This is a genomic window from Nonomuraea sp. NPDC003560, from assembly GCF_042878785.1.
In the GTDB taxonomy this organism is placed as follows: Bacteria; Actinomycetota; Actinomycetes; order Streptosporangiales; family Streptosporangiaceae; genus Nonomuraea.
On record NZ_JBIAOF010000023.1, the window covers coordinates 1 to 55,184 of the forward strand.

Annotated in this window: 60 protein-coding genes and 3 pseudogenes (1 of these 63 running past the window's edge); 32 read left to right on the plus strand and 31 right to left on the minus strand. The window is 68.9% G+C overall.

The features are described from left to right. Positions 1-77: 77 nt before the first annotated feature. Positions 78-689, minus strand: coding sequence for a hypothetical protein (locus ACFYUV_RS49745; RefSeq protein WP_387682877.1), 612 nt, complete (start codon positions 687-689; stop codon positions 78-80). Between the two features lie 339 nt (positions 690-1,028). Here ACFYUV_RS49745 and ACFYUV_RS49750 point away from each other — a divergent pair, with 339 nt between their 5' ends. The 10 genes from ACFYUV_RS49750 to ACFYUV_RS49795 all read left to right on the plus strand — a co-directional run bounded on the left by ACFYUV_RS49750 (position 1,029) and on the right by ACFYUV_RS49795 (position 9,663). Then, positions 1,029-1,289, plus strand: a complete 261-nt coding sequence (locus ACFYUV_RS49750; RefSeq protein WP_387682879.1) for a hypothetical protein — start codon at positions 1,029-1,031, stop codon at positions 1,287-1,289. A gap of 61 nt (positions 1,290-1,350) precedes the next feature. Next, positions 1,351-1,737: an STAS domain-containing protein gene (locus ACFYUV_RS49755; protein ID WP_387682881.1), complete on the plus strand. Its 387-nt coding sequence runs from the start codon at positions 1,351-1,353 to the stop codon at positions 1,735-1,737. Between the two features lie 296 nt (positions 1,738-2,033). After that, positions 2,034-2,630 (plus strand): ECF RNA polymerase sigma factor SigK, encoded by a 597-nt coding sequence (sigK, locus tag ACFYUV_RS49760; RefSeq protein WP_387682883.1) that lies wholly within the window; start codon positions 2,034-2,036, stop codon positions 2,628-2,630. Next, positions 2,627-3,403, plus strand: coding sequence for an anti-sigma factor domain-containing protein (locus ACFYUV_RS49765; protein WP_387682885.1), 777 nt, complete (start codon positions 2,627-2,629; stop codon positions 3,401-3,403). The genes sigK and ACFYUV_RS49765 overlap by 4 nt, the downstream gene beginning before the upstream one ends. Before the next feature lie 99 nt (positions 3,404-3,502). Then, complete coding sequence (locus ACFYUV_RS49770) at positions 3,503-5,119, plus strand: molybdopterin-dependent oxidoreductase (RefSeq protein ID WP_387682887.1); 1,617 nt, start codon at positions 3,503-3,505, stop codon at positions 5,117-5,119. Between the two features lie 40 nt (positions 5,120-5,159). Further along, positions 5,160-5,792 (plus strand): fasciclin domain-containing protein, encoded by a 633-nt coding sequence (locus ACFYUV_RS49775; protein ID WP_387682889.1) that lies wholly within the window; start codon positions 5,160-5,162, stop codon positions 5,790-5,792. Between the two features lie 152 nt (positions 5,793-5,944). Beyond that, positions 5,945-6,595 (plus strand): fasciclin domain-containing protein, encoded by a 651-nt coding sequence (locus ACFYUV_RS49780; protein WP_387682891.1) that lies wholly within the window; start codon positions 5,945-5,947, stop codon positions 6,593-6,595. A gap of 287 nt (positions 6,596-6,882) precedes the next feature. Then, complete coding sequence (locus ACFYUV_RS49785) at positions 6,883-8,163, plus strand: recombinase family protein (RefSeq protein ID WP_387682893.1); 1,281 nt, start codon at positions 6,883-6,885, stop codon at positions 8,161-8,163. Between the two features lie 294 nt (positions 8,164-8,457). Further along, positions 8,458-9,072 carry a hypothetical protein gene (locus ACFYUV_RS49790; protein ID WP_387682895.1) on the plus strand — a complete coding sequence of 205 codons (615 nt, stop codon included), beginning with the start codon at positions 8,458-8,460 and terminating at the stop codon, positions 9,070-9,072. Between the two features lie 345 nt (positions 9,073-9,417). Further along, a complete protein-coding gene (locus ACFYUV_RS49795) occupies positions 9,418-9,663 on the plus strand; it encodes a hypothetical protein (RefSeq protein WP_387682897.1) in 246 nt (81 codons plus the stop codon). Positions 9,664-9,988: 325 nt separating this feature from the next. Here ACFYUV_RS49795 and ACFYUV_RS49800 read toward each other — a convergent pair whose 3' ends face one another. Then, positions 9,989-10,738, minus strand: coding sequence for a DUF4118 domain-containing protein (locus tag ACFYUV_RS49800; RefSeq protein WP_387682899.1), 750 nt, complete (start codon positions 10,736-10,738; stop codon positions 9,989-9,991). 682 nt (positions 10,739-11,420) lie between these two features. Here ACFYUV_RS49800 and ACFYUV_RS49805 point away from each other — a divergent pair. From ACFYUV_RS49805 to ACFYUV_RS49825, 5 genes are all read left to right on the plus strand, one after another. Then, positions 11,421-12,041: an RNA polymerase sigma factor gene (locus ACFYUV_RS49805; protein ID WP_387682901.1), complete on the plus strand. Its 621-nt coding sequence runs from the start codon at positions 11,421-11,423 to the stop codon at positions 12,039-12,041. Then, a complete protein-coding gene (locus tag ACFYUV_RS49810) occupies positions 12,038-13,156 on the plus strand; it encodes a CU044_5270 family protein (RefSeq protein ID WP_387682903.1) in 1,119 nt (372 codons plus the stop codon). The genes ACFYUV_RS49805 and ACFYUV_RS49810 overlap by 4 nt, the downstream gene beginning before the upstream one ends. Positions 13,157-13,453: 297 nt before the next feature. Next, a complete protein-coding gene (locus ACFYUV_RS49815) occupies positions 13,454-14,170 on the plus strand; it encodes a hypothetical protein (protein WP_387682905.1) in 717 nt (238 codons plus the stop codon). 213 nt (positions 14,171-14,383) lie between these two features. After that, entirely contained in the window at positions 14,384-14,599 is a 216-nt protein-coding gene (locus tag ACFYUV_RS49820; RefSeq protein ID WP_387682906.1) for a hypothetical protein, read from the plus strand. Positions 14,600-14,703: 104 nt separating this feature from the next. Then, positions 14,704-15,018 carry a recombinase family protein gene (locus ACFYUV_RS49825; RefSeq protein WP_387682999.1) on the plus strand — a complete coding sequence of 105 codons (315 nt, stop codon included), beginning with the start codon at positions 14,704-14,706 and terminating at the stop codon, positions 15,016-15,018. A gap of 572 nt (positions 15,019-15,590) precedes the next feature. On the opposite strand, the gene ACFYUV_RS49830 is transcribed toward ACFYUV_RS49825, so the two are convergent. Then, positions 15,591-16,022 carry a MarR family transcriptional regulator gene (locus tag ACFYUV_RS49830; RefSeq protein ID WP_352366606.1) on the minus strand — a complete coding sequence of 144 codons (432 nt, stop codon included), beginning with the start codon at positions 16,020-16,022 and terminating at the stop codon, positions 15,591-15,593. A 91-nt stretch (positions 16,023-16,113) separates the two neighbouring features. On the opposite strand from ACFYUV_RS49830, the gene ACFYUV_RS49835 reads away from it, so the two are divergent. Further along, positions 16,114-16,539 (plus strand): heme-binding protein, encoded by a 426-nt coding sequence (locus tag ACFYUV_RS49835; RefSeq protein ID WP_357710972.1) that lies wholly within the window; start codon positions 16,114-16,116, stop codon positions 16,537-16,539. A gap of 32 nt (positions 16,540-16,571) precedes the next feature. Here the strand turns inward: ACFYUV_RS49835 and ACFYUV_RS49840 are convergent, their stop codons facing one another. Both ACFYUV_RS49840 and ACFYUV_RS49845 read right to left on the minus strand, forming a co-directional pair. Next, entirely contained in the window at positions 16,572-16,697 is a 126-nt protein-coding gene (locus ACFYUV_RS49840) for a hypothetical protein (protein WP_357710975.1), read from the minus strand. A 147-nt stretch (positions 16,698-16,844) separates the two neighbouring features. Next, a pseudogene (locus tag ACFYUV_RS49845) lies at positions 16,845-16,994 on the minus strand (ATP-binding protein); the annotation flags it as partial. A 277-nt stretch (positions 16,995-17,271) separates the two neighbouring features. Here ACFYUV_RS49845 and ACFYUV_RS49850 point away from each other — a divergent pair. Genes ACFYUV_RS49850 through ACFYUV_RS49860 form a run of 3 tightly spaced genes read left to right on the plus strand, consistent with a single transcriptional unit; the run spans position 17,272 to position 20,154 of the window. After that, complete coding sequence (locus ACFYUV_RS49850) at positions 17,272-18,204, plus strand: tyrosine-type recombinase/integrase (RefSeq protein WP_387682907.1); 933 nt, start codon at positions 17,272-17,274, stop codon at positions 18,202-18,204. Then, the gene (locus tag ACFYUV_RS49855; RefSeq protein ID WP_387682908.1) at positions 18,201-18,512 is read left to right on the plus strand and encodes a helix-turn-helix domain-containing protein; all 312 of its coding nucleotides are present in this window, start codon (positions 18,201-18,203) and stop codon (positions 18,510-18,512) included. Before ACFYUV_RS49850 ends, ACFYUV_RS49855 begins: the two co-directional genes overlap by 4 nt. Before the next feature lie 43 nt (positions 18,513-18,555). Continuing rightward, positions 18,556-20,154 (plus strand): tyrosine-type recombinase/integrase, encoded by a 1,599-nt coding sequence (locus ACFYUV_RS49860; RefSeq protein WP_387682910.1) that lies wholly within the window; start codon positions 18,556-18,558, stop codon positions 20,152-20,154. Between the two features lie 12 nt (positions 20,155-20,166). Here ACFYUV_RS49860 and ACFYUV_RS49865 read toward each other — a convergent pair whose 3' ends face one another. The 6 genes and pseudogenes from ACFYUV_RS49865 to ACFYUV_RS49890 form a co-directional block, all read right to left on the minus strand. After that, positions 20,167-20,757, minus strand: a complete 591-nt coding sequence (locus ACFYUV_RS49865) for a hypothetical protein (protein ID WP_387682912.1) — start codon at positions 20,755-20,757, stop codon at positions 20,167-20,169. Positions 20,758-20,828: 71 nt separating this feature from the next. Further along, positions 20,829-21,512, minus strand: a complete 684-nt coding sequence (gene istB, locus ACFYUV_RS49870) for an IS21-like element helper ATPase IstB (RefSeq protein WP_387682914.1) — start codon at positions 21,510-21,512, stop codon at positions 20,829-20,831. Further along, a pseudogene (istA, locus tag ACFYUV_RS49875) lies at positions 21,509-23,156 on the minus strand (IS21 family transposase). The gene istB and the pseudogene istA overlap by 4 nt, the downstream one beginning before the upstream one ends. Positions 23,157-24,154: 998 nt before the next feature. Next, positions 24,155-24,553 (minus strand): hypothetical protein, encoded by a 399-nt coding sequence (locus tag ACFYUV_RS49880; protein WP_387682916.1) that lies wholly within the window; start codon positions 24,551-24,553, stop codon positions 24,155-24,157. A gap of 160 nt (positions 24,554-24,713) precedes the next feature. After that, positions 24,714-24,938, minus strand: coding sequence for a hypothetical protein (locus tag ACFYUV_RS49885; RefSeq protein WP_387682918.1), 225 nt, complete (start codon positions 24,936-24,938; stop codon positions 24,714-24,716). Between the two features lie 648 nt (positions 24,939-25,586). Beyond that, a complete protein-coding gene (locus ACFYUV_RS49890) occupies positions 25,587-26,867 on the minus strand; it encodes a LuxR C-terminal-related transcriptional regulator (RefSeq protein ID WP_387682920.1) in 1,281 nt (426 codons plus the stop codon). 143 nt (positions 26,868-27,010) lie between these two features. Here ACFYUV_RS49890 and ACFYUV_RS49895 point away from each other — a divergent pair. After that, a pseudogene (locus ACFYUV_RS49895) lies at positions 27,011-27,190 on the plus strand (NADP-dependent oxidoreductase); the annotation flags it as partial. A gap of 146 nt (positions 27,191-27,336) precedes the next feature. After that, the gene (locus tag ACFYUV_RS49900) at positions 27,337-27,801 is read left to right on the plus strand and encodes a luciferase family protein (RefSeq protein WP_387682922.1); all 465 of its coding nucleotides are present in this window, start codon (positions 27,337-27,339) and stop codon (positions 27,799-27,801) included. 112 nt (positions 27,802-27,913) lie between these two features. On the opposite strand, the gene ACFYUV_RS49905 is transcribed toward ACFYUV_RS49900, so the two are convergent. Beyond that, a complete protein-coding gene (locus ACFYUV_RS49905; protein WP_387682923.1) occupies positions 27,914-28,105 on the minus strand; it encodes a hypothetical protein in 192 nt (63 codons plus the stop codon). After that, entirely contained in the window at positions 28,102-28,470 is a 369-nt protein-coding gene (locus ACFYUV_RS49910) for a dienelactone hydrolase family protein (protein WP_387683001.1), read from the minus strand. The genes ACFYUV_RS49905 and ACFYUV_RS49910 overlap by 4 nt, the downstream gene beginning before the upstream one ends. Before the next feature lie 288 nt (positions 28,471-28,758). On the opposite strand from ACFYUV_RS49910, the gene ACFYUV_RS49915 reads away from it, so the two are divergent. Then, positions 28,759-29,001 carry a hypothetical protein gene (locus ACFYUV_RS49915; RefSeq protein WP_387682925.1) on the plus strand — a complete coding sequence of 81 codons (243 nt, stop codon included), beginning with the start codon at positions 28,759-28,761 and terminating at the stop codon, positions 28,999-29,001. A gap of 133 nt (positions 29,002-29,134) precedes the next feature. Next, positions 29,135-29,275 (plus strand): hypothetical protein, encoded by a 141-nt coding sequence (locus ACFYUV_RS49920; RefSeq protein ID WP_387682927.1) that lies wholly within the window; start codon positions 29,135-29,137, stop codon positions 29,273-29,275. 81 nt (positions 29,276-29,356) lie between these two features. Here ACFYUV_RS49920 and ACFYUV_RS49925 read toward each other — a convergent pair whose 3' ends face one another. Then, positions 29,357-30,373 carry a hypothetical protein gene (locus ACFYUV_RS49925; RefSeq protein WP_387682929.1) on the minus strand — a complete coding sequence of 339 codons (1,017 nt, stop codon included), beginning with the start codon at positions 30,371-30,373 and terminating at the stop codon, positions 29,357-29,359. Between the two features lie 69 nt (positions 30,374-30,442). Beyond that, positions 30,443-32,947, minus strand: coding sequence for a LamG domain-containing protein (locus tag ACFYUV_RS49930; protein WP_387682930.1), 2,505 nt, complete (start codon positions 32,945-32,947; stop codon positions 30,443-30,445). A gap of 418 nt (positions 32,948-33,365) precedes the next feature. Here ACFYUV_RS49930 and ACFYUV_RS49935 point away from each other — a divergent pair, with 418 nt between their 5' ends. Beyond that, positions 33,366-34,439 carry a glycosyl hydrolase family 18 protein gene (locus ACFYUV_RS49935; protein WP_387682932.1) on the plus strand — a complete coding sequence of 358 codons (1,074 nt, stop codon included), beginning with the start codon at positions 33,366-33,368 and terminating at the stop codon, positions 34,437-34,439. Between the two features lie 136 nt (positions 34,440-34,575). Further along, complete coding sequence (locus ACFYUV_RS49940) at positions 34,576-35,010, plus strand: hypothetical protein (protein WP_387682934.1); 435 nt, start codon at positions 34,576-34,578, stop codon at positions 35,008-35,010. Positions 35,011-35,266: 256 nt separating this feature from the next. Here ACFYUV_RS49940 and ACFYUV_RS49945 read toward each other — a convergent pair whose 3' ends face one another. Further along, on the minus strand, positions 35,267-35,677 hold the full coding sequence (locus ACFYUV_RS49945; protein WP_387682935.1) for a tyrosine-type recombinase/integrase: 411 nt from the start codon (positions 35,675-35,677) through the stop codon (positions 35,267-35,269). A 379-nt stretch (positions 35,678-36,056) separates the two neighbouring features. On the opposite strand from ACFYUV_RS49945, the gene ACFYUV_RS49950 reads away from it, so the two are divergent. From ACFYUV_RS49950 to ACFYUV_RS49970, 5 genes are all read left to right on the plus strand, one after another. Next, positions 36,057-36,869 (plus strand): PDZ domain-containing protein, encoded by an 813-nt coding sequence (locus tag ACFYUV_RS49950; RefSeq protein WP_387682937.1) that lies wholly within the window; start codon positions 36,057-36,059, stop codon positions 36,867-36,869. Between the two features lie 673 nt (positions 36,870-37,542). Continuing rightward, positions 37,543-37,677, plus strand: coding sequence for a lasso RiPP family leader peptide-containing protein (locus ACFYUV_RS49955; RefSeq protein WP_387682939.1), 135 nt, complete (start codon positions 37,543-37,545; stop codon positions 37,675-37,677). A gap of 21 nt (positions 37,678-37,698) precedes the next feature. Then, positions 37,699-39,570 carry an asparagine synthase-related protein gene (locus ACFYUV_RS49960; RefSeq protein ID WP_387682941.1) on the plus strand — a complete coding sequence of 624 codons (1,872 nt, stop codon included), beginning with the start codon at positions 37,699-37,701 and terminating at the stop codon, positions 39,568-39,570. Continuing rightward, a complete protein-coding gene (locus ACFYUV_RS49965) occupies positions 39,567-39,830 on the plus strand; it encodes a lasso peptide biosynthesis PqqD family chaperone (RefSeq protein ID WP_387682943.1) in 264 nt (87 codons plus the stop codon). The genes ACFYUV_RS49960 and ACFYUV_RS49965 overlap by 4 nt, the downstream gene beginning before the upstream one ends. Continuing rightward, positions 39,827-40,255, plus strand: coding sequence for a lasso peptide biosynthesis B2 protein (locus ACFYUV_RS49970; protein ID WP_387682944.1), 429 nt, complete (start codon positions 39,827-39,829; stop codon positions 40,253-40,255). The genes ACFYUV_RS49965 and ACFYUV_RS49970 overlap by 4 nt, the downstream gene beginning before the upstream one ends. 464 nt (positions 40,256-40,719) lie before the next feature. Here ACFYUV_RS49970 and ACFYUV_RS49975 read toward each other — a convergent pair whose 3' ends face one another. The 11 genes from ACFYUV_RS49975 to ACFYUV_RS50025 all read right to left on the minus strand — a co-directional run bounded on the left by ACFYUV_RS49975 (position 40,720) and on the right by ACFYUV_RS50025 (position 49,494). Then, the gene (locus ACFYUV_RS49975; protein WP_387682946.1) at positions 40,720-41,097 is read right to left on the minus strand and encodes a hypothetical protein; all 378 of its coding nucleotides are present in this window, start codon (positions 41,095-41,097) and stop codon (positions 40,720-40,722) included. A gap of 799 nt (positions 41,098-41,896) precedes the next feature. Beyond that, the gene (locus ACFYUV_RS49980; protein WP_387682948.1) at positions 41,897-42,103 is read right to left on the minus strand and encodes a hypothetical protein; all 207 of its coding nucleotides are present in this window, start codon (positions 42,101-42,103) and stop codon (positions 41,897-41,899) included. A gap of 358 nt (positions 42,104-42,461) precedes the next feature. Next, on the minus strand, positions 42,462-43,325 hold the full coding sequence (locus ACFYUV_RS49985; RefSeq protein ID WP_387682950.1) for a lipase family alpha/beta hydrolase: 864 nt from the start codon (positions 43,323-43,325) through the stop codon (positions 42,462-42,464). A gap of 194 nt (positions 43,326-43,519) precedes the next feature. Beyond that, complete coding sequence (locus tag ACFYUV_RS49990) at positions 43,520-44,083, minus strand: RICIN domain-containing protein (protein ID WP_387682952.1); 564 nt, start codon at positions 44,081-44,083, stop codon at positions 43,520-43,522. A 425-nt stretch (positions 44,084-44,508) separates the two neighbouring features. Then, on the minus strand, positions 44,509-44,922 hold the full coding sequence (locus ACFYUV_RS49995; protein WP_387682954.1) for a lasso peptide biosynthesis B2 protein: 414 nt from the start codon (positions 44,920-44,922) through the stop codon (positions 44,509-44,511). Next, a complete protein-coding gene (locus ACFYUV_RS50000; RefSeq protein WP_387682956.1) occupies positions 44,919-45,215 on the minus strand; it encodes a lasso peptide biosynthesis PqqD family chaperone in 297 nt (98 codons plus the stop codon). The genes ACFYUV_RS49995 and ACFYUV_RS50000 overlap by 4 nt, the downstream gene beginning before the upstream one ends. Further along, positions 45,190-47,091, minus strand: a complete 1,902-nt coding sequence (locus ACFYUV_RS50005; RefSeq protein WP_387682958.1) for an asparagine synthase-related protein — start codon at positions 47,089-47,091, stop codon at positions 45,190-45,192. The genes ACFYUV_RS50000 and ACFYUV_RS50005 overlap by 26 nt, the downstream gene beginning before the upstream one ends. Positions 47,092-47,108: 17 nt before the next feature. Beyond that, entirely contained in the window at positions 47,109-47,270 is a 162-nt protein-coding gene (locus ACFYUV_RS50010) for a lasso RiPP family leader peptide-containing protein (RefSeq protein WP_387682960.1), read from the minus strand. 138 nt (positions 47,271-47,408) lie between these two features. Then, positions 47,409-48,122 (minus strand): PDZ domain-containing protein, encoded by a 714-nt coding sequence (locus tag ACFYUV_RS50015; RefSeq protein WP_387682962.1) that lies wholly within the window; start codon positions 48,120-48,122, stop codon positions 47,409-47,411. A 112-nt stretch (positions 48,123-48,234) separates the two neighbouring features. Further along, complete coding sequence (locus ACFYUV_RS50020) at positions 48,235-48,732, minus strand: HNH endonuclease family protein (protein ID WP_387682964.1); 498 nt, start codon at positions 48,730-48,732, stop codon at positions 48,235-48,237. A gap of 438 nt (positions 48,733-49,170) precedes the next feature. Next, complete coding sequence (locus tag ACFYUV_RS50025; protein WP_387682966.1) at positions 49,171-49,494, minus strand: hypothetical protein; 324 nt, start codon at positions 49,492-49,494, stop codon at positions 49,171-49,173. A 226-nt stretch (positions 49,495-49,720) separates the two neighbouring features. Between ACFYUV_RS50025 and ACFYUV_RS50030 the strand changes: the two genes are divergently transcribed. Both ACFYUV_RS50030 and ACFYUV_RS50035 read left to right on the plus strand, forming a co-directional pair. After that, positions 49,721-50,092, plus strand: coding sequence for a hypothetical protein (locus tag ACFYUV_RS50030; protein ID WP_387682968.1), 372 nt, complete (start codon positions 49,721-49,723; stop codon positions 50,090-50,092). A gap of 182 nt (positions 50,093-50,274) precedes the next feature. Further along, positions 50,275-50,979, plus strand: a complete 705-nt coding sequence (locus ACFYUV_RS50035; RefSeq protein ID WP_387682970.1) for an ISL3 family transposase — start codon at positions 50,275-50,277, stop codon at positions 50,977-50,979. 40 nt (positions 50,980-51,019) lie between these two features. Here ACFYUV_RS50035 and ACFYUV_RS50040 read toward each other — a convergent pair whose 3' ends face one another. From ACFYUV_RS50040 to ACFYUV_RS50055, 4 genes are all read right to left on the minus strand, one after another. Continuing rightward, positions 51,020-51,301 (minus strand): transposase family protein, encoded by a 282-nt coding sequence (locus ACFYUV_RS50040; RefSeq protein WP_387682972.1) that lies wholly within the window; start codon positions 51,299-51,301, stop codon positions 51,020-51,022. A 271-nt stretch (positions 51,302-51,572) separates the two neighbouring features. Further along, complete coding sequence (locus ACFYUV_RS50045; protein ID WP_387682974.1) at positions 51,573-51,968, minus strand: peptidase inhibitor family I36 protein; 396 nt, start codon at positions 51,966-51,968, stop codon at positions 51,573-51,575. A gap of 35 nt (positions 51,969-52,003) precedes the next feature. After that, complete coding sequence (locus ACFYUV_RS50050; RefSeq protein ID WP_387682976.1) at positions 52,004-52,852, minus strand: hypothetical protein; 849 nt, start codon at positions 52,850-52,852, stop codon at positions 52,004-52,006. A 1,377-nt stretch (positions 52,853-54,229) separates the two neighbouring features. Beyond that, positions 54,230-55,184, minus strand: partial view of a helix-turn-helix domain-containing protein gene (locus tag ACFYUV_RS50055; RefSeq protein WP_387682978.1) — the 3' portion only. The gene runs 17 nt beyond the window's last position; only the last 955 of its 972 coding nucleotides appear in the window; its start codon lies beyond the right edge, outside the window; the stop codon is at positions 54,230-54,232.

Below are 55,184 nucleotides of genomic sequence, written 5' to 3' on the forward strand. Positions count from 1 at the left end.
GCGCTACGACAAGCGCGCCTACGTCTTCCTCGGCACCGTCACCCTGGCCGCCCTGGTCATCTGGCTCCGGACCTGATCTAAGAAACAGCTCCTAGGGCGGCTTCGTGTCCGGCATCGGCGGCACGGCGGAGCCAGTCCATGCCGTCGTGTCCCCAGCCGCGCAGCAGGGTGAACAGGCCCAGGTGAAAACACGCCTCAGCGTCGCCGTCCAGGGCCGTGCGGGCCAGGCGGGCGGCGATGCGGCCGTGGACGTCGCGGTAGCACTGGATCACCTCTTCGGGGGTCAGATGATCGGCCGACAACATCGTGGCAGGGCCGGCCGTGGCAGGAAGGACAGCTGATCGGCCCGGTGAGGCGCTCGCCGGCTGGTCGTCGCGTCGGGCGTGGAGCAAGCGGGTTCTCCAGGTCTCCAGGTCCATCGGGCCGAGATCCAGGTTTCCTTCCTGGGCCGCCTGGTGGCAGGCCGAGACGTAGGAGGCCACCCAGATCCACGCGGGCAGGCGACGCCGTTTGCCGCTGAGGATCTCCTGGGTGGTGCTGGCGGCCAGTTCGCGGCCTTTGCTGCCGTTGGGCAGCGGGTTGCGAGACAGCATGCGCAGGTGGGCCAGGGCCGGGCTGCCGGCCTGTTCCCGCAGCTCATTGAGCTGGTTGATGAAAGCGCGGTGGGCAGCGCTTTGCTCGTAGGTCATCGTTCGTGGTCGATTCGTGATCACCGGATGGGGGGTTAGTCATGCCGTGAGGGAGGGGGATCAACGAATCGTGACGGCAGTCATGTTGCCACCGATACGGGGCAAGCCGCGCGCCGATCACACATTCGACTTTGTTCGGTACGGCTTGCCTTCTTGCAGGCCAGCCCACACGGCGTGTCCCGGTAGACCTCGACGAACCCCGAAGGAGTCCGAACGAGGTCGAACGCCTGGAGCCTTGGACGGGGGCGGGGTTCAGGTCGCCACCATGTCGAGCGGACCGCACCGACATCGTTCGACACCGTTTGAGCCGCTGGTGACGGCACGTCAAGGCCGTGCATCGTGAGCGTCGCACGCCGGGCCTGCGTGCCCGACGACCTCCCCCTTCACAACGTCGTGAGGAACGCCATGAACAACAACCGGGGACTGTGGGTGGCAGTGATCGTCACCGCTGGTCTCTTCGTCGCCTTCGCCGGCGGCGGTCTCGCCTGGCTGGGCGGCACCCCGGCGCCGTTGGCCGTGCTGGCCGGAGCGGCGGGGTTCGCCGGCTTCGTCGGCCTTGCCTTGGCCGTCATGACGTTCCTGGCGCGCGCGCGGGATTGATCCCATGGCCGCCCCCACTCGCTCCCGTCCTGGAAGATTCGCTCGCTGCCCGGGAGCCGCAATGAGCTCGCCGATGACCCCGCCTACGTTCGCCTGCCAGCAGCTGCCCGGCGTCACCGTGATCTCGGTGGCCGGAGACCTGGAGGCCGTCAACGCTGACCGGCTGGACGCCTATATCGTCCGCGCGCGCTGTCAGCCGGGCGACCATGTGGTGCTCGATCTGAGCGAGGTGCCGTTCATGGCGCAGTCCGGCCTGCGCGTGCTGCTCAACGTCCGGGCCTTGACTCGACGGCACGGCGGCGACCTTCACCTGGCAGCTCTGCAGGAATCACCCGACCGCTTGCTGGACACCGCCGGCGCCAGGCCTGTGCTAACCGTGCATCGCAGTGTGGAACAGGCCATCCTGGCGGCCCTGAACGCCGCTAATCCGCGTGACGAACGGCTGTGACCATATGCAGGTATGGGGCTCCACCCGGGCGCCGCGGTCGCCGGCCTCCGCCGCCGGTCAGTCGAAGAGCTGGACGACGGTGGCCTTCTTGCCCTGGTCGTAGCTGTCGATGATCAGGTACCAGTAGTCGTCGTAGGGAACCCACAGCGTGAGAGGGCTGTAGTCGGCCTGCCGTCAACGACGCTGTCACCAAGGACACGCGATGTCGTGCAAGAGGTGGGTGACCCATCCGGTGCCGGGACGGCTCCGAAGCCTGGGTGGCTGGTGCTGTGCCGGTCGAGGCTGGAAGGGGCTGTATGGGAGCGCGTGACCGGTCGCCGGTAAGCGAGGACCGTCCAGGCGGTGGTCCGCCGGGTCTGGAGGAGTTGCTGCGGGCGGTCGGCAAGGGTGATCGCGAGGCGTTCGAGCGGTTGTATGAGGTGCTGGCGCCGCGGGTGTACGGGCTGGTGCTGCGGGTGCTGCGAGATCGCGCGCACAGTGAGGAGGTGGCCCAAGAAGTGCTGGTGGAGGTGTGGCGCAGCGCTGCCCGCTACGAGCCGGACAGGGGGTCGGTGATGGCGTGGGTTCTGACCATCGCCCACCGGCGGGCGATCGACCGGGTGCGTTCGGCGCAGGCGGGCACCGACCGGGAGGAGCGGGCCGCGCGGCTGGAGCCGCACCGCTGTTTCGATGCGGTGGCGGAGCTGGTGGTGGGGCGGTTGGAGGGCGAGCGGTTGCGCCGCTGCCTGGGCAATCTCACCGAGCTGCAGCGCGAGTCGGTCATCTTCGCCTACTACGGCGGCTACTCCTACCGGGAGGTCGCCGAGCTGGTCAAGGCGCCGCTGGGGACGGTCAAGACACGGATGCGCGATGGGCTGATTCGGCTGCGCGACTGCCTGGGAGTGGAGCGATGAAGGCGGCAGAGGGCGGGTTCGACCCGCACACCCTGGCGGGCGCCTATGCGCTGGACGCCATCGACGACGAGGGCGAGCGGCACCGTTTCGAGCGGCATCTGGCCGCGTGTGCCGGGTGTGCGCAGGAGATCACCGGGTTCACCGAGACGGCCGCTCGCCTCGGCGTGGCGGTGGCGGCCGAGCCGCCTTCCGGCCTGCGGGCGCGGGTGCTGGCCGAGATCGAGCAGGTGCGTCAGCTGCCGCCGGCGCTGGCGCCTGCGGCGCCTTCCCGGCGGGTGTGGAGGGTCGCCTGGCGGCCGTGGCTGGCGGCAGTGAGTGTGGCTGCGGCCTTGGCCGTAGTGGCCGGGCTCGGCGTAAGCACGGTGCAGGCCCGTCAGGAGCTGGAGCAGGCGCGGCGGGCCGAGCAGCGGATCGCCGCGGTGCTGAGCGCGGCTGACGCCCGCACGATCACCGCTCCAGCAGCACACGCTGCGGGGGCGGGACGGGACGGCCGGGGCACGGTGGTGCTGTCACGCTCGCAGGGCGCGCTGGTGTTCTGGGCGGCCGGGCTGAGTGAGCCGCCCGCGGGCCGCGTCTACCAGCTGTGGCAGCTCGCGCCGGGACGGATCACCTCGGCCGGGCTGCTGGCCTCCACCGGCTCCGGCGGAACGGTGCCGGTCCTCGCCGCCATCAGCGCCGGTGCGGGCCAGGTGGGGGTAACAGTGGAGCCGGCCGGCGGGTCACGGCAGCCGACCAGCACGCCGTTGCTGCTGGTGGACATGCCCGCCGCCTGACCTTCCCACCCGGCACCCGCCACCGGGGAAACCGGCACCCATCCGTTTGGGCAGTGGCTCCGAAGCCCTGCTGTGACTGTTGAGAAACAAGCCGACGACGTGGCGGCTTCCATACCGACCTCGCCACCAGCCGCCGTGTCGGCGGGCCGGACGCCGGGGGCCGGCGTGTCGGGGGTCTTCGGTGTGCTGGCCGCGGCGCTGGCGCTGGGGGTGGCGGAGCTGACCGCCGCGCTGGTCGGCCGGCCCCAGGCCGGTCCGCTGCTCGCGGTGGGGTCGGCGGTCATCGATGCGAGCCCGGCGTGGCTGAAGGACTTCGCCATCCGCACCTTCGGCACCGCCGACAAGCCGGTCCTGCTCCTGACGCTGGCAGCCGTGATCGCGGCCGCGTCGGCGGCCGTCGGAACGGCCGCGCCCCGGCGACCGCGCCTGGCCATCGCGGCCCTGGCAGGACTCGCGGCGATCGCCGGGGCCGCGGCGCTGTCCCGGCCGGGGGCAGGACTGATCGACGCGCTGCCCGCTGCGGTGGGGGCGGCGGGCAGCAGCTTCGCCCTGCTCTACACCCGCCGCCGACCTCGCCCCGCGCGTGAGAGCCGCATCACGCTCGGCGACGTGGTGTGCTACGTCCATCCCCTCCAGCTGCCGGTGCCAGCAGCCGATCGGCGGGCCCTGCTCACTCGCGGCGCCCTCGTGCTCGGGGCGGCCGTCCTGACCGGAGGCGCCGGTCGGGTGATCACCTCGGCCCGGCAGGCGTCCGCCGACGGCCGCGCTCTGGTGCTGCCCCCTCCCGCCGCCCCGGCCCGGCCGCTCCCACCGAGCGTGGGATTGAGAGTGCCGGGGCTGGGTCCGTTCACCACCCCCAACGACGCCTTCTACCGGGTCGACACCGCGCTGATCGTGCCGCGCCTGCCGCACCAGGAATGGACGCTGCGCATCCACGGCCTGGTCGACCGCCCGGTCGAACTGTCCTTCGCCCAGGTGCTGGCCCGCCCGCTGACCGAGCGCGACATCACCCTGACCTGCGTGTCCAACGAGGTCGGCGGCCCGTACGCCGGAAACGCCCGCTGGCTCGGCGTCGACCTGGCCACACTGCTGCGCGAGGCCGGCATCCAGCCAGGGGCCGACCAGATCCTTTCCCGCTCCGCAGACGGCTGGACCGCCTCCACCGCCCTGGAATCGGTGCTGGACGGCCGCGACGCGCTACTGGCCATCGCGATGAACGGCAGCCCGCTGCCACCCGCCCACGGATTCCCGGCCCGGATGATCGTCCCCGGCCTGTACGGCTACGTCTCGGCCACCAAATGGGTCACCGACCTCAAGCTCACCCGCTTCGCCGACGAACGCGCGTACTGGACCCGGCGCGGCTGGGCCGAACGCGCGCCGATCAAGACCGCCTCCCGCATCGAGGTGCCCAAGCCCTTCGCAGAGATACCCGCCGGCCCGGTCACCGTCGCCGGCACCGCCTGGGCCCAGCACCGCGGCGTCGCCGCCGTCGAGGTCCGCGGCGACGACGCCCCCTGGCGCCCGGCCGACCTGGCCGCCTCCGCCGGGCCCGACACCTGGCGGCAATGGCACACGACCTGGCAGGCCACCCCCGGACAGCACCGCCTGCAGGTCCGCGCCACCGACGCGGGCGGCCACACCCAGCCCGCCGAACGCATGCCGCCCATCCCGGACGGCGCCACCGGCTGGCACACGGTCCTGGTGACCGTCACCTGAACTCCCCTCAACACATCCATTCACCAAACACAGGAGCATCATGAACATTCGTCATGCCGCCGGACTGCCGATCCTGGCCATGGCCGGCGCGATGGCCGTCTCACTGACCGGTACCGGCTCAGCCGCGCTGGCCTCCACCCGGCACACCGACACCGCTGCCAGCAGCGTGACATCCGCCGCCGCGCAGCCGATGACCGCCCGGCGCCCCTTCGGGCCCGCCTGCTCGGCCGTGCCCCGCACCGGCAAGGGCAGCTTCACCGGCATGGCCGCCGACCCCGTCGCCACCGCCGCCTCCCACAACCCCGCCCTGTCCACCCTCGTCGCTGCAGTGAAGAAGGCCGACCTCGTCGACACCCTCAACGGAGCCGACGGCATCACCGTCTTCGCCCCCACCAACCAGGCGTTCGCCAAAATCCCCAAGCAGACCCTGGCCAAGGTCCTGGCCGACAAGAAGATGCTGACATCCATCCTCACCTACCACGTCGTCGCCGGCCGCAAGACCCCGGCCGACCTGCGGCGCGGCCGCTTCACCACCCTGCAGGGCAGCACGGTCGCCACCCGCGGCTCCGGGACCACCTACGCGGTCAACAACGCCCGAGTCGTCTGCGGCGACGTGGCCACCCGCAACGCCACCGTCTACATCATCGACACCGTCCTCATGCCCACCAGGTAGCCGTGCACCGGGCCCGCCGCACCGGCGGGCCCGATCACGACGACGATCCTGAGGCCTGGCCGCGCCCGCACAAAGCATGATCACGGCCCTCTGCCAGCCCCCACCTCCTCTTCTCTCACCGTCACCGCCTCACCTCGGTAAGGAACACGCACATGATCACGAACAAGCGTCTGACCGCCGCTGCGCCCCTGCTGGCCTTGGCCGTGTCCCTGACCGCCTGCGGCGACACCAGCGCCGGCACCGGCGCGGCCCCCGCCGCCAGCAGCGCCGCCCCGGCACCAGCCAGCAGTGCCCCGATGGCCACCGACTCGACCACCGGGCCCGCCGCCGATGCGCCGTTCGGCACGGCCTGCTCCGCAGTTCCCGCCTCCGGCGAGGGCAGCTTCACCGGCATGGCCGACGACCCGGTCGCCACCGCCGCCTCCAACAACCCGGTCCTGTCCACCCTGGTCACCGCGGTGCAGAAGGCCGGCCTGGCCGACACCCTCAACTCAGCCGACGGCATCACCGTCTTCGCCCCGACCAACGACGCCTTCGCCAAGATCGACAAAAAGACGCTGGACAAGGTGCTGGCCGACAAGAAGACCCTGACCGACATCCTCACCTACCACGTCGTCCCCGGCCGCAAGACCCCCGCCGACCTGCAAAGCGGCTCCTTCACCACCCTGCAGGGCGGCAAGGTCACCACAACGGGATCCGGCGAGGACTACAAGATCGGCGACGCCGACGTGGTATGCGGCAACGTACGCACCCGCAACGCCACCATCTACATCATCGGCACCGTCCTCATGCCCAAGAAATAGGAAGTCCTCGGAGTGCTGGCCATCGAGATCGAACTCCTCCAGCCCCGCCACCACCTGAAACACCATCGACCTGCTACCACGACGTAGGGCCCGGTGCATCGCGTCGGGCCCTACATCGTGCGTTCATCTAACGACCGTTTGATGAACGTGCGCAGGATGTCCGGCCAAACGGGGATCGTCGGGCGTCGTGTCCGGTTCGGGCGTTCATTTTGCCGTTCATTTTTATCCGAAACCTGTTACTGTTCAGATTCTTCGTATATGACGTTTGATGAACGGGAGGCGGCCCCGTGGCGCTCATCGGCCTGGTTCGGGTCAGCACCGACAAGCAGAAGACCCAACGCCAGCACGACGCCCTCGACCCGATCTGCCTGAAAGTGTTCGAGGAGACGATCAGCGGCAAGCTCGCCACCGACGACCGGCCCGCACTGCTGGACGCGCTGTCCTACCTGCGCGACGGGGACATGCTGACCGTCCAGGAGGTCGACCGGCTCGGCCGCAACCTCCTGGAAGGGCTCATCGTCCTGAACGACCTGTTCCAGCGGGGCATCGCGGTCAAGGTGCTGGAGGGCATCGCGGCCGGCGAGCACACCGAGCGCTCCCTGATCCTCGACCTGGCCCTGGCCCTGTCGGAGGACCGGCGCCGCGACATCGTCCGCAAGACCAGGAACGGCCTGGAGGCGGCCCGCCTCCGCGGCCGGGTCGGCGGCCGCCCCCCGGTGGTCGACGACGACAAACGCGCCGCGATCCTCGACCGCCGCCGGCGCGGGGAATCCATCCGCACCATCGCCGCCGGGGTGAAGGTCTCGGTCGGCGTCGTCCACAAAACCCTCGCAGCCGCTGAGGCGCCACCTTCACCTCTCATCGGCAGCACCGCGACGGTTCCGGTGACCGCATCGGTCGACCAGGCTCATGAGGGCGATCATGACGACGATGAGGGGCACGCCCTCCTCCCGCCCGTTCCTGTCCAAGAGCGGGCGCTTGAAGAACCGGCTGCCGGCAACGAGAGCCAGGCCGCACGTGCCCTGCGCACCGTTGCCCGGCTGGGCCCGGACTGGGCCACCGACGACAACGATGTCCTGTGGTGGCGGCGCGAGATGCGGGCCGGCAGCGTGAGCCCCGCCTGGCCCGGCACCGGCTGGACCGCCCGCACCGCCCAGCACATCCCGATCACCACCGGCGCCGGCAAGCGCGGCGCCTACCCCTCACGGATCAAGGCGCTGACCGCCGTGGCCGCCGACTTCGAGGCCCGCCGCCGCGCCCGGACCGAGCACGCTGACGTGGCGCTGGACGGCGCGCCCGGCTGGCGGCTGAGGCAGACCCAGGCCGACCACGACCGCCACCGCTGGAACGTCGTTGCCCCCACCGGCGAGATCGCCGGGACGGTGACCCGGGCCGGTTGGCACGACCAGGCGTGGGAGGCGACCGCCGGCGACCCGGCCACGCGGCATTACTACCCGGTCCCGGTCCAGCCGATCGGGGACGAGCCGGGCCGCAGCAGCGCCGAGGGATGCTGGCGGACCCGGAACGCGGCAGCGCTGGCGGTCGCACGTTGGCACGACCCGGCCTGACCAGGCGGGCCACTACATGGCGTACTCCTCCCGAGCGTGGCCCCAACCGCCAGGTAGTCCCAACCGCCGCGCGGGCCGCCGACACGGCCATGTTGTGCCCCCACGGGCAGCCGGGCAGCAGAATGGTTCGGGTTGTCGTCCTCCAGCCCCTGGTACAGCGTCGAGCCGGCCTGGCGCCGAGCTCGCGGGCGATCTGGGTGACCGACTGGCCGCGCCCGCACCGGGGGCGGTTGGCCTGGCCTGCTGCGATGGTCAGGGCTAGGCAGCTCCGGCGCGTAAACGTATCGTCATCTTATGACTACAGAAAGTAGCGACGTCGTGCGGGAAGGTCACCAGCCAGCCCTGCCCGCCAACCGCAGACGCCGAGAGATCCGGCGGCGAGCAATCGCCGCCGGCCTGACCGCGCTGGCGCTTCTCGCCACCACGGCCGCCCCCGCCACGGCGGCCACCCACCTGGCGGCGCGGCAGAGCATGCGGGTCAACACCTGCGACCGGGGCACCTTCTACTCCTTCGATCAGTGGTCCAAGGGCAACGCGCAGCTGTGTGTGAACACCTGGCAGCGCGGCGACGGCAGTTATGCGGTCGAGGCATCCTTCTACGGCGACTTCTACTACTACTGGGGCGGCGCGTGGTACTCCGACGGAGACTGCGTCTTCGGCTGCTCCCTGAGCGGGAACTTCACCCTCGAAAAGAGCGACGGTTCGCGCACGTATGGCTGGTTCAGTAACAGCCTGAACGGTAACTCTGGCTGGGCCGGCCACACCTTCGACGTGGGCGGCGGCCGCTACCAGCTCACCGCCGCCGTACGAAAGGAAGGCGGCTACTGGCGCAACCAGGGAAGTGGCCAGTACTCCGCCAGTTCCATCGTCCCGATGCACGGCCTGAAGATCACAGTCGACCTCCCCTGAACGACCGCCGCCCCCGCCCGCGAGCCGGGAGAGCCCGCATAGTCGTGCGACCACGGCCACGAGGACCGGCGGGAGGGGGCGGGTCCAACGGCTTCTTCAAGGGCCGTTCGTATGGCCCGGAGTCATGGCCCGCTGGGTGGCCCCCGGCTTCTAAGGTCGTTCCCGCCAGAGCCTCCCTCGCCCGGTCCCCGGACGAGGGAGGCTCAAGGCTTGTGATGTGACGCGCCATCGGGGGCTGAAGCCCCCTCATCGATTCGATTACTCTACGTTGACTTACGATTACGCAGCGCAGATAACTTGAGGTAGAGCCTCACGCGAGGGCGCCCCCATCAAAAGGAGCACGCCATGAAAACCGTCACGCGAGCACTCAAGGCCGGCCTCTGCGCCCTGGCCGCCGGAGGAGCTCTCCTGGCCTCAACGCCCGCCGCGTCGGCGGAGTCCTGGCACTGGCACTCGCGCCACGAGACCTGGCTGGGCTGCCAGACCTACGCCACCATCACGTTCCCGAGCTGGCAGGCGGACCGCCTGAAGTGCGAGATCGAAGGCACCTGGAGCCCGTGGCAGACCTACGCCCTCTACATCTACTACTGACCCTGCCCGCGGCCACGGGCCCGGCCCGTGGCCGGGCAGTGCCTGATGCGGCACTAGGACGGCGCGGGCGCCATCAGCAGCGGGTCAGCATGTCGGACAGTGCCCGGCTTGGACGCCGCCCGCGCCGCCGGCCGTCCGGCCAAGGTGGCCAACGACGTGCTCGCCGTGGCGCGAGCCCGGCGCTGGCGCGGCCAGTCAGTCACCCAGATCGGCCTGCGAGCTCGGCGTCGGCCGCTCGGATGCTGTAGCGGGCGCTGGAGAATGACGACCCGCAGGCAGCGCAGGGTTGAGAATCGGCGGGGCATCCGATGCGGTCGATCCCGGGTCAATCGCCCAGGGTGCCGCCGGAGGCGTCCAGCGCTGAACCGGCTTGATCGGCCAAGGTGACCGCGACCAGGCGAGCCTGTAGCGGCGGGACGTTCCCCGGCGTGGGGCTGAGCATGTACCGCCCGTAGTAGCGGCCGTTGCCGATGACGCGCAGTTCGACCTCCGGGGTGGGCAGTCCGAGCCGCTCGACGTCCCAGCGTCTGCGGCCGGACATCACCGTGCCGTCCTGGCGGAGTTGTGGTGGGTGTCCGATCAGGCTGCCGTACTCGAAGCGGCAGCTCTTCAGGCTGAGGATCTCGACGAGCTGGTCGCGGACGTGCTCGACCACCGCGTGGGCTCCGGCGGAGGTCTGGGCGAGTTCGGCGGTCTGGTAGATGTGCTTGAGGTAGTCGGCGCTGGTGATGGTGACCACCCGCATGCGGCGGGCGTAGGCGGCCAGCTGTGACACCGCCACGCCCACGACGAGCAGCAGAACCGCGGTCTGCACGTCCGCCGCCTTGGCGATGGCGAACTCCTGGTAGGGCCGGGTGAAGAAGAAGTCGAACCACACCGCCGCCGACAACGCCGCCACCGCCCCCGCCACGCGATTACCCAATGCCGCCACGCCAACGACGACCACGACCAGGACGAGGGCCACACTCGTGTTCGGCAGGCTGTCGCGCCATGGCAGCAGCACCGCCGCGACGAACGGCGGCACCAGCAGCGCGGCCACCGACGCGATGAGATCCCTGCTCGGATAGCGACGCACTCCCCCACCCCCCGGAGGATATTTCCCCAGGTCAGCGTCCTACCCTGGGCTGATCCGAAGGAATCGGGGCAGCCTGACCGCCCGCGGGAGAACACGACCGGGGCGGTCCCGCAGGCTTGCTGGGAAAGCGCTGACGCCCTGTCGGTGCCCCGCATCGCGGGGATACTGGAGGCATGAACCCCACCAGCACGCTCACCGACACGCTGGCGGCCGAAGTCCAGGCCCTGCTGCGCGCTGGGCTCCCGATCCGGACCGAGCAGTGCGGTCCTCGAACTGCTCGGTCTTCGTAGATCACTCCGAGGGCGTCGTGGATTCGGATGGCCGGGCTTGCGCCCCGGAACGCCCCTCGCGCTACCCGAACGGTTTCCTCGGCAGGCACCTCACGGTAGGAGCGGGGCCGCAGAGACATGGTAGGACTCCGATCTCGCGGCCCAGGTACCCCTAGCGTGCTACGGAGTCGGTTGATCAACAACCGGAATGCCTCAACGCGAAACACGGCCCGGAGATGGACCCGGCCAGATGGCCGGAAAGCTTCCAACGGTGCACCCACGCGCTGCGGGCCTATGGGACGGGGCCACGCTGAGACTGCTCCCCAGCCAGCGCGCCGAAATTCCGGGGAAGGCGAAAGCGGCCTGCGGACAACAACAGGCGACCGATGTCCCGCCGACCTCAAGGCCTGTGAATGAATGAGCCCTATTTGGCCGATCCCCCGGGCGACGCCCCACCGTCGCGGGACGACGCCGTGATGATCGAGCGGTCCTGGGACGAACCCGAGCATTTCGGCGCCGTCTTCGACGCGCACTACGCGGAGATTCACCGGTACGTATCCCGCCGGCTCGGTCCGCACGCCGCCGACGATGTCTCCGCTGAGACGTTCGCCCTCGCCTTCCGTCAGCGTCGCCGGTACGACACGAGCCGCCGCAGCGCCCGCCCCTGGCTCTACGGCATCGCGACCAACCTCATCAGCCGGCACCGCCGCAACGAGGTGCGCCTCCTTCGTGCCGTGGACCGGCTGCATCCGGAGGCGAACTCGGCCCGAGGTCACGAGGACGAGGTGACAGCGAAGGTGAGCGCGCAAGCCGTCAAAGGCACGCTGGCCAGGGCTATCGCCGCCCTGTCCACGGACCAGCGTGACGTGCTGCTGCTGGTGGCGCTTTCGGGGCTGAGCTACGACGAGGTGGCGCAGGCTCTGGACGTGCCCTTCGGCACGGTGTCCTCGCGGCTCAACCGGGCTCGCAAGAAGCTGCGCAAGGCGCTGGGCGGAACGAATCCGCTGTTTGACGAGGAGGAGACACATCGATGAACGAGCTGCATCTCGTACGTGAGGTGTACGACGACCCGGCCCCGCCTTCCGCAGAGGCCGCGGCGGCCGCCCGTACCCGGATGTTGAGCCAGGACGACACCGCACGGCCGCGCTCTCGCCGTACGTGGCGCATGCCGCTCGGCTTGGTAGCCGCTGCCGCGGCCGCGGCCGTGGCAGCGGCTATGACGCTCGCCCACGACGATCCCACACGACCACCGACAGGCGTGCAGGTCATTCCTCATACTCTGTCGCCTCGCGACATGATGCTGGCCGCCGCCTCTCAGGCGGAGCTGCAGCAGCAGGGCCGCTACTGGTACACCCACCAGCGCTCCGCCTTCGCGACGCTCGCGCTCGGCAAGACCGGTGGCTACGTTGTGGAGGAGCGCCGCGAGATCCTCCGATGGACGGGGCGCGCCCGCGGCGACGGCGAGTCCTTCTACGGCCGCTTCTTCGCGGGTAAGCCCCAGACCAGCGCCGACGCCGATGCCTGGCGCGCGGCGGGTTCCCCTTCGAGCTGGACGGTGGGCTCGTCGGGCGTGAGCAGGAGCGTCAGGACGAAGTCGGGTGCCTGGCAGGAGGAACATCCGAACGACCAGGGCGGCACATTCCTCATCGGCGGCGTCGGCCAGTTCACCTATCAGGAGCTCCAAGAGCTGCCTACCGACCCCGGAGAGCTGCGCAAGCTGCTGTGCCAAGGCTCGGTCAAGTTCATAGCGGGTGGGTCTGGAGCGCCGAGGCGCTGCAACGGCCCTACAGGGGTGCTCGGCCGGGTCTACTTCGCCCTAGCAGATACGCCCGTGCCGCCCAAGGTGCGAGCCGGTCTCATGCGCCTGATCACCGATTATCCGGGCGTGCGGCAGCTAGGCGCCGCCACGGATCCGCTTGGCCGGTCGGCAGTCGGCCTTGCGGTCCCGTTCGACAGCGCCGATGGCCGTGGGAAGATCCAGAGGGAGGTGCTCTTCGACCAGAAGACCGGCAAGGTCCTGGGCAGCCGTGACATCCAGCTTGAACCAGGCCCCAAAAGCCAGAATTGGCAGATTCCCGGCAGGACGCTGAGCTACCGGGCGGTCGTGGACACGGGCTGGAGCAACGCCAAGCCCACCCCTCCCGACTAGAGCAGCGGCCGGACAAAACCGGAACGAACGTAGCGGCAGTGATCATCAACCCGCCGCAGAAGGTCAACTCCCCCGTTACCGCAGGTCAGACGCTACTTCGTTGAAAATTTCGTCATTGCTACCGGGCCCCCCTCAGCGGCCGACGCGCTGGCCCGCTTCCGAGCCGTCCGCCCCCACGCGGCGGACGGCGACGAGGACAAGGTCCCCCGGATCGCGCTGACGAGAACTCCGCTCCGCTGCTGGTCGTGACGACTCCTGGCGGGGTGGCGTGGGCACCCTCGCCGAGAGGAACAGGCCATGACCAGAGACAGCGCCCGCAAGAAGGCCGTCAGAGCCCGCCAGGCCGCCACCGGTGAGGCGTACAACGCGGCCGCCCGCGCCGTCGACCGCGAGCGCCAGGCCGACGTCGAGCCCACCGTCTCCATCGCGGGCCCAGCCCGGGACGGGCGTCCCTGGGTCTCCTCCTGGGACGGCGATCCCCACCACGACGTCAACCCCGCGTGCGGCCACGACCTGCGCGCGCTGTGCGGCGGGTGCGGGGTCTGCACCACCTGCGACGGCTGCTACTGCACCGAGCTGGCGTACGAGGCCGCCACCGACGCCGCGGCCGAACGGGAGACGCGCGAGCACCTGGAGCACGACGAGCACCGGCCGGACTGCTGGCGCTGCGAGCGCGAGAGCCAGGAGTCCGCCGGCTACACCCGCTGCCCGAAGTGCGGCCTGACCTACCCGGACGGCATCGGCGACCACCACCGGCACAACCCGCCCTACTGTATGCGCCTCCCGACCTACCGGGTGGGCATCGACTGGGGATACCTGCGCGGCCAGCACGTGACCCTGGTCGGCACGCGCTACACCATCACCGGGTACGTGCTGCCCGACCAGGATGCACCGGACCCGACGGCCTACTACCCGTACATGCAGTTGCGCCGGACCGACCCGGGCTACGAGAACGAGGTGGGCCCGTTCAACCCGCGCGACTGGCTGGAAGTCCACCCTGCCCCCGCGCAGTGAGCTTCTTGGCCCGCCGGTAAGAATCGCGCCATACGGCCCAAACGAGCGGCATCGTCGCAGGTCACAGTGTGCGACTGAGCCACTCACCGAGGACCGGTTTCGGGCCGGACGTTCGGGGATGAGTCAGGGGCCCGGACGCGGCCGGATGAGGGGACACCGGACGGCCGTCTGGTGCGTAGCATGGTGCTCCCCCTGGTGGCTGGAGGTCCTGCCATGGACTGGGAGTTCTTTCGGCTCTATGCATTGGTCGCGGCCGGACTGGTCGTCGGGATCTTCATCCTGTTTGCGGTCATGGAGGCGACCGGGCCAGGGGTCTTCCTCCTGCTTCTGGTCGCCTTGGGGATCGCCGCGGCCAGCGAATCACGAGGGAAGAGGAAAGGGGGGCCCGGCGACGAGGACGGATCCAGCGACGTGGGTGGCGGCGAATAGCCGTCCGGCGGCCAACGGGCGAGCTGAGCTGAAACCAGGTAGCTGATTTCCCAGTTCAGGACGTATATGGCGGCTGGTGCCACGTTGGTTCACGGCACCCCTACCTGCGGGACGGGGACACGCTGACCGTCCAGGAGGTCGACCGGCTCGGCCGCAACCTCCTGGAAGGGCTCATCGTCCTGAACGACCTGTTCCAGCGGGGCATCGCGGTCAAGGTGCTGGAGGGCATCGCGGCCGGCGAGCACACCGAGCGCTCCCTGATCCTCGACCTGGCCCTGGCCCTGTCAGAGGACCGGCGCCGCGACATCGTCCGCAAGACCAAGAACGGCCTGGAGGCGGCCCGCCGCCGCGGCCGGGTCGGCGGCCGCCGCCCGGTAGTCGGCCCGGCGCTCGGGTCGGTGTCACCAGACGCAAAGTAGAGCGTCCGCGCTGGTCAGATGGCCCGGACGGCGGGTGGCCGCCGGAGCGGTGGTTGCGTCGGTCAGAAGTAGAAACGCTTGTTCACGGGTTCGAGCAACGCCAGCGGCTCAACGGGTTCGGAAATGTCGATGAGATTCAGCAACAGTGCAGCAACCCCGATGGTTATCTTGGGTTCTCGGTCTCTTCTCGCAGGTCAGGGCTAGATGATCTCTTCTGTCACGTGTGGCACGTTGGCTGATCTTCACACCATGTTAGGCAAGGAGGTTCGGACTGAGTGCAGGGTGTGGCTGCGGTAGGAACCGACCGACCGGTGATCTCACCGGCAAGGAGGGCGGCGGGCCCCATTCGTCGCGATGATGGCTCGACACTTCCGCACTCAGTCTGGAGGAGACGGCCAGACGGCTACTCTGGGAGGCGACTCACCTCCCGCCGCTGAGATGGCCGTGGCGTGCTGTCGTCCCAACCTGAATTGGACTGTTCGCGGGGCTTGCTTGGGCGGGGTTGGGAGTCTCGGCCAGGTCGGGTTGGGTGGGCGTTGCTGGCGGGTGAGGACGAGCAGGATGATGGTGCTCTATTCGAGGACACGGGTGAGCAACAGCGTGAGATGGTCGCGCTCGGCGGCGGATAGGGCGTTCAACAGGTCGTCTTGAACCCTGGAGAGTTCCGTGTCGAGTTCTTCCAGTCGTCGCCGTCCTGCAGGGGTCACGGTGATCAGGTTGCGGCGTCGGTCGTTGGGGTCTGAGGCCCGCGCGACGTGACCTTGCTCAGTCAGCTCCTTGAGCATGTTGTGCATGTCGCTCTGGTCGATTCCGCATCGTTGACCGATCCGTACTTGACTGTCAGGGCCGAACTCCTCCAGTGCGGCGAGGATCGCGAAGTGGTAGGCGCGCCCCTCCACACCGGCCATCGCCTCTCCGATGAGCCGATGCGCCCGAGCCGAAGCCTTGCTGATCAGCCAGCTCGGCTTGCCTCGCAGACGGGTTGGCGACTCTTCCATCTCCATGTGCGAAGTCTAGCCAATTCCTTGGTTGAACCCATGAATTTACGATACGTTGGTCGTACCAAGGTTGGTTCGTCCAAGGAATTTGGAAGGCATGACGATGTCACTCACGTTGAGCGAAGCTCAGGCCATCAGTGTCCGCGTGCGCGAACACGCCGCCGAACTCGGTGCGCGGGTCACGGTCGCGATCGTCGATGGCGGCGGGCACCTCCAGGTTCTCGATCGCATGGACGGCGCGCCTCCGCTGTCGGCTCGGATTGCTCCGGCGAAAGCCTCCAGCGTTGCGCTGTTTCATCGTGACGGCGGCGAGTTGATACGTATGCAGCAGGCGTGGCCTTCGCTGTTCGCGCAGCTGGATGAAGTGGCAGGAACGCCCATCGTCGCGGGCGCGGGTTCGCGACTGATCCGGCGCGGCGATGCCGTTGTCGGGGCGATCGCGGTCAGCGGAGGCATGCCGGAGCAGGACGACGAGTGCGCCGATGCCGGGATCGCACTGGTCGGGGCGGTTGGGGTTAGCTGATGGGCCTTTAGCGTGACGGGCGGCAGGGGCGGTTAGTTTGTCGCCGGGTCGACCAGCCGTGCCTCCAGGTCGGCGATCATCTGGGTGAGCAGGCTGGTGTTCTCGCGCCGGACCGCCTGCTCGCCGACCGTGTCGAGGCCGGCGACTTGGTGATGCACTCGTCGGCAGCCTGGGCCATCGTCTCGAACTCCTTGCCGCCGATCGAGTGCGGGTTGGCGGACCCGAAGGTGGTGGCGCGGTGCATGCCCTTGACCGACGTCATCGCCGCTCGCGCGGTCGACATCGCGTCGCGGGCGCGGTCTCCGTTACCCCACGCTGGCCTGCTCGGCCTTCGCACGGGTTCGCGCCAGCCGGTAGGAATCGGTTCCGGTTTCGATGATTGCTCCGCCGAAGGTGAGCCGGTCGACGATGGCCGCGCAGAGCCGAGGGTCAGTGAAGGTCTTGGTCCAACCATCTGGGGGTGGCACATGTTCCTGTCGGAGGATCCCGACTGCTCGCTGGGGTTCCTGGGTTCTTTCTGGTTCTCCTGATTCGTGAGGTGTAAGAGGCGTATGTTAGGCGCTGCCTTCATTCTTCCGGTGTGAGGAAGGTGTGCTGGTGGCGCGGTCTCGACTACGGGTGCTGGAGGGCGGGGCGCTCCCGCCCGAGCCTTTGGGCAGCGATCCGATGGAGTATCAGGCGCGATGCGTCGAGGCGTTCGTGGCGTCGTGGGCCGCTCGTGGGTTCAGCCCGGTGACCATCGAGAACGACACCGGGCTGCTGGAGCGGACCCTGACCGCACTGGGTCGTCCGGCCTGGGAGGTCACCCCCGAGGACATCGACCGAGTGGTCGGCGACCTGGCGGTGGCCGGTCGCGCCGCCTCGACGCGGCGCGAGTATGTGCAGATCTTCAAGGGCTTTCACCGGTTTCTGCAGGCGCGCAAGGCCGCTGAGATCGAGGCCACGTTCGGGGTGCGGCTGGTCTGCCCGGTGGATGAGTTCAACGCCTCCCGGCATGTCGGCGACGACTCACCGGCCGAGCTGCCGCCGCCGACACCGGAGCGGGTGACCGGCTTCTTCGACTTCCTCAAGGACCGAATCGCCACTGCCCGTAAGTACGGCCCGGCGGCGCGGGATTACGCGCTGTTTCGCACCCTGTATCACGCGGGGCTGCGGTCGGAGGAAGCCGCGCTGCTGGACCGGCCGGACGTGCACTTCACCCGGGGCCCGTTCGGCAAGCTGCATGTCCGCTTCGGCAAGGGCGCCCGCACCTCCGGGCCGCGGCCGCGGTGGGTGCCCATGCTGGATGGGCTGGATCTGGTGCTGCGCTGGTTTCTCAATGACGTGCGCGGCCGCTTCCCCGACTCGCCGGTGTTGTTCGCCGATGAGTCCGGCGGGGCGCTGCATCGCGGCACCATCCGTAACCGGCTGCGCTATCTCATGCAGTTGGAGGGACGGCCGAAGGAAGAGTGGTTCAGCCCGCATGCGTTGCGCCGGGCGTGTGCCACCCACAACTACGAGCGCGGCGTGGACCTGGTGGCCATCCAGCAGCTGCTCGGACACTGGACGGTGACCTCGACGATGCGCTATGTCCGGCCGTCGGCCACCTTCATCGAAGACGCCTATCGCCGGGCGGTGACCAGCGCCCTGGGCGAGCTGACCGGACAGGGAGACCCGACCGCATGAAGATCCGGTGGAAACTGCGGATGGCCGCCGCGCAGCGCGAGGTGTGGACCGGCGCCCAGCTGCGGCGGCTGCTGGCCGACAAAGCCGGGCTGGAACTGTCGGCCGCGTCGGTGTCGGCGCTGCTGACCAAGGAGCCCACCCAGGTGAAGCTGTCCACCCTGGCCGCGTTGTGCACCGCGCTGGAGTGCAGCCCCAACGACCTATTCGAGGTGGACACCACCCCCGTCGAACGGCCCGCCCGCCCGCCGCAGCCGGCGACCGAGCCCAAGGCCGCCACCAGCGGCGGCCGGTCTATGCCGCCACTGTGACCTGAGCAGGAGGACGGCGATGGGTCAACGGCAACGTGACTGTGTGGACTGCGGCGGCCCGGTCGGCATCATTGGCCGCCTGCACTGCTGCCGCTGCCTCAGACGGCTCAACGAAGCGGCCGCCAAGGCGTCCTGCCCGGACTGCGGCAAACAACGAGTACTGCAGGCCGACACCGGCCGGTGCATCACGTGCTCACGCGTCTGCACCGAGTGCGGGCATCCTGTCCGCTCGCCGGAGGCGACGCTGTGCCGGGACTGCAGCCGCAAGGCTCGGCAGCGAGCGGCGCAACAACCGTGCCCGCGCTGCGGCCGCCCGGGCTATCTGCGCCCATCCACCGGCTGGTGCGGGACCTGTTCACGTCGCCAGACCAAGGACCCACCGCGCGTCTGCGACGACTGCGGTCAGCTGCGCCCGCATGCCGGCCACGGCCTGTGCTCCGCCTGCTGGCAGCGCCGCCCCGAACGGCCCTTCGTCGCCGGCGAGAACCTCATCGCCCGGCTGACCGACCCTCCACCCTGGCTGGGCGAACTCATCGGCCACCTGGCCGCCGGCCACTCTCCGGCCCGAGCCTGCATCCTGATTGGCCAACTGGGACGGCTGCTGGACGACGAACACCCCAACCACCCCCAAGCCCTGCTGGAGCGGGCCCGGCTGCCCGGCCGCTCAATGGGGCCCTTGGCCCAAGGGTTGGAGATCTTCTTCGTCGAACGCGGTCTGGCACTGGCCACCGATCACGCCGAACGGCTGGCCGCCGGACGCCGTCGCCGACGGATCGACGCCGTCCCTGAACACTTGCGGCCCGCGGCGGAGGCATTCAACACCTTCCTGCTGCGCTCCCGCGAGCGCGCCCGACGGGCCGGGACACTGCCCCGTGCAGACATCACCCTCGACATCAAACTGTCCACCCTGCGCGATCTGGCCCAGCACGTCAGCGCCCGTGGAAAGCAGGACTGGGCCCTGGTCGACGTGCACGACATCGAGGCGTTCCTAGCCGCTCAGCCCAAGAACCGGCCCCGGCGGCTGCAGATCGCCCGGCAGTTCTTCCGCTTCGCCAAAAACCACAAGATGATCCTGATCGACCCCACCAGCGGACTGTCGGCGAAGGCGGCCAAGGGCTTCATCGGCAAGACCCTCACCCTCGACCAACAGCGACGCCTCTTCCAGAGATGGACCACCGACCCAGCCGTCCACCCACACGAGGCACTACTGGGCATCCTCGCCCTGCTGCACGGCGCCTCCAGCAGCGAGGTCCGTCACCTGCGCCTGGACGACATCGATCCCGCCAACCGCGCCATCCGTCTCGGACAACGCCCCCACCTCGTGCCCCTGGATCCGGCCAGCTGGAGAACCGTGCAGCGGTGCGTGGCTCACCGCGAGACTCAGCGCACCGGCAACCCGCATCTGATGGTCACCAAGGGCACCAAAGCTGGCCGGAACCCGGCCTCCGTCGCCTATGTCAGCCACGTCCTGGACCCGGCGGGCGTCTCACCGCGGATGCTCCGCTCCACCCGCCTGATCGACCTGGTCAACATCATGGACGCCAAGCTCGTCGCCGCAGCCTTCGGGATGCACCCCGAAGGCGTCATGATCTATCTCGCCGATCATGTCGACTCGAACCGCGTGCCCGATACGATGGCATGAGACCTTCACTGCTCAGTGGCAGCGCATGTCGAACCCGGCTTCGTGAAATCCGTCGAAGAACTCCACGATGACGCCCTTGAACCCGTCCCGCCAGGAGCCGCTCGGGTTGACATAGACGGTGCCGGAAAGCGCGCGGCCTTCGACACCCTCGATCTTGGCGGACTCGTAGTAGCGCGCGATCTCGGCGTCCGGAAGCTTGGTGAGCAGGGACATGCGGACCTGATAGTCGCAATGATTGCTGTTGCCCGACTGAAGACCCACCGTGCCCTGAACACCGAGATCACCTGGCTCCGTGTCGGGCGGGAGCGGGAGCATACTCGCCCGCTCCTCCAGCCGGGCCAGATTCTCGTCGTTCCTCCACTCGGCAACCTTGAACACCAGGACGTAGGCGGCGACAGGGACGAGAAGCGCCAGGCACACGTAGAACGGCCACCTCCTCCGCTGCTTCGGTAACGCCTCCGGGGCCACCTCGGTCAGCACCATGCCATCCTCCAGCACGCTCGTCGGGCGATCACCATTCAACAACACGGACCGGTACTTGTGCCGATGCTGCGAGGGCGCGGACGGCGCACGGTCGAACCCGCCAAGAGAGATCGCGCCCATGCTCTCAGATCGGCACGGATCCATCACCGCTCATGACGCCTTAGGAGCCCCGAACCTGTGCAGTTTCAGCGTCACCTGACACAAGTTCGCGCGAACATGTGCGCTTTGCCGAAGGACTCGTTTGAGGCGATGGCCAGGCTGTTCTTCTCCTCGCGCTCGGTCAGCACCTGGAACAGCAGCTCAGCGCCTCGGCGGTCCAGCTCCATGTAGCCTAGTTCGTCAATGCAGAGCAGGTCGACGCGACCGTAGCGGGCGATTGTCTTGGATAGCTGCTTGTCGTCGGAAGCCTCGACCAGCTCGTTGACGAGCTTGGTCGCCAGGATGTATTTCACCCGGAATCCCGCCATCGCAGCCTCGGTTCCCAACGCGATGAGCAGATGTGACTTTCCGGTGCCCGAATCGCCGATCAGGCAGAGCGGCTGGCCCTTCTTCACCCATTCACATGAGGCCAGGGTGTGGATCACCGCCGGGTCGATGCTGGGGTTGGCGTCGAAGTCGAACTCGCGCAGCGACTTGTCGCGGGGGAACTGAGCGGCCTTGATACGACGTTCAGAGCGGCGCCGTGCACGATCGTCGCACTCGGCCATCAGCAGCTCAGCGAGGAACCCGCGGTAGGACATCTGCTCGCGGGCGGCGGCCTCGGCGAGTTCGGGGAACTTCGCCCGAATGGTTGGCAGCCGCAGCATCCGGCAGGCTGTGTCCACGGCAGTCTCCGCGGCCTGCTCGGTCAGCCCGCGATTGCGGTTGAACATCATTGCGTCTCTCCCTTACTGGAGGAGCCCTGACCGCTGGATCGGCGGCGCAGTAGCTGGTCATAGACCGCAACCGAAGGCAGCGGCCGGTTGTCGGGCGGAAGCTGGGCCAGCCTCCGCGCGGTCAGCGACGTCACCGTGGCGTGCTGGGTGGGCTCCGGCGGCTGCTGCGATGAGGTCACCGACTCCGCCTGATCGGCTTCGGCCGCCTTACGAGCTTCCAGCGCCACCGCATCGGCGGTCAATGCGCCGGCGCGAAGTGCGGCGGCGATCCCGGCGACGAGGTGTTCGTGGGCCATATGGCGACCCAGCAACAGCACCTCGACCAGGGCTTTAGTGCCCTCGGAATCGCCGTGTGCTTTACAGGCGGCAGCCCACCACTCGTCATGCACTGGGGTGAAACGCCCAGCTGCGCGGGCCTGATCCAATGCTGTGGCGCCCGGCAACGCGCCGGGCTTGCGCACCAACGCCTCCAGGTAGTGGTCCAGCACCAGGCGAGCTTGGCCCTTGGCCTTCAATCGCTCATGGCGGGCGACAACCTCGCGCCCGTCAAAGACGACCAGTTCGGAGGCGTGCAGAACTACGCGCACGTTTCGGCCGATCAGGCGCACCGGCACCGAGTAACGGTTCGTGCGGACGTGGATCTGGCTATGACGGTCCACTCGCACGCGAAGTGCCGGCCTGTCTCGAACGGTTCGTCCGGCAGCGGCTTGAGCAGTTCCCGTTCAATGGCGAAGTACTCACCGATGGTGCGTGGGCGGGAGCGGATCCGTCGGGCCTCATCTTCCTCATCCCAACGCTCGACCATCGCGTTCAGCTCGGCCAGGGAGGCGACCTCGGGCACCGGGACGAAGTGGTTGCGGCGAAACCAGCCGATTTGGCCCTCCACTCCGCCCTTTTCGTGCGCGCCCTCGATGCCGGGCCGGCAGTAGAAGCCTTCGATGCCGTAGTGGGAGCGAAACGCTGTCCAGCGTTCGGTCTCCACCCGCTGGCGGGCGAAGCCCAGGATCCGGGCGACCGCGGCCTTGAGGTTGTCGTAGCGAATCTTGCCGAAGGGCACCCCGCCCAGCACGTTCAGCGCGTGGACGTGGCCCTCGAAGAACGCCTCCTGGCCGCAGGAGACGAAGACGCGGTGCACCGCCTTGCCGGAGTAGGACAGACGCAGGCTGAACAGGTAGCAGGTCACTGCTCTCCGGCCAGGCGCACCGTCACGTCACCGAAGTCCACCTCCGCCTCGGCGCCAGGGCGGTGACTCTGCGGGATGAACGCCTCCACCGGCCCGCGACCGGCTTCGATGCGAATCTGCGGGCGCCTCTCGGCGACGTATCTGCGTACGATTCCGTAGGAGACGTCCATCGCGTCGTGCTCGTCGACGAGTCGGTCGAAAATCCTCTTGGCGGTGTGGCGCTGCTTTCGAGGAGCGTCCAAGTCCGCCAGCAGCATGGCGTCGATCAACGCTTTGTAGTGGTCTAGCCGGGTCGGCCGCGCCGGCGGCTTCTTACGCGGTTGGGGCCAGGCCGACGCCAGCGCCTTGGTCACCGTGGGATAAGACACCGAGTGCTTGCGCATCGCGGCCCGGATCGACATCCCGCCTCGCACGTCGCGTCGGATCGCAGCGTAGAGCTCGGTCTTGGACTGCCGCACCATCCGAGGCCCCTCACGGTGGGTGACACATCCGATACTCCCACCGCAAGCCCCTGGGTGTTGCTGAAACTCATCAACACGACAACCCGACGATCAGGGGGTGTTGCCGAGTCTCGTCGACAAACGTTGCTGTTACACCCGAACGAAACCAGAGCGGTTACGGATGTGGACAACCGGGGCCGGGCAGTGGCCGAATCATGGCGTTCAAGGTGTCCTAGACGCTGACCTGGGCGAATGCGATTGGGGAGACCCGACAGAGCTCACGTTCTGTCGGGTCAGCCCTCACTCTGAGCTACCTTGCCCCTGGTGACACCGACCCGAGCGCCGGGCCTACTACGAGGAGTGCCAGCACATCCATGAGAACCCCGCGACGGACCACCCGACAGACTGATATCCCGGCGAACCGCCCCGCGGCTGCTTCTACGGACAGAAGGGCGCCGCCTTCTGGAGATAGGCACGTCGGCCGTCCCCGGCCAACGGCTCTGGCTAGTCTGCGGACGCCACCGGCTGGGGTGGCGTCCATGTGGCAGGCAGATGATGGACGCCGTAGACGACATGATGGCCGCCGGAAGGCATTGTCGCCGGCGGGGACGGCCAAGGCCAGATCGGGAAAGCGACGTCAGCCGGGCCGGAATGTCCCGAAACTCTCCCTGCGTACGCGCGCGTGGACCTGTCGGGAAAGTCCGGTCCTGGCCGGCCGGCCGCTTCCGAGTATGTCCCTGGCCCCAAGGCGACCCGGCGAAACCGGGGGCTTCCGGACTACTGGACACGCTGCGTATCAAGTTCGGACGTATTGATAGTTCCGAAGCGCCGACACCACGGCGAATGACGCGGATCAGTTCGCGCTACGCCGGCCTGCTCGCTGGCGGGGTGGCGGTCTTGCGACGCCGCGTTCAGCCTCCCAGCGTTCGCCGTTCCTGGTCGGTCAGCGGCAAGGGTGCAAGCGTCGAGCTCGGCATATCGCCAGCCAGCAGGCTGATCATGAATGACCACTCAGCACACTAACTGCAGCTGGCCATCCAGTCGATCTCGTCGACGGCGACGATGCCGTTGGAGTCGACCCGCTTCTTGTCTCCGATCTTCGTGCAGACGTAGGTCCTCTGGAACTTGCCGTTGCTGTCCCACCAGTGGAACCAGACCTTCGCCTGATATTCCCCGCTGCCGTCGTAGGTACCGTTGTTGAAGACTGATCTGACGTAGTAGTAGGGCTCCCCTGCCTTCCAGTCCTCGCCGCGGCCGATGCCAATCTTGTAGCTGCTCACAGGCGGGTACGTGGAGTACATGCAGACGTCCCCGGCTGTGCAGCCGAGTGTGCTGGCCGCCGCTTGGGCGGGCGTGGCGGACGTGGCGACCGCGATAGCGAGGGCTGCGATCCCTACGAGGACGGACTTTCGTGCCATGGAAACTCCCCTTTCAAGAGCCAGAGCAGAACTCTAGGGAGCACCGCTATGGAATCGATATGTCATGGCTATACGGCCCTCCGCTACCTGACGGCTGGGGACATGTTCGGGAGCGGAGGGCCCCTCCGGCCGGGAGACGAGCTCTCACCTCGCATTCAATTCATTTCCCATTCATCTGCAGGAGCACTTCGCGACTCTCGGTTCCGCACGGAAGCGGCGACAGCGGAAGCGGGTCACGTGGGCATGCCCACAGCTCGGTGAGCGCGGCCCCGATCTCGGCGTCGGCGACCTCGGCGAGCGGCCGGTCGCGGCCGAGCCGCGCGGTGACGCGGTCGATGGCCAAGGCGTAGGCGCGGTGCATGTTGGGATTGGCGGTGGGGGCCATGGCGAGGAAAGCGTCGAGGGCCGGACGGCCGGTGCCCCAAGGCGACAAGCGGCCTACTTGCCTTACGTGCCCGACAAGCTCACATCGCGTTGAGCTGCGGGAAGGGCTGCGAACCCAAGATAAACGATGGACGACTCACCGGCCCGCCAGCTCATCACGGACACGACACCCGCCGAAACGCGCAAGCAAGTGAATACTCGAACGAGCCACCATTATGATTCCGATGAAACCTGAGCCGGGCTGATTGCCCTACGTGCCTGACATGCCTTCGCTCTGCTGACCAGCTAGTTCGCTTGACAACCCCCGGATGACCATCGGGCCCTCGTGCCGGCCAGGCACGGCGCGCCCCCGTCAATGGCATGGTGGGTCGCGGTGGTGATGGCGGCGCATTGCCTGCTGCTGAACAACATCGGTGTGGCCTTCGTCGTGCGTCGTCCAACTGATCCTGCTCGGGTCGGTGGTGCCACACCTGCGCGGCGTTCACATATCCAGCAGCCGATCAGCCTGCCCCATCATGAGCGCGCCCCTGCTGCTGAGTGCCGCGATCACCGCGCTCAGCACGGCCCCAGGATGTGAAACCTCCACGGCCGCTGTCGGCGTACCGAGCACGGCGGCCGGGCGTTGCCCGGCGCAGTCAGGCTGGCGCAGTCAAGCCGGCGTGGTTAGACCAGAGGCATGAGCAAGGGCGGCGGCCTCGGTACGGGTGCCCACGCCGAGCTTGGCCAGGATGTTGGCCACGTGGAACTTCACAGTGTGTTCGCTGATCAGCAGGTCTTCGGCGATCTGCCGATTGCGCAGGCCGCGCGCCAGCCGTTCGAGCACCTCGAGCTCGCGTGGCCTGAGCGCGGCCAGGGCGGCGTCCGGGGCCGGCGGTGCGGGCGGGGTGAGCGGCAGCGCGGCACTGATCGTCGTGCCCCAGCCGGGGACGGCGTCGAGGGAGAGACGGCCGTCCACGGCGGCTGCCAGCTCGGCCAGACGGCGCAGGGCAAGCGCGCCGGCCGTGAGTGTGCCCGGCCCGTCGTCGCGAACGACGAGGTGGAGCTCGGACTCCTCCGGCTCCCAGGACACGCGAACTCTCGTCAGGCCGTCCTGCTCGAGCATGGTGACCACGACGCCCCGTACCAGGGCCAGGGCGGTGTTGGCGATGTCGGACGGTAGGGCGCGGTCGCGGTCACGCGGCCCGGCCAGCTCCAGCGACACCTGGCTGTGGCGGGCCAGGGGTGCCAGCTTGCCTGCCAACCGGTCGAAGGACGCCCCGGCCGGCTCCTCGCTCAGCATGGAATTCAGGTCGGACGCGGCGCGCAACTCGATCAACGCTGACACGGCCAGGTCGGTGGCGGTGCGCCGGGCGGCGGCGTCGTCGAGCGTACGGCTGCGCAAGGTGCCGAGCAGGGATTGCAGTGTGCCGGCGTGAGTGCTGGTGAGCTCGGCAATGACGCGGGCCCGCTCGCCCGCGGCCACCCGGTTGCCGGCCAGGTCGGCGGGGGGCAGGTTCTCGGCGCGGTGCATCAGCTGCAGGGCGACCAGGTCCCACAGCCGCTGCACCAGCTCGGCTGGCGGGCCGGTGGGCGCGTCCCCGCCGACGGTCACCACCACGAGCAGGCCGCCGGAGGCCCCGGCCGGGCGGGAGGCGACAGCCAGCACCGGCAGGTCCTCGCCGGCCAGGCGCGCCCGGCCGGACCAGGGCCGGCCCACGCCGACCGTGCCGCCCACGCGGGCCAGCTCAGCGCTGGTGATCTTCTCGGTGATCGCCGTCTCGCCGTGGGCCTTCATGGGATGCCGGGCGCAGTCGCCGGTGAGCACGGTCACCGCCCGGTGCGGCAAGAACTCGGCCAGCGCCTGTGACAGCGGTTCGAGCATGGCACCGGTCGGCGCCCGCAGCACGGATGCGGCTGCCGCCAGCGCGGTGTGCGGGTCGGGCAGGTCCATGCGCTGATGCTAGGCGACGCCGGGCAAGGGAGGTCGCTGCCCGTTCGGGTAGCAGGTGCCGCCCGGACGGACGGTGAGCGGGAGGGCGGGCGGCGAGCAGGCTTGCCCTGCCCGATTCGCCGCCACATCAGGAGCCGCTGATCATGAAAGCTCTCGTCGCAGCTGCCTTCGGCCCCCTGGAGCAGCTGCGCGTCCATGACGTGCCCGACCCGTCACCCGGCCCTGGCCAGGTGCAGGTCCGTGTGCAGGCTGCGGCGCTCAATCCCATCGACGTGAAGCTGGTCACGGGTGAGCTGCGTGCGATGTTCCCGGTGACGCACCCGTTCGTGCCCGGCGTGGGTGCCACCGGGGTGGTGGCTCGAGGTGGCCGCGACCTACCCGTTCGACGAAGCCTCGCAGGCCATGCGCGACCGGGCCGAAGGCCAGTACACGCGCGGCAAGATCATCATCACTTTCTGAGGAGTCCGTCATGCTGTCCCTTCCCACCCGCGCCGGGGACCGTCCCCGTACCGGCCCGTCCGTTCCGCACGTCCAGCTCAGCCAGAACAGCCCCGGCGAGATCCGCGAACAGCTCGCGCAGTGGATGAGCACCCGGCTTCCCGGCACCGAGATCAGGCCGAGCGAAGTCTCTGAGCCAGGCTCGCTCGCCTTCTTCCTGCACCAGGACGCGGTGCCGCCGCAGGGAGCGGTGCTCCTGCCGCCCCGCCTGGTCGCCGAGTTCGCCCACGTCCACGTCGACGGCAGCCTGCACATGGCCCTGTCACAGGAGGACCAGCAAGAGCTCATCGCCAAGGGCTGGGGCGAGCGCCATCCCCTGTACTCACCCACGATCAACGTGGTGATGCTCTACGGTCCCCGCAGCCCACAAGAACTGGAGACTGCCAGAAGCGTCGTCGCGGCCTCCTACCGATACGCCACCGGCAGGACCCTGTAGCCGCCCGGCCCCGCAGTCAACCCCTGGCCGCGTCGCCCGCCCGCGGCGCAGAGGTTGACCGCGGCGGCCAGCCAGGCACCGGGTGTGTGCTCCTGCCGCGAACGGCGGACGGCTAGCGCAGCGAGATGTGCAGGGCCTCCCCCACGCGCCGGTCCGACGCCCGCCAGGCCGCCGACGCAGAAGATCGCGCGCGGGTTGATGAGGTCACCCGGCCCGCGAGCGCGTCGTACACGGCGGCGCGGGCTGGGCCGGGGCCGCCCAGTTCGGCCTTGCGGGCGAGGCCGCGTTCGTACCGGTCATTCACCTGTCCACCTCGCCGTCCTGGCGAGCGGTGAAGGCGAGGAGGCGGTGCCAGGCGTCGGTGCACGCCTTCCGCCACTGCCCGTAGGAGGCGTCGAAGAAGGAGTGCGGGGCTCCCTCGTACGTGTGGGCCTCGTACTCCTTGCCCGCGCGGTCGAAGGCGGCGAACAGCTTGCTGTACCCCTGGGACGTGGTCGCCACGTCATCGCCGGCGAGCAGCATGAGCAGCGGCGCGGACGGCTGCGCCGTACGGTCGCCGAGGAAGCGCGGCGGTCCGTAGAAGCCCGCGGCGCCGGACAGGCCGAGCCCGGCGGCGCCAGTCCCGCGCCTGTCAGCCAGGGCACCTCGTCGTAGAGCAGTTCGCGGCAGTTGGCCGGTGTGAGGCGCGCAAGCTCCGGCCCGGGCGGTGCACCAGACTCTGGCGGAGGCGTCCGATCTCTGACCTCGCCTGGGGCCGGCGGTGGTGACGGACGCCGGAAACCTGCCCGTTGTCCGGCTGGGTGTGGTGCGCCCGGTGGGGGCTCATGGCACTCCAGATACGCCGGCGATGTATATGTGCGTGCGTCCAAGCACATATACCACCAAACCCGGCCCTTAACGTCGGCGCGGTCCGGAGCGAATTTGGTCGCTGTCTGACCTGGTCGTTAGATTCGACAGGTGAGCCTGGAGCGAGCGGTCAACCTTTACGGTGCTTGCGCACTGGTGGCCGACGACGCCGTGCACCGTGCCTGGCAGACCGCCCTGCCCGGCAAGTCCGAGTCACTGGCGGCGGGCCTCGTCGCGCTGGCCACGTTCGACGACCTGTTCGTCGAACGAGCTGAGCAGGGCCTTATTCCTCACCCACTCGAGCGCCGCCCGACTGCAGGAAGCGGGCTGGGCGACGCGCCACGCCCGCGATGACGAGGCCGACCGCCGCCGGGTCCTTGTGTCACTCACTCCGGAGGGTCGGCAGGTGGTCGGCGATGTGCTCACCGCCCGGTAGGAGGCACTCGCCGCGCTGCTGGAGCCCCTCAGCGCACTGCAGCGCGAGCAGTTGTCCGGCATCTTGGAGACGATCCTGCACGGCCACGGCAGCGACGGGCGCAGCCTCCACACCACCTGCCTGCTGTGCGACCACCGGGTGCGCGTGCCCTGCACGACCCGGGAGGCCCACCAAGCGGCCACCAGGCCGTAGACCTGACGCGGTCCTTCGTACCCGGCCACCCGTGATGGCGATCGCGGACACATGTCCGGCGTCCTGGCGCGACGCCCGGAGTCAGCGTGGCGGGTGGTCGATCAGCTGGTAGAGCCGGGTCCGGAGGGTCGTCCAGTCGCCGTCCAGGGCCTCTCGTGCGTACGTCAAGGCGCTCAGGTGAGAGGCCGCTGCGTCGCTGACCGACCGCAGGGCGTGGCGGACGGCGTTCGCCGCGACCCAGCGCCGCCACTGCTGGTCGTCGTGCTCGCGCGTGGCGAAGGGAAGTCCCGCCCATGGGCGCCCGAGGCCCTCGTACACCGCGCGCATGGCGGTCAGGTCTTCCCGCGTCAGAGCCAGGTCCTGGCGTACGGTGTCCAGAGGGCCGGTGAGCTCGGTGGCGAGGTCGAAGGCGTCGATGAGCGTCTCCGCCATGACAAGGAGCGCCGCTCGGCGCGCTTGGTGAGGCGAGGCGCTCAGTTGGGCGTGCAGGTCAGGCTCGTGGTGCCAGAGGCCGAGCGGTAGAGGCTCCGATGAGATCGGCTGATCAAGGAGGGCCACCCGGCGCGGATGGTCGAACCACCGGCGTTCGACGTGGGCACCGGTGCGAGCCTCCACGATGGCCATGGCGGTGGCGGCCCTTCGCGGCCAGGGCGCGCCTTCGATGGCGCGTAGCGCCTGCAGTTCGGGCGCGAGGGTCATCGGCTGCTCATCGAGCCTGGCGAGTTTCGCCAGAACTTGGCCATGAACGAGGTAGGTCAGGCTCTGGTGACCGGTGAGATTCCAGGACAGGTGCCAGACCTGGGCCTCATGGCTCAGCCAGGTAAGAACGTGCGGTAGGCCGATGGCGGTGAATCCGCCGGGCTCCAGGAGCATGCCCGACTGAGCCGAGACGTCCAGGTAGACCGTGTCCGGCTCGATGTCTGCGGAGGCTTCGACGATGTCCGGCCGGCCGCCGCCGGTCATCCGGCCCGCGAGGTCTTCAAGGGAGAGGGCGGTCCGGAAGGGGCGGACCACGGTCCAGGACAAGCCCTCCGAAAGCCAGCCACTGTCGTCCGTGAGGACATGCTCATAGTGGGAGATCGTTTGCGCGAGGTTCATGCGTCTCCTGGTCGGAGGGGCGCGCCGCCGTGGAGGGCGTGGCCTCCACGGCGGCGCGTACGGTCCGGTCTAGGGCTGGTTGTAGTAGATCGAGCTGGTGTTGATCGGTTTCCAGCACACGTCGGTCATGGGCGGGATGGGGCTTGGCGTGGTGGCGAACCTGTTGAAGTAGTGATCTTCTCGAAGGATGCGGTCCCGGTCATAGAGGCGCTTCGGCTTCTTGCCGGCCACCTGGTTGGGCTCCCAGGCTCCGGCGCCCATGGCGCAGACCGAGAAGTTCCTGGCCGCGTCCTCGCCGCTGGTGCGGTTGCCCGCGGAGGCGAAGGGATACTCGTCGCATTCGCGGGGATCGGGATCCGTCACGAGCCGCGGCCACAGGCTGCGGCACCTGGTCACCGCCCGGGCATTGTTGTTCTTCTGCCGGGGGTCACCGACGCGCCACAAGAACTGTGATTTGTCGGGTCTGCCGCTGTTGTTGATCGCGCAGCCGACGATGGTCTTGTTCACCTGCTTGGGGAAGGTGTCCGCCTTGTCGTAGCACGCCTTCCAGTAGTGGTAGTAGGCCAGATCATAGGCCGCGCCGAGTTTCCACTCGATGGACGGAGTGATGGCCAGCGTGCATCCTCCGGACCGTGCGGCAATGTAGCTGGCGTTGTCGCACTTGATTTTGATGTCGCGTTCGGAGGTGCCGTAGTTGTACACGACGGTCTGGTCGACGTCGTTCGGCCGGGAGATCTCGACGTACGGCTGCATGTTGCAGTTCGAGATCCTGTCCTCGGTGTTGGACACATTCCCCGACCGGTCGATCCGCGTCGCTGGTGCGTTGGCGGGGTCGGCACGGAAGCGGAAGGTCGCGATCTTCGACCATGGCTGGCCGTCCTTGCGCGCCACCTGGTTCCATTCGGTGATGAGTTTGGCAACGTGGTTCTGCTGCCGGGAACCGTTGAAGGTGGTGATGTGCTTGCAAGCCGTCTGGTCGCGTGCCGGACTCATGCCGATGGTGAGCGTGCTGCCCAGCATCGAGACGTCGCCCTGGTCATCGACGTTGCCGAGGTAGAAGTCGAACATCATGTCGCGGGTCGTGGCGCCGGCCTCGAGTCCTTCTCCGCCAGAGAACGTTCTGGCGATGAACATCACGTCCGCCTTCCAGTTGTAGGCGTCACGGTCGTCGTCAGCCACGCCCTGAGGCCCGATCGCCCCGTGGGGGATGCTGTCCCAGATGCTGTAGGAGTCAATCGCCTCCACTTCGTGTTTGATGCAGCCGCTGAAGCGGTTCTTCATCAGACCGTGGGTGCGTCTGCCCGTACCGTAGTTCTTGACGCAGTCCTCCGGAGTCATGCGGTCGGTGAGCGAGGCGATCCTCGTGGCCTTCAGCTCGCCGGGTGCCGCGCCGCTGGCGTCGTACAGGGCGAAGATCTCCTCGGGGATCAGGTCGCGGTTGTAGACCCAGGTCTCGTCCAGCGTTCCCGCGATCGCGGTGCCGAGGCTCATCGGCCCCGATGCCTTCCATCCGGGGAAGCCGAGCGCGGCGCTGCCGATCTCGCCGCCGTTGAGGTACAGGGTGGCGGTGCTTGAGCCGGCGGTGTAAACGCCGGCGACGTGGAACCACTCGTTCGCCGGTGCCTTCACCCCGGAGTACACGCCCGCGACGGTCGGATCGGCCTGATCGGCGTTGGAGAACGTGAACGTCAGGCCTAGTGCGGGGTCGTTGCCGAGGTGGAAAGGCACCGTGCTGGTGCCCTTCTGGTCGACGATGGTGTAGGCGCCGTCGGCGTCCCTCCACTTGACCCAGGCCGCGACGGTGAAGCTCTGGTCGGTGGCGATGACTGGTCCCGTTGTCCGGGCCAGGGGCCCGCCGAGCGGCTCGGACAGGTCCACTGTCACGGCCTGCCACGATGACCAGGGCGAGGAGGCGTCGGCGGCGACGGCACGCAGGCGCCAGCGGATCTTCCCCCCGTCGGTCAGCTGCCCACCGGGAACGGCCACCGAGGCCTGGGTGCCCGAGGCGACATTGTCGAGCCCGCCGGTCCAGATCTGACCGCTGCCCTGCCCGGGTGCGGCGGGATCGTGCTCGATCTCGACCTCGGCGCGCATGGCCGCGGCGGTCGGATGGGTGAGGATGGCCTGCAACCGGGGAGTGAGCGTGGTGGTCACCGTCACGCCGTCGACCACCTTGGATGGGTTCGTGGCAAGGTCGGTGACGGTGGGCTTGGGCAGGTCGACGGTGAAGGACTGCCAGTCCGACCAGGCCGAAGCGGCGGTGGCAGAGACGGCGCGGGCCCGCCAGCGTACCTTCCAGCCGTCGCTCAGCTTGCCGCCGGGCACGGTGGCCGTGGCCTGGGTGCCGGAGGCGACGTTGTCGAGAGCGGCGGTCCAGATCTGACCGGTACCCTGCCCGGCCGCGGACGGGTCGTGCTCGATCTCGAACTCGGCCCGCAGCGGCTTGGCGACCGGGTCGTTCACCTGGGTCAGTAGCGCCGGGGTCAGCGTCGGGGTGACGGTGGCGCCGTCGACCTGCTCCGACGGAGTGACCTGGAGCGCGCCGACGGCCGGTTCTGAGACCTGGTCGGGCACGTCGACGGTCAGGCCCTGCCAGTCTGGCCAGGGGGAACTGATGCCGGTGGCGGAGTTGATCGCCCGCGCCCGCCAGCGGCACCTCCAGCAGCAGGTCCGGCACCGCCCGCTGCTGCACGCTGGGCAGCGCGGCCAGGGTGTCGTGCAGCTCCCGCGTGGCCCGTTCCCGCTCGCGCGCCACCAGCCCCTCCTCAGGCACTGCCATCCGCCCCGGCCCGGGCGTTGCGCCAGCGGACGTAGGCACCGATCACCGCCGAAGGTCAACCACTTGTCCGACATTCGGTGATGGGCCCACTAGCTGAGCGCTCATGGCGACACGAGCCCTTGTGGGACCCGGGTGTGTCCTCCGGGGGGAGGGACAGCACCGCGCAGAATTAGTTAACCTCCTTTCCAGTTCCTCGTGAACGGAGGTATCGGCATGCGCCGTCTGGCCGCGCTCGTCTCCTTACTCCTCCCCCTCCTTCTCCTGCCCGTCCCCGCACAGGCCGCTGCGACCCCGCTGCAGGTCTACGGCGCCTGGCACTGCGGTGATGACGCCTGCATCTGGGGCAACGTCCGCAGCCCAACAGACTTCGACGCAAAGAACCACTGGCTGATCGACCGAGGAGACGGCCGCCCCTCGGTCAACCTTGTGGTGCTCAGCTTCGTCCACCCGGTCAAGTTGCTGCACAAGACCACCGACACGCAGACCCTCGACGGCGTGCCGCGTGGCATGACCGCTGACATCGTGAACTACTTCACCAGCCGTGGAGTCCGGGTGATGCTCTCCATCGGCGGCATCACGTACACCACCGCGTGGAACTCCGCCCTGGCGGAGAATGCGGCGCAGTTCGGGCGCAACGCGGCCGAGGTCGCCCAGCGGCTGGGCGTCGGCATAGAGATCGACTACGAGGAGAACAGCAGGCCCGACCTGGCCGGTCTGGAGGCCTTCGTCAACGCCTACCGCTCCGCACTGCCGTACGACGCGAGCGGTGCGAACCCAGCCGCCCGGCTGACCATCGACCTCGCCGCCGGTGACCGTTGGCTCATTGACATCACCAGGAAGGCGACCGCGGACTGGCTGCGCACCGATACCCCGGTCCTGGACTACGCCAACGCGATGGTGCCCGCCCAGCAGCCCAGGAGCTCCGACGCCATAGCCAACTGGCAGGAGCACATCGACGGCAAGCCCACCTACTCTCCGCCGATCCCGTCGCTGGCTCCGGCCAAGTTCACCGGCGCGTTCTACATCGCTGAAGGAAGTAAGGTCCGCCCCGAATGCACGAACTTCAGCACCTCGCTGCAGAAGTCCACGGGATCGTTCGTCCAGACGGCCGCGCCAAAGGGTGCCGGCCTCACCTCCGGCATGCTCGGCTACATGTTCTGGGCCGCCGAACGCCCCTCCACAAGGGGCGTGACCACCGCACCTCCGAACTCCTGCGAGGGAGGAGTGGGCGGCGGCGCCACCGCGTACGCCATCCCCCTCCCGATGCCCGCCCTACGGCAAAGCTGACCACCTCCCGGGACCGGGCCGCCGGTCCCGGGACAGACCAATTACCCGTCCGAGATTCGGTGACGGACCACTAGTGTCGTTGCCAGCGCTGTCGAAGCGGGGACGAAACTCAGCAGAGAACAGGGAGCGGGCATCGATGACGGACCCAGACCGGCGCCGGACCGGACAGCCCGAGGTCGACGCGCTCCTGGACCAGGCCGACGCCGCACATCAAGCGGTGGCCGAGATCGTGACGATCACCCACGCCGAGCGCATCGTCTCCCAAGCCTGGCTCGCCGAGCTCGCCGCCGAACACGAGGCGCTGCACGAGCGATACCAGCAGGCCGAAGCCAAGCTCGCCGCCGCGTCGGCCGCCGGCGATCCGGACCAGGTCGTCAGCGCCCGCCGAGCTCGCGATCAGGCCAGCGCCGACTGTGACCGTGTCGGCCGCGTGCTGCGTGAGGAAATGGCGGGGCTGGCGGAGGCGGGATTCGAGCGCAACGGTGCGCTGCTGGGTCAGGTGCGCAGTGCGTGGCGGGCTGAGGACGCCGCGCGCGCGGCGCTCCGGGGCGACACCGGACGGCAGGGGTGAGGCAGCCATGCCTCGCGAGCGGCTGTTGCGGCGTTGCAGGGCGCCCTTTCCCGAAACCGCCCAGCTCGGCGGGACGACCTTCACCGGCATCACCTTGTTCGAGGGCCCCTGCTCGGGTCGGCGCGACCAGCCCCGAAGTAGCTCTCTGTAGTGTTCGTCACCCCGTGCGTCTGGAGCCGCTGAATTGAACGGCCGCAGTGGGTACGGCCGGAGTACGCCAGAAACACACCACAGGGCGTAGGTGTCGCGTCTGACGTCAGCGCTTTCGCCGGGCGGCGGGGTCGTGCGTGGCGGTGATGCGGGCGGAGGTCTCCTCGCCGAGGCGGACGTAGTGTCCGAGGCTGGACAGGTGCTGATGGCGGGACTTGGCCTGCAGTTCGGGGGCGGTGCGGCCGGCGGCGGCCAGATGGGTCAGCGCGCTATGCCGGAGCTGGTGCAGGGTCCAGCCGTCGCCGTGCGGGTCCAGAGCGGCGGAGGCGGTCTTGAACAGGTACTCGGCGCGGGAGTAGGACAGCCGGCCCCGGCCGGTGACGGGGCAGATGTCAGCGGCGGCGGGCGCGCGGCGTCCGGAGGCGGGGGCACGCCGGTCGGCGAGGAAGACCGGCCCGGCCTGGCGGCCGTTCAGGAGGCGGGGTAGCAGGTGTGCGGTGGCGGTAGCCCAGTGCACGTATTCGAGGGCGCCGCCCTTGGAGACGACGCGGGCGCCGGCGACGGTGGCGCGCTCGGCGGCAGGGGCGCCGCGAGGGCGGCGGGTTCGTGCGGGCTGGGAGCGGCGAGGACCGACATGACCACCTCCGCGGGCCGATGTCGCAAGGGCCGTTGTGACAGATAACGCTACCGAGTCGCCCTCGTGTGGGCGAGGGCCGAGCTGGGCTTCCACCGTCAGCGGTCGTTGTGTGTGACAGGTAATGCCAATTCTGTGTCGCAGAGTCAATGGGCGCTCACCATCACGCTATATCACACTCAGTAATTGTTCAGTTACCTTGAGTATGCACTGGCTGGTTTGGATCAGCCAAAGATCCACCAGCAGGAGAGGGACAACTGCCATGCCGAAGCAGTTCATGCCGCGCCTGGCCATCGCGGTCGAGCGCACCATCACGGGGGCCGTGGCACTGATCGTGCTAGTACTGCCCGGCGCCGCCCAGGCCGCCGGGTCCACGCTTCGCGCTGCCGGATCGGTAGCGCCCCGAACAGGCTCGGCGATACCCTCCGCGTCGTCTGCGCGCGTCGAACCGCAGCAAGAGGTGCCGGAACTCGACGTCCCGGGCACTGCCAAGCCCGTCACCTTCCCGCCCGACCAGCGCACCCGCCCCACCCCGGGCACGTTCGTCTTCACTGCTCCGCCCCACACCCGCATCACCCGACTGGAGATGGACTGCCGTCCCCGCCCCTGCGCCGAGGCCATCGCCACCGACGGGTCCACCGCCACCGCCCGCACACCCCCGGGCCGGTGGCGGTGGAGAACGCCCGTACGCGTCTGGCTTCAGGCCGACCCCAACGCCCCCATGCCCCGCGCCCGCTACAGCGGAAGCCTGACCGTCGACGGTGAGCAGCAGCCCCTCGACGTGATCATCACCGAGGGCAAGCAAGGCCTGTTCGGCATCGCCCCGAAGGACACCCCCGACAACAGCGGCGCGCTGATAGCCGCCGTCGCGCCGGGCAGTCCGGCCGACAAGGCCGGGATCCGCCCCGGTGACGTCATCATCTCCTTCAACGGCAAGACCATCACCAACGCCAGCCAGCAGCGTGCCGCCCGCATCGGACAGGTTCGCGCGGGAGCCACAGTCCCCGTCACGTACCTCAGGCCCGACGGCAGCGTCAGAACCGCCGAAGCCACCCTGGTTGACGGTGAGCCGTGATCATCGCCGCAGACCGGTACGAGCGAGTCACCCGTTTCCGCTGCCCTCGTACACGGTCGGGCGGCGCACCACGCCTCGTCCAGATCCGCGAGCACCCGGCGGAAGGTTCGCTCTGCCTGAAAACTCGAAGCGGCCTGTCAGCGGATACCGGCCGGGCGCCGATCCGGGCGAGCTTGTCCGGCGGCGCGCCTGCAGCCCACCGCCAGTCACTGTCAGATCACCGTCACTGTGTTGCCTCCCACCACCACCACCACCATCGTCGCGCGTGCCGACAGCGCCAATCACCAGCAGCCGATGCGGGAGCCCTCGTTGACGACGATCCGGCACACTTCGAAGGCTGGCCATCAGCGACGCCTCCCCCGCCACAGCGTCGTCGTCGTCACCGACGGCGAAAGCTTCCGCATGCGCCGAGCCCGAACCCACACCAACCGGACACCCGTTCGCCCGTGACCGGGGAAACCTTTAAGGGGACACCAGCGGCGACACGCCGCCTTGGTCGTTGCGGTCGTGGAGCATATTCAGGAGCAGAGCATGTTCATGAGCATACGTTCTGCTTGCGCCTTCATCCTTGCCGGGCGGTTTATGGCGGAATGAGAATTCCGGCTTCCGCATGGCATGGAACCGTTGAAGGGAAATATTGGCCACAAGGCTGCACCGCTGTAAGGAGAGGCTAATGGAACACGCAATCGTCCAGAACGACCTGTACGAGCCGCCGGCCCTGGCCGAGGCCGGAGACTTCTCCGACCTCACGATGGGTCCCCGAGCCGAGGGCAACATGGACGGCTACGACGACTACTACCGCGGCTAGCTCGAAGACGGGGAGAGGGTAGTGGCTGAGGAGTGGTTCGTCGCCCTTCCTGACAGCGACACCGGCCTCACCGCGGCACGCACCCTCCGCCCGTCGGCGACGCAGGTGATCGAGCACGCCTCCGGCCGGCCCTGGGTGATGGGCCACTGGCAGGACGACGATGTCACGATCGCAGCGTCGGGCCGCGTCAGGGTAGTGGTGGCCGGCCAGAGTCCGGCCACCACTACGTCGCTGCAGACCCTCGCCTCCAAGGCCAGGTCCCTCGACGATGTCGGCGCCGCGCTCGCTGGTCTGCCCGGCTCCTTCCACGTCATCGCCTCGGCCGACGGCCGGGTCCGCGTCCAGGGCACCCTGGCCGCCGTCCGCCGCGTCTTCCACGCCCGGGTGGGTGAGGCCGTCGTCGCGGCGGACTCCGCCCGGCTCCTGGCCCAGCTGACTGGCGCGCACTGGGACTCCGCCTGGCTGGCGCTGCGCCTGACGTCCATGTACGTCCCGTTTCCCCTGCACGAAGACACCCCCTGGCAGAATGTCACCCCCGTGCCGGCCGATCACTGGCTCTGCCTGGAACGCGACGGGACTGCCTGCACCCGCCGTCGCTGGTCACCGCCCGACCCCGCACTCACCCTGGCCGAGGGAGCCCGCTCCGTCCGGGCAGCCTTGGCGGGGGCGGTAGAGGCGCGGACCGCGCCCGGCGGCACCGTCACCTGCGATCTGTCGGGAGGCCTGGACTCCACCAGCCTCGCTTTCCTGGCCTGCCAGGGGCCGGCCCAGGTGGTCACGTTCCATCAGAGAGGCCGCGACGCCGCCAACGACGACACCTCCTACGCGCGCCTCGCCGCCGCCCACCTGCCCGGGGCCCGCCACCGCGAGCACACCTGCGACCAGGCCGGCGGCAGATTCGACGCATTCGGCCCCGAGGCGCCACCCGCCGACGCCGAGGAGCCCTACGCCTTCGAAACCAGCCGGGCCCAATCCGAGTACATCGCCCGCACCACAGCCGAGGAAAGGCCACGCGTCCACCTGCGCGGCATCGGCGGCGACCAGCTCTTCCAACCCGGCATCGCCTACTTGCACGACCTGATCCGCACCCGCCCGCTGCTCGGCCTGAACCATGTGCGAGCCCAGCGGACGAAGGACAGGCTCCCATGGTCGCGCATCCTCGGCCCCCTCCTTGCCCGCACCACGCCCGCGACCGAACTCGCCCGCGCCGCCGAAAGACTGACCACACCCCACCCGCGCGGGTGGGCCGTCGACCTGAACTGGCAGACGACGGCGACCATGCCGCCCTGGGCCACCCAGGACGCGATCAGCGCGGCACGGGATCTGCTGCGCACGCGCGCCCGGCAAGGCGTCGAACCCCTCGCCCGCCGGCGAGACCAGCACACCGTACTGCTCTTCGCACGCAACAGCGGGAAAGCTGTGGGGCGCACCGACGTACTGTTCCGCCGGCACGGAGTGCGCCTGGCCGCACCATTCCTTGACGACCACGTCCTGCACGCGGCACTCGCCGTCCGCCCCGAGGACCGCCTGTCCCCCTACCGGTTCAAACCCCTGCTGAACGCGGCCATGGAAGGCCTCCTGCCACAGCAGATCCGCGAACGCACCACCAAAGGCGAATACAGCGCCGAGTTCCACCACGACTGGCTGCGGCACCGCCGCCACGTACTGCAGTTCATCGAGGAATCCGAACTCGCACGATGCGGCCTGATCGACATCGGCGCAGCCCAGCGCGCCCTGCTGGCCCCGCACACGAACCCCTCCGTCCTGATCAAGCTCGACGGCACACTGGCCTGCGAGCGATGGCTGCGCACACTCACCACCACCGCCACCGCAGTCGAACCGCTCCCGGATTCCCCCAGGCATCCCGACACGATCGAAGGCATCACACCATGATCGCGCTGCGCACCCACATCACCGCGACCCCGACCGGCAACGGCATGGTCCTGCTGGACACGCGCTCCGGAAAGTACTGGCAGCTCAACGCGACCGGCACACTCATCCTGAGCGACCTGCTGGCGGGAGCCTCGATGACGGAAGCTGCGACGCGCCTGACACTGCGGCACCCCGCCGCCGCCCGCCGCGCCGACGACGACGTCCACGCGCTCCTGCAGCAACTCCGCGCCGCACACCTGCTCATCCAGGATCGGCCATGAGCCACAACCTCGCTCTCCCCACGGGCGGCCACCTCGCCAGGCGCCACCGGCCTGCCGCGCTCCTGGCCGTTGCCGCGGCCAGGGTCCTGGCCGGCCGTTCACCGCACCGCATCCAGCAAGTCCTGCGCCTCGTGCGACGCGGCGCCTGCCCCGCCACCGCCGCCCAAGCCAGCGCCGCCCGCTCCGCCGTGACAGCGGTCAGCCGCCGCTGCGCGATCGACCGCGGATGTCTCCAGCGCTCCCTGGCCGCCGCCCTGCTGTGCCGCCTGCGAGGCACCTGGCCGACCTGGTGCACCGGAGTGCGCACCACACCGTTCTTCAGCGCACACGCCTGGATCGCCGTCGACGGAGAACCGATCGACGAACCCCACGACCCCGCCTACTACACCCCCGTCCTGGCCGTCCCCCCACAACACACGTGGTGAACCGCCATGGGAGGATCCTCAGGCCGGGTGGCAGCGAACGCGATCGTGAGTGCGCCGAGTGCCAGGGGCGATCCTCGGACTGCTGGTAGATGCTGGCCGTCCACTTCGCAGTCGACTCGGCCCTCCACTGCCGAACGTGTGTCCCCAACCGCCAGGTAACCCCCGTGACTGGGCAAACTCCTCGACGTTGGTGTGGGCCTGGCCGCCGCGCAAGCCCTACTCGGACAGGCTTCCACTGGCCGGCGCGGCGCGGTACGACCGGGCGGCCGGAGCGGGCCCGGCGCGCGGCTGTCGGCAAACTGGCCTGCTCCCAAGACGTACCCCTGCCCGGCGTCGCACCGAGACGTCACCGCGAGAAGGGCATGACCGGCCCACTGTGAGTGGTTGGACCTCGGTAAGCCAGCTGAGGGCTGGCGGCGTCGCGTTTCTGCCGTATCCCGGTGCCACTCCTCGCCAGGGTGAGGTCAGCCATTGATCCTCAACCCGTGGTAGGGCTTGTAGGGGTTGTTGCAGTAGTACTCGCGGCGGTTGGCAGGGCGGCGCGGGACGAGCGCGGGCGCGCCACCTGCGAGCTGACAGTCGCTCCGCGTGACGGTTGTGGGTCGTAGGTTGACACTCCAGCCGTTGTACGTGCCGCCCTCGCAGCGCATCGTGTCGCCGAAGATTGCGGGGAGCCCGCCGGCGTTGCGGCAGCGCATGGTGGCCCAGGTGTAGAGAGGTTCGGGGTAGGGAGTGTCGGCGGTGGCCGGGGCGGGGGCGACTAGGGCGCCGCTGGTCAGGGCGGCGGCGGCCAGGATGACGGCCGCCAGGCGCCTGGTGGAGGTGGGGGCGGTGACGTTCACGAGGATGCTCTTCCTTTCATGACGGACAACCACCATCTTTGACTCTAAGTATGCAAATAGCTACTCTCTGTAAAGAGAGATGTGTGTAGCAGCCTCAAATGGAGCGAACCATCCAGCAGGATGACGACTGGCCGTAAACCCGGCCTGCGGCAGACGACGCCCCGCCTTCCTGGATATCGGCGCCCGGTACGGCATCGGCCTGCCGACGCTGAGCTCGCAGGCGATCTGGGTGCCCGGCAGGCGGCGCCCGCGAGGCGGTGACCGTGGCAGGGCGCGCGTCCTCCCTTGCCGACGAGCGGCAAGGGAGGACTTGCCGGGGATGGTCAGGCCAGGCGCTACGGGCGAACCGGTCAACGCCCGCCGCGACCGAGGGTGGGCGCGAGGTACTCGTCGAGGGCAACCTGGACGAGGTCGGGCGGGGCGTTCCTGCCCGGCCTCGTCTGGTGCGACTGGACTTCCTGGCTCGTGCGCGAAGTTCCGGCTCCGTAGAACCGCGACGTCGCTTGCCATCGCGGCCTCTGGAGAACCGCTCCAGAGGCCGCTTCGCATGCGGTGCGATCAGACCGCGGGACCCCGCTTCTGCCGTATCCCGGTGCCCCCTACGCTGACGGCCGGGCTCCTGGAGCGCTTGAACGCCCAGCCCCTGCCGACCTGGCCAGCTCTACAGCTGACCGGCCGCCTGCTGATAGGGCCAGGTCACGGCGCAGACGGACTGGTGAGAAGTGGCCACCGCACAAGTCACGGCCCCCGCAGGCGCGAGGGCCGTTCGCCCGATCTGCACACAGCTCTGAGTCGAGCGTCACCAATCCATGGGGATGCTAGGCCACTGCTCGTGGATATCGCGGACCCCGGACTGGTCGCTGATGTACGTCTTGTCTCCCTTGATGGCGCCGTAGGCGCCACTGCTCTGCCAGTGCCACACGCAATCGGGGTCTGCCCACGGCAGGCCGCTGATCAGGTCGTCGAGTGCCGTGGTGTTCCCCTGGCCGCGGTCGGTGATGTGCACCTGGCTGCCTCGTCTGAACCCGAGCGCCCCGCTCTCGTACACCCACGCGTTTGTGATAACCGCCATACTTCCTCCCCCTCTTATCGATCCACATCCGGGACCAACCGCGTTCCACGGCTCCGCCGGGGTCCCGCTGAATCGGCTCGCGCCTGGAAGTCGCCGGAGACGACGTTGCGATGGATTCGCTCATGGATCCACTCACGCAACTGCATACCCATACTGTGTGTGACGATGCGATACGTACGGTATGCAACGGCCAAACGGCCACCAACGGCCATTGCCCTCAGTGGGTGTCGCACCTGATCAAGCGGGTCGGGCGGTGAACTCGGCTTGGGCTCAGACGATAGAACTCACTCCGCTATGTCGCCGTCGAGGACCTGCGCAGGGCGGACTGCTTCGGAACGCCGACGGCCCCGTACCGCAGGAAGTTCATCGAGTCGGCGGCCACCTCATCCCGGCCCAGGATCGAGTTGTGTACCGAGGGGTCGAGACAGTTACCGCCTGAGGTCTTCGGTTCGATCGTCTTGTTGAGGGCCCCGTCCAGGTGCACGCTGTCGGCGGCCACCTGCCCGTCACTGGTCCCGATCGCGTAGGTCATGACGGTGTCAGGGGTGATGTGCGCCTTGACGTTCAGGTCCGTCAGGAAGTCGCTCTGTGTGCCGATCAAAGTGTCGCGCCACATGTCCTGGCATGCCTTCCAGGGGTGGGTGGTGGGTGACCAGCAGCAGCCGGTTCCGTGGTTGGGGGTCGCCAGGGTGATGATCCGGCGGATCTGGGCGCCGTCCTCCTGGGCTTTCCTGGCCACCAGTCCTCCCATGGAGTGGGAGACCACGTCGACCTCGCCCAGTTGCTCGGCGGAGATCCAGTCGGAGAGCCTTTGGGCGTTGTCGGGGATGTGATCCTCTGTGGTGTCGCTGTAGTCGAAGGCGTGCAGTCTGGCCGACGGGAAGTCGCCGGCGATGTCCTTCTCGAACTTGTCCTTCATCGACGACCAGACGCCCGGGCCCGCATGGAGTCCGTGCACGAACACCACTGGGCGCGTATCCCCGGCCCGGGCCTGGCCGGCCACGCCACCAGCAGGAGCGACTGTCCTGTCAGGCCGCGCTGTGAAGGCCGGCCTCTGGCCGGCGGCAACCGCGGGAGCCCCGCTGGCCGCCACCCCGACACCAACCGCAGCGGCCGCGGCGGCCATGGTGGCCGCCTGCATCCGGAACAACAACATGGAAACCTCCGTCGAGCAGCCCGCCACCGCGCGACACCACGCGGCAGGGCACAACAGGGAAGCCGGGACCACGCTCTGGGGCTCCCGGCCAGGCGCGCACGGGATCTCCCGGGCCGATCCCGCGCGCGCATCACCGGCAAGTAGTCCAGCGGCACAAGCGCTTGGCTGCGCCGCTGGCGGCCGTCGACCTACCTCTACAGGCCCGGGTCGAAGCGGAACCGCTGGGCGAAGTCACCGCGGCAGGTGTAGGTCCTGATGTCGGCGTTGTTGCCGGTGTTCTGGTCCGCGACGGTCAGGCACTTGTCGGAGAACGTCTTGATCTCGTACTGACCGTTCTCGGCTGGAACGAGACGGAACCGCTGGGGGGCGTCGTTGCCGCAGGTGTAGGTCCTGATCGGGACGCTGTCGCCGGAGTCTCGGTTCGCGACGGTCAGGCACTTGTTCCAGGACGTCTTGATCTCGTACTCGTTGTTACCGACGGGGGCGAGAGTGAACTGCTGAGCAGGGTCGTTACCGCCGCAGGTGTAGGTCCTGATCGGCACGCTGTCGCCGGAGTCACCGTTGGCGACGGTGAAGCACTTGTCCGAGAACGTCCTGATCTTCTGGCTCTGTCCGATGCCCAGCATGGCCTGCTGAGCGTGGGTGTCGTGGGCCAGCGCGGCCTGGGGGGCGGCGATCGCGGCGCCGGTGAGGGTGGCTGCGAGTACCGTCGCCGCTGCCAACGGCCATGGCGAGAAGCCTTGGAGGTGATGATTCATGGGCACGCCTTTCTCTTTGCTGAGCGAGGGCCCACCGTGAAGAGGTGGCTACTCTCAGTAGTACAGTAAGCTACTTAGCGTTACCTGCTTATGGTGGGCACGTCCGGTTTCCTTTACTCGTCGCGAGCGCGCAGCGATCGTCCCGCCGAGATCGTCGGCAACGTGTTCGCCCCCGCACAGGCCGGCTACCGTGAGCGTGACCAACCGGTCACCCGGATCGCCCGCGAGCTCGGCGTCGGCCGGTCGGACGCTGTACCGGGCGTTGGAGGGCGACGTGCCAGCCCAGCCTGCTTGACTGACCGTGGAGCGATCAGCGGGCCTACAACGCGGCCCGCGCCCGTGGCCACGACTCGGAGAAGTCGCTGATCGGTGTGTACGCCGGTGGGGCGCCGGGATCCTCGGTGGCCTTGGCGATGGCTCGCAGGCTATGTGGCGGGTGGGACGCTCAGCAAAGGGTGGTAGGTGGTGATGTCGGCGTTCTCGCCGATGGGGTGGCCGTCGGCTTCGATCCAGGCGTGGGCGGCGAATGGCGGGGTGCGTACGCCGGTGTGCCAGGTGGGCCAGGTGCCGTGCATGCGGCACAGCAGGGCGGTGGCCAGGGAGCGCTGCAGGCAGTAGCGGCCGGCGCAGCGGCTGCTGGTCGCGGTGACGAGGTGGCGGGCGCGCAGCGCCTGCTCTGCGGTGGCGGGCTGGGCGCCGCGGCGCAGCACGTTGAGGACGGCCACGATCCGGCGTGGCGACTGGCGAGCCAGCATTCGGGCAGCGGCGACGACCAGGACAACGGTGAGCCGCTGAAACGGAGTGGGCTTCAGCGGAGAGCGGATCGGGACCTGGCTCACGGTGTGCCACTCCTGGTGTTGCGCGCGGTGTCGCTGATCGCGAGTAGGCGGGCCTGGGTGAGATGGTCGATCAGGGCGGTGATGTCGGCCTGGGCCTGCTGGAGGGTGACGGGCCGGGTGGCGGCGATCTGGTCGGCGATCTCGGTGGCGGGTGTACCGGCGAGCAGGGCCCGCAGGACCGCGGCGGCGGTGATGTTGAGCTGGAAGTAACGGCCGGTGCGGGTGTCGAGCAGGACGAGGCCATCGTCAGTGTCGCAGGATGCGACGTCAGGGAGCAAGCGGGGCGGTCGCACGGGGCTCCTTGTGATGGTGATGCCGGGTCAGGTAGGCGGGTTCGGGGTGGGCGGCCAGGTCGCGCAGCCAGGCTTCGGCGCCCAGGGTGGCCTCCACCGCGCCGCAGCCTTCGCGGGTCAGGCCGGGGCTGAGCAGGAGACGGCGCAGCGCGCCGGGGTCGGCCAGGCCGGCGGCGACCAGGTGGGAGTCGTCCGCCCAGGCGGCCAGCTCGCGCTGGTGGGTCTTCAGCCCGGCGTACCAGTCCTCGATGCAGCCGTCCTTGGTCGTGCGGGCCAGGAGCTGCTCGGGAACCAGGTCGCGCATTGCGGCGGCCAGCAGCGGCTTGTACGACCACGGCTCGCCGGCCTCGTGCGGGCGGACTGACAGGCAGGCGTCCAGTACTTCATCGTCGCAGAAGGGCACCTGCAGTGGCTGGAGCCGCTGCATGCGGCTGCCGGAGTGGGCGCCTTGGCGGGCTTGGCGCCGCCAGGCGTGCTCGGCAGGCCCGGCGGCCAGCGGCTCGGCGGTGTCGGCGGCCTCCTGCAGCGCGGCGGCGAGCAGGTCGACGGCCTTGCTGGTGGCCCACGCGGGAAGCGTGACCGGCACGCCCCATGGCTGTGGCGCCGGCCCGGCCGCCTGGACGGCACGGGTGAGGTGCTGGGTGTGCAGCCGGTCGGCCTGGCCGCGCAGCCATGAGGAGTAGGACGGCGCGGGCAGCAGCACCAGGTGGACGGTCTGCGGCGTGGTCCACCGGTGGCGCATCTGGTGGACGACAGTGTGCCGCAGGGCGGTGAGCGGCCGGTGGCGGGCCAGCGATCGCAGGTAGGCGACGGGCGGGATGACGAGGTGGTCGCCGCCGTATCCGCTCAGTCGCCGGCCGATGCCACGCTCGGCCAGGACGGCCATCAGGTGATCCTGCCGCGCGCGGTCCCGCAACAGCATGGGGCTGTCGCCGGCGTCGCGCGCCTGGGCGAGTCCGGTGAACAGGGCGGGCAGCCGGGCGGAGGGGAAGGTGAGATGGGTCAGGCCGGGCAGGTGCGCGGCCGCCAGCTCGGCGTAGCGGGCGTCCTCGTTGCGCGCGCCGCTCCAATGCAGCGTGAGCGCGGTCAGCTGGGCGCCGGCCTGGGCGGCCAGGAAGCACAGCGAGGTCGAGTCCATCCCCCCGGACAGGTCGGCCCCCCATTGCCGGCCGGCGCGCACGCGCACCGTCACGGCCCGCTGCAGCGCCTGGCGCAGCAGGACCGCGCTCTCGGCCAGCGGCAACCGTCCGACCGGCAGCTGGGCGGCCGGGCCGGGCCGTAGCCGGCAGGTCCCGTCGCGGTCCAGGTGCGCCGCGTGGCCGGGCGGCACCAGGTCGACGCCGCGCCACATCGGCATCTCGTCCAGCGGGTGGGGCAGGGCGGCGCCGGCCAGGCGGGCGGCCAGAGCGGCGGGCTCGACGTCGGCGTCACTGAGCCAGGCCAGGGTGCGCGCCTGGTCGGCCAGCACCGTCACCACCTCGTCCTGGGTGGCGTCCCGGGTGGCGTTCTGCGCGCTGATCGTCGTGCGGTACAGCCGTCGCGCCCCGGACCGGTCGCCCCGCGCGTACACCTGGCCGTCGAGGCTGGCCAGCACGTAGAAGCTGCCGGCCCGGCCGTTCACCAGACGTTCGACGTCGGCGACGTCACGCGCACCCGTGAGTGCGTGACCGGCCAGGTCGTCCGCTCCCGCTCCCAGCACCGCGATCCGGGCGCAGCCACGCACCCACAAGGCCGCTTGATCGTCGGCCCAGCAACCCAGCAGCCACGGCCGCCCGGAGGCGTGCGCGACGACGTGACAGGCACGAGCACGCAGCCGCCGGGCCAGGCCGGACGCCGACCGGCAGTCCGCGAGGATCACCAGCCAGCGTCCAGGCACGGGAACCGTCACTCTCACTATTCCCAGTCGTAGGTGAACGCGTCACCGCTTTCTGGGTTGGGCGGGGTCGGGTAGCCGAGGGTGAGGTCGGCGAAGCCGCCGACCTCCTCGGCGAGCGGTGGCTCGTACACGTCCGTGGGCGGGGTGAGCTGGTTGTGCATGGTCAGGTCCCCTCTCAAGGTTCCTTCGTGTGATCGGGCAGGCATGTCGCGCCTGCCGCTCTGTTCATCCTGTCAACCACACACAAATACATAAAGTAGCTGAATGGCTACATATAGTGATGTCGCGAGTGGCGGCCATGTGCCGTGCGTGCCGGACTATGGCGATGATCGAGGCGCTTCGACCAGGGTGACGTCGGTGGTTCTGACGCTGCCGTCGGGTCTGCGGTAGATGACGGGGACTGTGGCTCCCGCGCGAACCTGTCCGATGCGGGCTGCTCGCTGCTGGCTGGCGTTGGTGATGGTCTTGCCGTTGAAGGAGATGATGACGTCGTCGGGGCGAATCCCGGCCTTGTCGGCCGGGCCTCCTGGCCAGGTGGCGGTTACCAGCGCGCCGCTGTTGTTGGGAGCGTCCTTCGGCTGGATGCCCCACGTGCCCTGCTCGCCTTCGGTGATGATCACGTCGAGGGGCTGCTGCTCACCGTCGACGGTCAGGCTTCCGCTGTAGCGGGCGCGGGGCATGGGGGCGTTGGGGTCGGCCTGAAGCCAGACGCGTACGGGCGTTCTCCACCGCCACCGGCCCGGGGGTGTGCGGGCGGTGGCGGTGGACCCGTCGGTGGCGATGGCCTCGGCGCAGGGCCGGGGACGGCAGTCCATCTCCAGTCGGGTGATGCGGGTGTGGGGCGGAGCAGTGAAGACGAACGTGCCCGGGGCGGGGCGGGTGCGCTGGTCCGGCGGGAAGGTGACGGCCTTGGCAGCGCCCGGGGCATCGAGTTCTGGCACCTCTTGCTGCGGCAGGATGCGCACCGCCGCCAAGGATGCGGCCTGGGCGACGCCGGGCAGCGTCAGCGCGATCAGTGCGATCAGCGCCATGCCCCTCATGCAGGCGTTCCTCAGGCCGGCGATCACGTGTTTCATCTGGCGTTCCTTCCTCCAAGCGGCGCTCAGGGGACGGCCGCTGTCAGCAGCATTGTCAGTAGCGCTGTCAGCAGCGGGTCAGCATGTCGGCCAGTGCGGTCTTCTCGGCGGCCTGCATGGTCAGGCCCCAGTCGTGCTTGACGTCGATCCAGGATCGGGCGTACTCGCAGTAGAAGGACTCCAGCGGCGGCTTCCACCGGGACGGGTCCTTGTCGGCCTTGGACTGGTTGACGTTGTCGGTCACAGCCCACAGCTGGGAATCCTCCAGGCTGTTGGCGAACGCCTTGCGCTGGTTGCTGTCCCAGGCCCAGGCGCCGCTGCGCCAGGCTTCCTTCAGCGGCACCATGTGGTCGATGTCGACGTCTTCGGGGTCGTACCAGACGCCGTCGTCGTACGGGCTGGTCCAGGTACCAGAGGTGATCTTGCACAGTTCGTCGGTCTGGACGTCCTGGCCGTCGCGGATGAGGACCTCCTCTCTGGTGTCGCACTCGCCGTCGATCTTGATCCAGTGGGTGAAGGCCTTGCGGGTGTAGGTGTCGGCGTGCGCTTCGTCGGCGACCTCCACCAGCTCCAGCTCTTGCCAGGCCTGGACTCTCGTAGTCGATCGGGCTGAGCTGGCCGAGGCGGGAGTGCCGCCGGATCGTGTTGTTGCGGGTGATCCAGCCGAACACGGCCAGGCGGGCGGTGCGGGGAGGATCTGTCAGTGGCAGGCGACTGGCGGTACTCGGGTGCCGGGCGTTGGCCTGCGGTTTCAGACGGGCCGGCGGTGGCGGGCGCACGTAGCCCCGTACATCTTCGGCGGCCGCGATCCGGTGATGCCGGTCAAGGGTGGCCGGTCAGGGTGGGCCGGCAGGTGACGAACGGCGTGGCCGTCGCAGACGGTGCGGCTGCACACGGCGCTCGCCACCGGCAGGTTCATGGGCGGCCACTGAGCGGGGAGGATTCCCGGACGTGGCCAGGCGGCGTGCCCGGCGCGGGGAACTGTGCACCACGCCGTGCTGGATCAGTCCTGGGCGTAGAAGCTCCCGATGTTGCCGTTCTTGAGACCAGCAGGCTGTACGGGGTCGTAGACCCTGAGCCGGCAGTTGGAGTCCGGGAAGACCAAGATGGTGCCTTCGGTCTGGTTCAGCAGAGCGCTGTTGGGGCCGAGACCGGGGTGGCACTGGCCGGGCTGGGGGTTGGTGATGGTCCTGGTCTGACCGTTGGGTGAGAAGAGACGCACGGTGCCGGGAGCGGCCCAGGCGGCCCAGGCGGCGCTGGCGGGGGCGCAGGTGAGCGCCAGAGCGACGGCGGCTGTTGCGGCTGAGATGACGGGAACGGGGCGCATGGGGAGGTGTCCCTTCAAGGGGGCGGCGGAGCCGGGCGGATGGCCGCGGCAGGAGCCTCCCCAACACGCTCTGCTACTGAACGTTACCTTCTCGCTACGCTCTGCTGTCGCCGATGTCCTGGCGCACTGAACCTTTCGCGCCGTCTACAACCGGGTGATGCCCCAGCGAGAGACATCGCTCCGTGACGCTATGTAAAGTAATGAATGCAAAGCGTAGCGTTTTGGGTTGCGCCTCTACCTTGTGAAGGAGATTCCGGGAATGCGTCTACCCGCCCTCGCTGCCGCCGCGCTCACGACGGCAGCCCTCCTCGCCAGCTCCTCTCCCCATGCCTCCGCGGCCCAAGCCGCCGGTGTTCTGAACCTATGGTCCGGTCTCAATCAGACCGGCCAGGTACAGCCCGTACCGGTGCCTGAACTAGAAGGCTGCGCGGCCGTCGACTCTTCCTTCCTGACCCGGTCGGTTGGGAACCGCAGCCAGAGCCTCGCGGCGCTCTACACCAACCCAGACTGCGAAGGTGAACCAGCGGAGATCGTGTCACCAGGCCGCCGCACCAACCTGGCGCGGCCTCGCGATATCGAGTCGATCGCCTTCCAGTAACCTTCATCGAGCCTTGCCGCCCACAGCTCAACGGGCGGCAAGGGGCCGCAGATCCGCCGGCCTGTCAACGACGGCCGAATTCTGGATCAGACACACTTTCCGTGATCGGACCTGTTGCGTAGATCACGGTTCGGGCGTTCCGGCCGGTAGCCGGGCCTTTGATCACGAGCATCTGCAGCGTTTTGATCAAGGAGCTGGTCGCCGTCCTGTTCCCTCATCTGGTCGGTGTGTGCGTGGAGCAGGTCTTCCGGTCGGGAAGCACGGTGCGGATTCGGGCCAGGACCGGCACCGTGGAGGCTGCTTGCCCGGCCTGTGGCACGCCGTCGCAGCGGGTGCACAGCCACTATGAACGGCGGCTGTCCGATACCGCGGTCGGGGGCCAGGAGGTGCTCATCCAGTTGCGGGTGCACCGGTTCTTCTGCCGCGCTTCCACGTGTGCGAAGGCGACGTTCGCCGAGCAGGTGCCGGGGCTGACCGTCCGGTACGGCCGTCGCAGTGTCCGGGCGGCGAGGGCGTTGCAGGCCATCGCGCTGGCGTTGGGTGGCCGGGCCGGAGCTCGGCTTGCCGGCCGGCTGGCGGCCTCGGTCAGCCGGATGACGCTGATCAGGCTGATCCACGCTCTGCCGGATCCCGCTCCGGCATCCGGTCCGCGGGTGCTCGGTGTGGACGACTTCGCCCTGCGGCGGGGTCACTCCTACGGCACGATCCTGATCGACATCTCCAGCAGCACCGTCGTGGACGTGCTGGTCGGCCGGACGGCCGACACCCTGGCAGCGTGGCTGCGCGTGCCCCCCGGGGTCGAGATAATCTGCCGTGATCGAGCCGGCGCGTATGCCGAGGGGATCGCCCGGGGCGCGCCGCACGCGACCCAAGTTGCGGACAGATGACACCTCTGGCGGAACCTCGGCGAGGCCGTCGAACGCACCGTCACCCATACGGTCCGGCCAGCCCGGGCAGCGGCTCCCGGAACGTCTGCCGCTCACACCCGATCGTCGCGCACCTCAGTCGCCGGAACCGCAGCCGTACCAGCACTCGCTGCCCGCCAACCGGAAGGTCAGCCAACTGCCGATCCACATGGCCGTGCACCCGCCCGGCCGTCCCGCAGCCGGGACACACCACCGGCGCGTCCGTGGAGGCAACATGCACCACGATCGTCCCCGCTCTGAGCTGAACACTGCCGATGGCCAGGCCGGCCAGTTGCGGGAACACCAGCCTCGCGAGATCCTTTACGTCACACCGGCGTCAGGCTGACACAGCCCCCCGAGACAGCCGTGGACCGACACGAACCATCACACTCCGCAACCACCGAAAGTGGGCCAGAGCCGTTATCTAGACAGACCCGCAGGCGGGCCGGTAAGGCGGGGTCTGCGCCGTCGTGGTGGCATTTCGCCGCTGCCGTTCGCTGGACCCAGGACCCTGTCCGCCAGGCTCGGCGGGGGCGCCGGCGACGGGTAGGGCCTGGCTTGCCCGGCGTCAGAGGTCAGGCGCAGTCGCTGACCCATCGGTGGGAGTCGTAGTCGTTGTCGTCCATCCCGCCGTCGTAATACTCGCCCGGCAGGACGCAGAGATCCGCGCGTCCGTAGTTGACGTCGAGGAAGAGCACGACGTTGTCGGGCACTCTGGGATCTTGATACGACGGGGAGTGGTTGTAGACGGACTCGGCGTTGTCGTGCAAACCGTTGTCGTACCAGCTCGCGTCATTCGTCCCTCTGGGCCATCGGGCCGTCGGAAGGCCCGCCCACGCGTCACCGGCCCAGGCACAGAAGTAACCTGAGGCGCAGTCGCCGCGAGCGGCACTGGCGGTGCCGGAGGTCAGGACCAACGTCATCATCGCGAGGGGCAGGCCGATGGCCAGGCCCTTGACAGCCTTGATCATGAAAGTTCCCTTCGATAGGTCGCGATGTCGCGGTTTCAGGACTCGGCCAAAGCCCTCCTGGCTCGGGACATGCCCTGCAGTTCGTAAGACTTCAGCGCGGTGAGCTCGCGCGCGAACCTCCTTTCGGTCTGTGTCTGGTATCGGTGCTTCAGGGTGCGCAGGGTGCGGGAGAAGCCGGTGGAGGTGGTGCACTCGGCTTCGGTCACGGCTGCGGCGATCTCTGATGCCGGCGGCCCTACGCTGGTGGACGCCGGTTCGGTGCGGGCGACCAGTTCGCGTAGTTCGTCCGGTGAGGACGCGATGTACCCGTGCTTGTGCACGCATCCGGCCCAGGCGGTGAGGCCGGCACGGTAGCCGGGATCGGCGGTGACCAGGGTGAGGGTGTAGCTGCCGAAGTGATCAACGGTCCGTCGTGCCCGGTACCAGCCGGCGAGGTCGCCGTAGAGAGCACGTCGCGCCTCCGCCGTGCAGCCGTCGTCGGATGTCGTGAGCCGGCCTCGCTCGGGGAGGTCCACCACGAGTGCGCGATCCGACCCCATGAGCGTGCGGTACCAGGCTTCCCGCTGCTCGGGTGTCAGGTTCCGCACCTCGTCGGGGCCGGGGTCCGAAGCGGCTGCGCGGGATCCGGCCAGCAGGGTTTCGTAACCGTGCCGGCGAGCCCAGCCGACGTCGTCGAGCGGATAGCGCAAGTCCGGTTCCGTCCTCGGAGGGGGTGGCCGCCGCTCGGTGTAGGCGAAGCCGTGCCGGGCCATGCAGCGGGCGATCAGCCGTTCCGCGGCCTGGTGGAGCAGCTTCTCGTCGACCGCCGTGGCCGGACGGTCGCTGGGGACCGGCACCCGCCGGGCGGCCCCGCCATGGCTGGACAGGACCGCCCACCCGGCCATGAGGGTGACGGCGAGGACGCAGGCGGCCGTGAGTGCACCCCGTCTCGGCCTCCTGGATCCGGGACTGGTCATTCTTCGTGCGGGCCCGGGATCGTGCCGGTCCTGTCCAGTCATGCGCCCGTACTCCTTGTTCGGATTGGTCGTCCTGTCGGTGACGGAACAGGGCCGTCACCAGGTGGCTGGACCGATAGGCGGAGCCTCCCGCCGTGCCACGATCGGTGTCCTTGAGCTGCAAGAGGAACGATGCCTGCCGCGGTCGGCGCCGGGCTGGTGAACCCTCACCGGACCGCGGTCGCGTGAAGCCGCGCATGCAGGTGACCGGCCAACTGCAGTATGAACTGAGACGACAACGCGGCCACGCCCTCGGCGCCAGGGATCCGTACGGCATGCGATAGATCCCGGGACGGCGGCGGCATCGAGATGATCAGCGCCTGAGCGGGAGGGTGCCCGGGCTCAACGGGTCAGTATCCTCTCACCCACAACTCAACGGTGCGCCACTCACCCGGACCTGGGACCGTGGTCCAGCAGTTGTACGTACGCCATGCTCCGTCGCGGATGCCCGCGATACCCGTATTGACGCACCTACGGCAGGAGTCGGTTCCTACGAACGCACCGGCATAGACCATTCCTTCGCCTGGAGCGCGCGTACATTCAACCGCTAGGGCGGAGACGGCCTGCTGCGAGTTTGGCGTGCGTTCTTGTGCCGCTGCCGGCATGGTGGCTGCCAGTCCGGTACCCACGACGGTTAGGGTTGCCGCCGCCGTGATAACGAGCTGGGACAGTTTCATACGCATGTAATTTCTCCTTCGCCATCAATGGTCCTGGTGCCTGAATGACTTGACGATGTGCTGCCGGAAGCCGTCTTCGGCGCGCTCCCGAAAGCCGATGCCGCGAGCCGCCGAGGTTGCAGCGGGCCATGAAGACACCTGTTGGACTGTCCGTTACATGGGGCCGTCCACGCGCTCGTGGTGCCGGCGGTCAGGCAGCGCCCCCGTCCGGTGTTGACATACGGCCACCCCCGACGTCGTCGACTGGTTAACCCCCGTGTCGCACCTGCCAGTGAACGTGCCGCTGATGGAGCCGCCAGCCTTGATCAGACAGCGCCCGCTGCCGCTGCTTGAAAGGCGGAACGATGCAGCCTGCGCTGCGATGCCGACTTCGCTCTTTCCGGTTGTCTCCGCTACAGATGCGGGAGCGGCAGATGCTGGGGCCGAGCCGAACAGGCGAACTTCCGATAGGGTTGCTGCGGCTGTTCCAGCGAGCTTGCTCATCGGCCTCCTTTGCCTGGGCTCCCCGTTTGGCCTTCCTTTCCCAGCTTGCTGGCCATCGCCGGACTTGTCCTTACGGCAGAGCGCACACCTGTTTAGTCTGCGGGCACTATCTCGCGTACTGCAGGCGGAACTCGCGTGGCGACATCCCGTACGCGCTGCGGAACGCCTGGCTGAAATGCGCCGGGCTGGTGAACCCCCACCGGGCCGCGATCGCGTTGATCGGGTAACCGGCCAAATGCGGCTCGGCGAGGTCACGCCGGCACCGTTCCAAGCGGCGTTCGCGGATCCATGCGGCCACGGTGTGCCCCTCAGCGCGGAACAGCTTGTTCAGATACCGCAGGGAGATGTGGTGCGCCACGGCGATCGCGGCCGGGGTCAGGTCCGCCTCGCCCAGGTTCGCTTGTATGAAGGCGTGGATCTGGGCGAGCAACGCGCGTCGTCGGCTGTTCGGCGGCACCGCGCTGTGGGCGTCCAGTGCGCCGGCCAGCGCGGCGGTCAGGACGTCGATGGTCAAGGTGGAGACCCGCATCGCCTCGGCCGGGCTGAACTCCTCCAGATGCCGGGCCAACTGGAGCAGGAACTGCGAGGCCAGCGCACCCATGCCCCGCTCACCCCGGATCGGCACCGAGTTGAGCGCGCGCAGGCCCCGCTCGGGCAGCGGCAGCAAGGAGCGCGGAAACTGCAGCGACAGCACCTGGCCGTCCCCGGCGCCCCTCGCCTCGAACCTGGTCAGATAGGGATGCGAACTGTCCCGGAGCATCAGATCCCCGACTCCCAGATCCGCCTGCCGGCCGGCTTGCTCCCCGATGGCGTGGCCACGGACGGTGCAGGTCACGAAGAAGGTTTCGGGGTCGCAGCGGCGGATCAGCCGGGGCGTACGCCGGATCGTCAGCGACGGCGCGGTGAGCAAGGTCGCCTGCACGAGGCCGAGCCCGCCAAGAGCGACATGAGCTTGGAACGCGCCTTCCAGACCTGGTTCGCAGTGCGCGTCCAGCGGCATCCACATCTTCGAGCTCATCTCGCGCCAGAAGCTGAGCCGCTCATGCGCCGGGACGGCGGCG

Bases quoted from the DNA above. Each gene is read 5' to 3' on its own strand.
- ACFYUV_RS49745 (WP_387682877.1), bottom strand. From the start codon at position 689: ATGACCTACGAGCAAAGCGCTGCCCACCGCGCTTTCATCAACCAGCTC.
- ACFYUV_RS49755 (WP_387682881.1), top strand. From the start codon at position 1,351: ATGAGCTCGCCGATGACCCCGCCTACGTTCGCCTGCCAGCAGCTGCCC.
- sigK (WP_387682883.1), top strand. From the start codon at position 2,034: ATGGGAGCGCGTGACCGGTCGCCGGTAAGCGAGGACCGTCCAGGCGGT.
- ACFYUV_RS49765 (WP_387682885.1), top strand. From the start codon at position 2,627: ATGAAGGCGGCAGAGGGCGGGTTCGACCCGCACACCCTGGCGGGCGCC.
- ACFYUV_RS49775 (WP_387682889.1), top strand. From the start codon at position 5,160: ATGAACATTCGTCATGCCGCCGGACTGCCGATCCTGGCCATGGCCGGC.
- ACFYUV_RS49780 (WP_387682891.1), top strand. From the start codon at position 5,945: ATGATCACGAACAAGCGTCTGACCGCCGCTGCGCCCCTGCTGGCCTTG.
- ACFYUV_RS49790 (WP_387682895.1), top strand. From the start codon at position 8,458: ATGACTACAGAAAGTAGCGACGTCGTGCGGGAAGGTCACCAGCCAGCC.
- ACFYUV_RS49795 (WP_387682897.1), top strand. From the start codon at position 9,418: ATGAAAACCGTCACGCGAGCACTCAAGGCCGGCCTCTGCGCCCTGGCC.
- ACFYUV_RS49805 (WP_387682901.1), top strand. From the start codon at position 11,421: ATGAATGAGCCCTATTTGGCCGATCCCCCGGGCGACGCCCCACCGTCG.
- ACFYUV_RS49810 (WP_387682903.1), top strand. From the start codon at position 12,038: ATGAACGAGCTGCATCTCGTACGTGAGGTGTACGACGACCCGGCCCCG.
- ACFYUV_RS49815 (WP_387682905.1), top strand. From the start codon at position 13,454: ATGACCAGAGACAGCGCCCGCAAGAAGGCCGTCAGAGCCCGCCAGGCC.
- ACFYUV_RS49820 (WP_387682906.1), top strand. From the start codon at position 14,384: ATGGACTGGGAGTTCTTTCGGCTCTATGCATTGGTCGCGGCCGGACTG.
- ACFYUV_RS49830 (WP_352366606.1), bottom strand. From the start codon at position 16,022: ATGGAGATGGAAGAGTCGCCAACCCGTCTGCGAGGCAAGCCGAGCTGG.
- ACFYUV_RS49835 (WP_357710972.1), top strand. From the start codon at position 16,114: ATGACGATGTCACTCACGTTGAGCGAAGCTCAGGCCATCAGTGTCCGC.
- ACFYUV_RS49855 (WP_387682908.1), top strand. From the start codon at position 18,201: ATGAAGATCCGGTGGAAACTGCGGATGGCCGCCGCGCAGCGCGAGGTG.
- ACFYUV_RS49865 (WP_387682912.1), bottom strand. From the start codon at position 20,757: ATGGGCGCGATCTCTCTTGGCGGGTTCGACCGTGCGCCGTCCGCGCCC.
- istB (WP_387682914.1), bottom strand. From the start codon at position 21,512: ATGATGTTCAACCGCAATCGCGGGCTGACCGAGCAGGCCGCGGAGACT.
- ACFYUV_RS49880 (WP_387682916.1), bottom strand. From the start codon at position 24,553: ATGGCACGAAAGTCCGTCCTCGTAGGGATCGCAGCCCTCGCTATCGCG.
- ACFYUV_RS49885 (WP_387682918.1), bottom strand. From the start codon at position 24,938: ATGGCCCCCACCGCCAATCCCAACATGCACCGCGCCTACGCCTTGGCC.
- ACFYUV_RS49890 (WP_387682920.1), bottom strand. From the start codon at position 26,867: ATGGACCTGCCCGACCCGCACACCGCGCTGGCGGCAGCCGCATCCGTG.
- ACFYUV_RS49900 (WP_387682922.1), top strand. From the start codon at position 27,337: ATGCTGTCCCTTCCCACCCGCGCCGGGGACCGTCCCCGTACCGGCCCG.
- ACFYUV_RS49925 (WP_387682929.1), bottom strand. From the start codon at position 30,373: ATGAACCTCGCGCAAACGATCTCCCACTATGAGCATGTCCTCACGGAC.
- ACFYUV_RS49935 (WP_387682932.1), top strand. From the start codon at position 33,366: ATGCGCCGTCTGGCCGCGCTCGTCTCCTTACTCCTCCCCCTCCTTCTC.
- ACFYUV_RS49940 (WP_387682934.1), top strand. From the start codon at position 34,576: ATGACGGACCCAGACCGGCGCCGGACCGGACAGCCCGAGGTCGACGCG.
- ACFYUV_RS49950 (WP_387682937.1), top strand. From the start codon at position 36,057: ATGCCGAAGCAGTTCATGCCGCGCCTGGCCATCGCGGTCGAGCGCACC.
- ACFYUV_RS49955 (WP_387682939.1), top strand. From the start codon at position 37,543: ATGGAACACGCAATCGTCCAGAACGACCTGTACGAGCCGCCGGCCCTG.
- ACFYUV_RS49965 (WP_387682943.1), top strand. From the start codon at position 39,567: ATGATCGCGCTGCGCACCCACATCACCGCGACCCCGACCGGCAACGGC.
- ACFYUV_RS49970 (WP_387682944.1), top strand. From the start codon at position 39,827: ATGAGCCACAACCTCGCTCTCCCCACGGGCGGCCACCTCGCCAGGCGC.
- ACFYUV_RS49985 (WP_387682950.1), bottom strand. From the start codon at position 43,325: ATGTTGTTGTTCCGGATGCAGGCGGCCACCATGGCCGCCGCGGCCGCT.
- ACFYUV_RS49990 (WP_387682952.1), bottom strand. From the start codon at position 44,083: ATGAATCATCACCTCCAAGGCTTCTCGCCATGGCCGTTGGCAGCGGCG.
- ACFYUV_RS50015 (WP_387682962.1), bottom strand. From the start codon at position 48,122: ATGGCGCTGATCGCACTGATCGCGCTGACGCTGCCCGGCGTCGCCCAG.
- ACFYUV_RS50025 (WP_387682966.1), bottom strand. From the start codon at position 49,494: ATGCGCCCCGTTCCCGTCATCTCAGCCGCAACAGCCGCCGTCGCTCTG.
- ACFYUV_RS50045 (WP_387682974.1), bottom strand. From the start codon at position 51,968: ATGATCAAGGCTGTCAAGGGCCTGGCCATCGGCCTGCCCCTCGCGATG.
- ACFYUV_RS50050 (WP_387682976.1), bottom strand. From the start codon at position 52,852: ATGGCCGGGTGGGCGGTCCTGTCCAGCCATGGCGGGGCCGCCCGGCGG.